Raw genomic sequence first — 57126 nt, forward strand, 5'->3', positions numbered from 1 at the left:
CAATCTGGCCGGACACGGCCGTTTTGCCTCGGGGGAGTATACCATCCAGGATGAGAGCTCCATGCTGGTGGCCCTGGCCGTGGCGCCGGAGCCGGGCATGAGGGTGCTCGACTGCTGCGCCGCCCCCGGGGGGAAGACCACCCACCTGTCGGAGCTGATGGGCAACAAGGGGGAGATCATCGCCTCCGACGTCCATGAGCACAAGGAGAAGCTGATCCGGGAGCAGGCCACCCGGCTTAAGCTCGGCAATATCCGGACCGTTGTCAGCGATGCCAGGGAGCTGGCGGCCAAGTATCCGGAGGCCAGCTTCGACCGGATCCTGCTGGACGCCCCCTGCTCCGGCCTCGGCGTCATCCGCCGCAAGCCGGACTTGAAGTGGACCAAGAGCGAGGGCGACATTACGGAGATCGCCGCCGTGCAGCGCGCCATTCTTCGGGCTGTGCACCCGCTGCTGAAGCCCGGCGGGCTCTTGATTTACAGCACCTGCACCACGGAGCCGGAGGAGAATGCGGCGCAGATCCGGCGCTTCCTGGAGGAAACGCCCGGATTCACCCCGGAGCCTTTCCCGGAAGGAATGTTGCCCGAGGGAGAGGTCCGGGAGGAGGCCAAGAGCGGCATGCTGCAGCTCCTGCCCCACCAGTTCGACTCGGACGGCTTCTTCATCGCGAGGCTGCGCAAGGCCTAGGTAGCCCGCTTGAATTGACCTTCCTCCTTCCGATTGGATAAAATGGAAAGATGGGCGGGCCGTATGCCCGGTCCCGAGAAATCTGAATAACAGGTTGTGAGAGAATGAAACCGTTTGTGTACGATTTGACGTTAGAGGAATGGCAGGAATGGATGAAGGCAAACGGGGAGCCGGCTTTCCGAGCCGGCCAGGTGTTCGACTGGCTCTATGTGAAGCGGGTCGCTTCCTTCGAGGACATGAGCAACCTGTCCAAGGGGCTCCGGGAGAAGCTGACCGACCAGTTCCATTTTGTCACCCTATCGGAAATCGACCGTTACGAATCGAAGGACGGCACGGTGAAGTTCCTGTTCGAGCTGCAGGACAAGAACGCCATCGAGACCGTCATCATGAAGCATAGCTACGGCAACAGCGTCTGCGTTACCACGCAGGTGGGCTGCCGGATCGGCTGCACCTTCTGCGCCTCGACGCTGGGCGGTTTGAAGCGGGATCTGCGCCCGGGCGAGATCGTGGCCCAGGTGGTCAAGGCCCAGCAGCTTCTGGATGCAACCCAGGAACGCGTAAGCAGCATCGTCGTCATGGGCATCGGCGAGCCCTTCGAGAACTATGACGCCACCATGACTTTCCTGAAGCTCATGACCCACGAGAAGGGGCTGAACATCGGGCAGCGCCACATTACGGTGTCCACCAGCGGCATCGTGCCCTCGATCTACAAGTTCGCGGATGAGGACACGCAGATCAATCTGGCCATCTCCATCCATGCGCCCAACGACGCGCTCCGCTCCAAGCTGATGCCGGTGAACCGGCGCTTCCCGTTCGCGGAGCTGATCGAGGCTTGCCGGTATTATACCGAGAAGACGGGACGCCGCTTGACCTTCGAGTACGCGCTGATGGGCGGGGTCAACGACAAGGCCGAGCATGCGGAGGAGCTGGCGCAGGTATTGAAGACTCTTCCGATGAGCCACGTCAATCTCATTCCCGTGAACTTCGTCCAGGAGCGCAACTATGTGCGGACGACGCGGGATGACATCTTCAATTTCCAAAGAATACTGGAGAAGAACAAGATCAATGCGACGATCCGGCGGGAGCAGGGCAGCGACATCGCAGCCGCCTGCGGCCAGCTCCGGGCGAAGCATATGGAGTCCAGTAAGAGGTGATGATCATGAGAACTGCAGGACGGACCGATATCGGACGGATCCGCTCGGTCAACGAAGACCGGGCGGTGATCCTGCCGGAATGGAACGGCATGGTCGCCGCCGTCGTGGCCGACGGCATGGGCGGGCATCAGGCCGGCGACATCGCCAGCCAGATGGCCATCGAACGGATCCAGGACGAGCTGTCCCGGCTGCCCCACGACGCTACGCAGGAGGAACGGATGGCTGCCGTGAAGCTGGCCGTCGATGCGGCGAATCAGGACGTATTCAAGCATGCCTCGGAGCGGGAGCAATTCCATGGCATGGGAACCACGGTGGTCGTGACCGTGGCCACGCCCGACCGGCTGGTGATCGGGCACATCGGGGACTCCCGGGCCTACCTGTGCGGCGGAGACCGCTTCATCCAGCTGACGGAGGATCATTCCCTCGTCAACGAGCTGGTCAAGAGCGGACAGATTACGCCGGACGAAGCCCATCACCACCCCCGGCGCAATGTGCTGACCCGGGCCTTGGGCACGGAAACGCGGGTGCAGGTGGATGTGCATGCCTTCGACTGGCAGGAAGGGGATATCGTCCTGATGTGCAGTGACGGCCTCTCCGGATTGGTGGAGGGGGACAAGATCCACGAGGTGCTGCTGGGTGAAGAGGAGCTTGAGCATAAGGTGGATCTGCTCGTCAGCCATGCCTTGGAGGCAGGCGGCGATGACAATATTACGGTCGTGTTGATCGAGAATAAACCGGCAGCGTCGGAGGAAAAGGGGTGAATGACTCTTGATCGGCCAAATTTTAGGAGGCAGATACGAAATCCTGGACCGCGTAGGCGGCGGCGGCATGGCGCTAGTGTACAAAGGGCATGATCTATTACTTCATCGGAATGTTGCCGTCAAGGTGCTGCGCCAGCAGTATGTCCATGACGAGGAGTTCATCCGCCGGTTCCGGCGGGAGGCTCAGTCCGCAGCCTCCCTATCCCACCCCAACGTGGTCAGCATGTACGACGTGGGACAGGAGGGAGACACCCACTACATCGTCATGGAGTACGTCGAAGGGATGACCTTGAACGATCTGATCAAGGAAAAGGCCCCCCTCCAGGTGGAGGACGCCCTCCATATTGCGACCCAGATCTGCGACGCCCTGGAGCACGCGCACAACAACCAGATCATCCACCGGGACATTAAGCCCCATAACATCTTGATCGGCAAGAACGGCCGGATTAAGGTTACCGACTTCGGCATCGCCCGGGCGGCTACGTCATCAACCATCACCCAGACGGGATCCGTGGTGGGCTCGGTTCATTATTTCTCCCCGGAGCATGCCAAGGGAGTGGCCGCGGGAGCCAAGTCCGACCTCTATTCCCTGGGGATCGTTCTGTATCAGATGTTGACGGGCACGCTTCCCTTCCTGGGAGAGAGCCCCATCAGCGTTGCCTTGAAGCATCTGCAGGAGAACGTGGAGGAGCCCCGCAAGGTGAATCCGCTGATCCCGCAGAGTGTGGAGAACATCATCCTGAAGGCTATGCGCAAAAACCCGGACGAACGCTACCAGTCCGCCGGTGACATGCTGAAGGATCTGGAGACGGCGCTGGACCCGAACCGGCGGAACGAGCCCAAGCTCACCTTCCTGGACGACGGTCTGGATGAAGAGCAGACCCGAATCATCCCCGCCATCCGTTCGGACAAGATGCCGGACGATCCGGACGCGGAGGAGCAGCCGGGAACCCGCAAGAAGAAGCGCAGCATCTGGATGGCGCCGCTGGTCTGGACTGGAATCTTCCTGGTGTTCGTGGCGGTCATGTGGTTCGGGATCATCCCGGCGTTCAAGGACAACGTGGTGCAGAAGGATGTCAGCATTCCGCTGGTCGAAGGCTTGAAGGTGGACGTGGCGAAGAAGCAGCTGGAGGACGCCAACCTGAAGTGGGAAGTGAAGATGGACTTCAGCGATAAGGAGAAGGACCTGGTCATCAGCCAGAATCCCAAGGATATCAAGGTGAAGGAAGGTCGGATCATCACGCTCCGGGTCAGCCAGGGCACGGAGAAGCAGCCGATAGCCAAGTACACGGACCGGCTCTTCAAGGATGTGAAGATGGAGCTTCTTGCGGCGGGAATCAAGGAATCCCAGATCGCGGTCGTCCAAAAATACTTCGATGCGCCGGAGGACACCATCGTGGACCAGAAGCCGGCTCCGAACGAGGAGTTCGACCCGGTGAAGGGCACCATCACCTTCACGGTGAGCAAGGGCCGCGAGCGGATCATCATGCCGGATCTGGCCGGCAATACGGCGGCCGAAGCGGAAGCCAAGCTCCTGACACTAGGCTTGAAGCTGGCGGCGGGCGACAAGGGCAAGGAAGTCATCCCCAGCTTTGATGTGCCGTCCGGACGCGTGGTGGACACCCATCCGGTGAAGAAGGGCGAATCCGTCGATCCGTCGGTGGAAATCAAGCTCTTCATCAGCGGAGGCCCTCCGAAGGATGCGGTGGAGTACACCTACAGCAAGAAGCTGACGGCGGCCCGGGAAGGGAAAGCATCGATCTTCCGGATCGTGATCAGTGACGCCAAGTATGACAATTACGAATACAACACCCTGGAGGTTGCCAACTCGGAGATCATCAACGTCAAGGTGACGCTGACCAAAGAGAAGAACGCCACCATCGCCATCTACCGGGACAACAACCTGTTGGAATCCCAAACGCTAACGTACCAGAATTATCTGGAGCAGAAGGCAACGCCGAAGGAGACGCCGTCTCCGACACCGTCGTCCTCAGGGCCGGCCAAGGTGTCCCCGGGGCCGTCCGGATCGGCGAAGCCCACTCCGTCGGGCTCCGCGAAGCCTAGCACATCTCCCGCAGGAGGATGAAGAACGCATGCCAGAAGGCTTGATCGTCAAGGCCTTAAGCGGTTATTACTACGTACTGCCGGACGAACCGGTCTTGGCGGACGAGGTCGGCGGTTTCGCCGGCCTTGTTCAATGCCGGGCCCGGGGAATCTTCAAGAAGCGCAACATCTCGCCCTTGGTGGGCGACCGGGTGGAATTCGAGCGGTCGGAGAACGGCGAAGGCACGGTGACGGAGATCTGTCCCCGGACCAGCGAACTGATCCGCCCTCCGGTCTCCAATGTAGAACAGGCGGTATTGGTGTTCTCCATGGACGAGCCGGCTCTGAACCTTCAGCTTCTGGACAAGTTCCTGGTCCACATCGAATATTCCGGTCTGGAGCCGGTCATCTGCTTCAGCAAGCAGGACCTGATCCGGAATCCGGAGGAGGGCGAGAAGGGGGCCGGAGCCGATTCGGAATCGGTATACCGGCTCTACGAGACCATCGGCTATAAGGTTCTTATCACCAGCGCCAAGGAAGGGGAAGGCGTCGAGCAGGTCCGGGAGGTCTTGAAGGACCGGATCAGCGTCTTCTCAGGACAGTCCGGCGTCGGCAAGTCCACCCTGCTGAACGCGCTGATGCCCCATCTGGTGTTGGAGACGGGCGAGATCAGCATGCGGCTGGGCCGCGGCCGGCACACGACCCGGCATGTGGAGCTGATCCCGCTTCCGGAGGGAGGCTGGGTGGCGGATACGCCGGGCTTCAGCCAGCTGGACTTCATGGAGATGGAGCCGGAGGAGCTCGGCTCCACATTCCGGGAATTCGTCCCGCTCTCGGAGGAGTGCCGGTTCCGCGGCTGCCTCCACCACAAGGAGCCGGGCTGCCGCGTGCGTGAGGCGGTGGCAGAGGGCTCGGTGGCCGCGACGCGGTATGAACATTATCTTCTGTTCTTGGAAGAGATGAAGGACAGGAAACGGAGGTATTAGAATTGCTGCCATTATTGATTGCACCCTCGATTCTGTCTGCGGACTTTTCCCGTCTGGGCGAGGAAATCCGGGACGCCGAGCAGGGGGGAGCCGATTGGATCCATGTGGACGTGATGGACGGCCATTTCGTGCCGAACATCACCATCGGGCCTCTCGTGGTCCAGGCCATCCGGCCGGTGACGAAGCTTCCGCTGGACGTCCATCTGATGATTGAAGAGCCGGACCGCTACATCCCGGCCTTCGCTCAAGCCGGCGCCGATTACATCACGGTTCATGCGGAGGCCTGCACGCATCTGCACCGGACCCTGGGCTTCATCCGCGAGCAGGGGGCTAAACCGGGTGTCGTGCTGAACCCCGCCACACCCTTGTCCGTACTGGACTACGTGCTGCCGGATCTGGAGCTGGTGCTTCTCATGACCGTAAATCCGGGCTTCGGAGGCCAGAAATATATCCCGTCCGTGACGGCGAAGATTGCTGCGCTTCGGCGAAAGCTGGACGAGGCGGGCCTTAGCCATGTGCCCATCGAAGTGGACGGCGGGGTGAACGAAGCGACGGCCCGGACCGTGGCCGAGGCGGGAGCCAATGTTCTGGTGGCCGGAAATGCGGTTTTCGGCGAACGGAACCGGGCGGAGGCCATCCGCAAAATCCGGAGCGCCGCCCGTCCGTAGAGCGCGGAGGAAGGCGTCTCGAGAGGAGTCATGGGTATGGGGAGATGGATGTTTTGGGGGCTGACCCTCGCCGCGGGGATTCTGATGTCGATCTTCGTGCTGACCACAGGCATGTTTCGCCACATTTTTTCGCTGGGTGCCGTGCTTGTCGGGATTCAGTTCTTCCGCCGGGAAGAGGAGAAGAAGCCGCGGATCTGGTTCGTCGTGCTGGTCCTGCTGCTGGCGCTGGTGCTGCCGGTGCTCTACGTCATGCTGGCTTACGCCAACGGCTGGTATATCGATCCGAGGTACACGGAATAGACGTACATATTCCAAGTGGCAGGGACATAAATTGGGTAACGGGAGACAGGTCTCCCGGTGCCCTTTTTCTTTTTGTAGGCACGTTTTGGCCGGAACCGAATATATATAGTACCATGACAGCATGCTCTGGGCTTGTAACACGATCGAATTCGGCGGGGAACGGCTGCGCCCGTCCATTCGGAGTGCAGACGGTAGCTTGCGCGAGAGGGAGGGATTAGGATGAAATTTTACACCATCAAGCTGCCGAAGTTTTTGGGTGGCTTTGTGAAGGCGATCCTGGGTACCTTCAGCAAACACTAAGGCGGCCGGCGTGAGCCGTCCCGCCTGGGAGCCGGAATGGCCGACCAGCCGTCCTAAGCGTTATTTAGGCAGCTGTCCGAAGCTTCCCGCGACGGGAAGCCCGGAGAGCATGCGGATCACCGGGCGGATGGACTCCCAATGGACAAAAAAAAGCACCTCGCGCGGGATGCGGTCAAGGTGCTTTTTGTCTATTCGTATATTCGGTGAACGAAACGATTAGACGCGGGTTACTTTGCCGGACTTCAGTGCGCGGGTGCTAACCCATACGCGCTTCGGCTTACCGTCAACGAGGATGCGTACCTTCTGGACGTTAACACCCCAGGTGCGCTTGGTCTTGTTGTTGGCGTGGGACACGTTGTTTCCGGTTTTCGGAGCTTTGCCGGTAATAAAGCATTTGCGGGACATCTATGACACCTCCTCTGATAAGCTGCGGAGTAATCCGTGACCATGAAAATCTTGGGCACTTTCGAAACATACTATAACATAATAACACACGGAAAAGTTGGCCGTCAATCAATAATGTACAAGCAGGGTCACTATTTGCCAAACAGTACGGACGGAAAATTCCGGCCGCTGCCTTTTATTCTGCTCCGAACGAGGCCTATGACATTCTTTACAGGATTTTGTCGAAGGGGACGATTGAGGAAGAATGGAACATGCGGTATAATAAGGATCGCATGACCATCGGGATGATAGGCGCATGCGGATCGGACCATAATACGTTTATCACTCGCGGAAAAAGGGGTTGATAGGCAATGCCCATTCAACAAACCACGGAATACGGACAAGTGCATGTATCGGATGAAGTCATCGCCATCTTAGCCGGATCGGCCGCTCTGGAATGCTACGGGCTGGTCGGCATGGCGTCCCGCAAGCAGCTGAAGGACGGGATCACGGAATTGCTGGGCAGGGAGAACCTGAGCCGCGGGGTGGAGATTCGGCACGAAGGTGACGTTCTGAATATTGATCTATACATTATTGTCAGCTACGGAACCAAGATTTCGGAAGTGGCGCACAACGTCCAGAACCGCGTGAAGTACGTCATGAACGACGTGGTGGGTCTTCAAGTGGAATCGGTTAATATCTTTGTTCAAGGGGTACGGGTCGCCCGTTAACCATGGGAAGGGGAATTATTCTTGAGTAAGCGCTTCAATACACTGAACGGAACTGACTTTTATCAAATGGTCTTGGCCGGTGCGGCGCAACTGACCGCCAATGTGAACCGGGTCAACGCCCTGAATGTCTTTCCGGTGCCGGACGGCGATACGGGTACCAACATGAATCTTACGATGACGTCTGGTGTTGAGGAGCTGAAGAAGCGGCCCAATGCCCACATCGGCAAAGCAGCAGAAGCGCTCTCCAAAGGCTTGCTCATGGGGGCCCGCGGGAATTCGGGGGTTATCTTGTCCCAGATCTTCCGCGGCTTCGCGAAGTCTGTCCATGATCTGGAGTCCGTGAATGCACAGCAGTTCGCCGCCGCCCTGCAGAATGGGGTGGATACCGCCTACAAGGCGGTGGTGAAGCCGGTGGAAGGCACCATCCTGACGGTCTCGAAGGAAGCGGCCAAGCATGCCGTTGCTTCCGTACGCCGCTTTCCGGATATTGCCGATCTGATGGGGGAAGTGGTGTCGGCCGGCAATCTGGCTCTGTCCCGCACGCCTGAGCTGCTCCCTGTTCTGAAGCAGGTCGGCGTCGTGGATGCCGGCGGCCAGGGGCTGATGTGCATCTATGAAGGCTTCCTCGCTGTGTTGACGGGCCGTACGGACGCTGCACCGGTGATGGTGCCTGAAGCGGTTGCGGCTCCTGCAGCGACGGCTCAGGCAGCGGCTCCGAAGAGCGCTCAGTCCCACCTGAAGACCGAGGACATCGAATACGGCTACTGCACGGAATTCATCGTGAATCTGGTGCCGGGCAAGGTGAAGGGGCTTGTCTTCGAAGAGCCCAAGTTCCGGGCAGAGCTGGAGAAGCACGGGGATTCCCTTCTTGTGGTGGCGGACGAGGATCTGGTCAAGGTTCATATCCATGCGGAGTATCCGGGCAATGTGATGAACATCGCCATGAACTACGGGGATCTGTCGAAGATCAAGATCGAGAATATGCGTGACCAGCACACCCATATCCTGACCTCCGATGAGTACGCGTATATCGCCCCGGCCAGTGACATCGAAGCCTTGAAGCCGATTCCCGTACACGCGGGACTTCATGACGACGTCAGCCTGACAGGCGAGGCTCGCCAGAACGGAACCGCAGTGCCGGGAGCAGCCTCCGCCTACGGCTTCGTCACCGTCGCGATGGGCGATGGGATCAAGGAGATCTTCACCAGCCTCGGCGTGGGGGCCGTCATCTCCGGCGGACAAACCATGAACCCGAGCACGGAGGACATCGTCAATGCCGTAATGGGCTTGGAAGCGGAAACGGTCTATATCCTGCCCAACAATTCCAATATCATCCTGGCTGCCAAGCAGGCGGTGGATCTGGTGGAGGGGCGCCGCGTGGTCGTGATTCCGACCAAGTCCGTTCCCCAAGGCATGGCCGCCATGCTGTCCTTCGACGAGAATGCAGACGCCGACGCCAACACCGAGGCTATGCAGGCTGCGGTCGGCAGCGTCCAATCCGGGCAGGTGACCTTCGCAGTCCGGGATACGACCATCGACGGCATCGAGATTAAGGAAGGCGACTTCATCGGCATCCATGATAATACCATCGTCACAGCCAACAGCGACCTGCTGGAGACCTGCCGGAATCTTCTGGACAGCATGCTGGAATCTGGGGGCGAGATCGTCACCATTCTGACCGGCGAAGAAGCCAGCGAGTCCGACACCAAGAGTATCGAGGAGTATCTGAAGGATGCCCATCCGGACGCCGAGGTAGAGGTCCATTACGGTGGCCAGCCGCTGTACGCTTACCTGTTCGCCGTCGAATAAGGCGGTATCATAGCATCATCCATCAGGGCTCGGAGCGCCGCTCCGAGCCTATTATGCCAAGGAGGTGAACCCATGAGCGCCATACGAATCGTAACCGACAGCACTTCCGATATCCCTCACGGGCTTCGCCAGGAGCTGGGAATCGAGATGGTTCCTCTCAAGGTGCATTTCGGAGATGAAACCTACCTGGACAGCATCACGATCGACTCCGATACCTTCTACCGCAAGCTGTCGGAAGCGCCGGCGCTGCCCACCACATCCCAGCCTTCCCCCATGGATTTCCTGGAGGTCTACCGGAGGCTGGCGGCGGAGCCGGGAACGCAGATCATCTCCATTCATTTGTCTTCCACCTTCAGCGGCACGTATCAATCCGCTAATCTGGCCAAGTCCATGATGGAGGAGGAAGGCGACATCACCCTGGTGGATTCCTTGTCGGCAACGTACGGCATCGGACTCTTGGTGGTGGCGGCCGCTCGGGCTGCCCGGGAAGGGCAGTCAAAGGAAGAGATTCTGTCCATGATCGAACGGCTCCGTTCGGAGACGTCCTTATATTTTCTGGTTGATACCTTGGAATATCTGCACAAAGGCGGGCGCATCGGCAAGGCCAGCGCGGTGTTCGGCGCCCTGCTCAACATCAAGCCGATCCTCTCCATCGACAGTGAGGGAGAGGTGGCCTCCGTCGACAAGGTCCGGGGTTCGAAACGGGCGGTGGCCCGTATTATCGAGCTCTTGAAGGAGCGGCACAGCGGACCTGTCCGGGTTACCATCGCCCATGCGGCCTGTCTACAGCAGGCTGAAGAGCTAGGCGCGATGCTTGGGGAGCACTTTGATGTGACGGAGCACCTCATCACGACCATCGGTCCCGTAATCGGAGCCCATGTAGGCAACGGCACGCTCGGGGTCTTCATGGTGCCGGCCTGATGGCTTCGGGGCTGCACATCGTTCCGCTTCGGGAGATCAAGGGGGTCGGGCCTGAGAAGGTCAAGGAGCTCAACGCGCTGGGGCTCGCGACCGTCGGGGATCTCCTCGACTACTATCCGTTCCGGTATGAGGACTACCGGCTGAGAGATCTGTCCGAGGTGAAGGACGGGGAGAAGATCACGATTCAAGGGACCCTCTACGGAGAACCGGTCCTTGCCATCTACGGCCGGAACAAGTCGCGGTTGACCGTCAAGCTGATGGCCGATCGCTTCTTGGTCACGGCTGTTTGGTTTAACCGGCATTACATGAAGGACAAGCTGACGCCCGGCAGGGAAATCGTCGTCTCGGGCAAGTGGGAGCAGAAGCGGCAGACCATCGTGGTGGGTGAATCGGAGTTTCCGGATGCGGCTCAGGGCCCCAAGGCCCGGACCGGTACGCTTCAGCCGGTTTATTCCGTAACGGGCGGGGTAACCCAGGCCTTCCTGCGCAAGACGATCAAGCAGGCGCTTCTGCAATTCGGGATGATGATTGAAGAGGTGCTGCCTCGGAATCTGATCGAGCGGTACGACCTGATGCCGCGGCGGCAGGCTGTGGCCATCCTCCACCAACCTACCGGTACGGAGGAAGGAAAAGCGGCGCGCAAGCGGATGGTCTACGAGGAGCTGTTCTTGTTCCAGCTCAAGGTGCAGGCTTACCGGGCGGTCAATAAGAGCCGGGCGGACGGCATTGCCCATGCGGTGGACCGGCCGAAGGTCCGGGATTTTGTCCGCGGGCTTCCCTTCCAGCTGACGGATTCCCAGAAGAAGGCCGTGGCGGAGCTTCTTGGAGATCTGGAAGCGCCCTTCGCCATGAATCGGCTGCTTCAGGGGGATGTTGGGGCGGGCAAGACGGTAGTGGCCGCAGTCGCTCTATATGCCGTCGTAACTGCCGGAGCCCAAGGAGCGCTGATGGTGCCCACGGAGATCCTGGCCGAGCAGCATAAGCGGTCGCTGGAGAGGCTGTTCGAGCCCTACGGGCTTCAGGTGGGGCTTCTGACGGGCAGCTTGACGGACCGGATGCGTCGGGACCTGCTGGGCTCGCTGCAGATGGGACTCCTCGATATTGTGGTGGGCACCCACGCCCTGATCCAGGAGGACGTCGCGTTCCGGAAGCTGGGACTGGTGGTGGTGGACGAGCAGCACCGGTTCGGTGTGGAACAGCGGAGCGTTCTCCGCCGGAAGGGTATGAATCCGGACGTGCTGACCATGACGGCCACTCCGATTCCCCGGACGCTGGCCATAACGGCCTTCGGCGATCTGGATGTGACCACGCTGAAGGAGCTGCCGAAGGGACGCAAGCCAATACAGACTTATGCCGTCACCCATGACAAGCTGGAGCGGGTTCTGGGCCTGATCCGCCGGGAGGTGGAGCTGGGCCGGCAGGCTTACGTCATCTGTCCGCTTATCGAAGAATCCGAGAAGCTGGACGTGCAGAACGCCATCGACGTGCATGCGCAGCTCACGTATGCCTTTCCCGACCTGAAGGTGGGGCTGCTCCACGGGCGAATGACTGCTCAGGAGAAGGAGGACGTCATGGGGGCGTTCAAGGAGAACCGGGTGCAGGTGCTGGTCTCCACCACGGTTATCGAGGTCGGCGTCGACGTGCCCAACTCGACGATCATGGTCATCTATGACGCCGTCCGGTTCGGCCTGTCCCAGCTGCACCAGCTCCGGGGGCGGGTCGGACGGGGGGAGCACCAATCCTACTGCGTCCTCATCGCCGACCCGAAGAACGAGGTAGCCAAGGAGCGCATGCGGGTCATGACCGAAACCAACGATGGCTTCGAGATTGCGAGGCGGGACCTGGAGCTGCGGGGGCCAGGCGACTTCTTCGGCACAAAGCAGAGCGGCCTGCCGGAGTTCAAGGTGGCGGACCTTCTGAACGATTACGAGGTGCTGGAGCTGGCCCGGGAGGATGCGGGAGCGCTGGTGGGTGAGGAGCGGTTCTGGACCGCTGCCGATTTTCTGCCGCTCCGCAGCTACTTGAACCGGGAGCAGGTGGCCGGCCGCGATCCTCTGGATTAACCCGCCGGATCCCGACATACGATAAAGAGTGGAGATTCTTTACCGGGAGGTGTCGGGATGGGCTTTCAGAGCTACCGTAGCTACGGGATCGACCCCGAGTGGGTTGAGCGGATGAAGAAGAAGGCGAAGGACTCCGCCCGCAAGGAGCGGCTGAAGGAGCTGGCCGACGGCTTGACCAAGGAGGACCTGCAGGACCGGGACACCGTCGAGGCGCTCTTGGCGCGGGCCTTCAAAGTGCTGGGAGAGAAGCCGACGTCCCGGCAGACGGAGCAGATTACGGCTTATATTCTCGAGCAACGGATCGATCCCCAGAATGTGTTCCACTTGATGAAGCTGTGGAGCATGTTCCGGTAAGAAAGCGGAATAGACCTGCGGCAGATGGTGCGCCGCAGGTCTGTTTTTTGTTGGGGCTAGTCGCCTACCCCTGGACAAGGTCAAGCCCGGAGGACGGGCCGGAAGCCGCGTGTGCGGAGCATACCGCATACCTCGCCGACGGAGCGTTCGTCGGAGATCTGGAATTGCGGTACGCCGGCTTCCTCCTCTTCCGCATAGCCGCCCACGCTGGTGGAGACGCCGGCGGACATCTTGGTGATGCCCATCCGTACGAGACGGTCGCGCATCCAAGCCGGCTCCCGGGTGGACAGTGTCAGCCCGCAGCGGGGAAGGAAGAGGCGGTAGGCGATGACCGCCTGCATCAGCTCCCGGTCGCCCACCATGGAGCGGGGCTGGAAGCTGCCGGCGAAGGGCCGCATGCGGGGCGGCGACAGGCTGATGGCCGTGCCGGGATACCGTTCCTGCAGGTAGCGGGCGTGCAGCCCTGTGAAGAAGACCTCCCGACGCCAATCGTTCAGCCCGAGCAGCGCGCCGATCCCGACGGACCGCATGCCGGCTTGGCAGCCTCTCTCCGGCGCATCCAGACGGAAGCGGTAGTTGCGCTTGGGGCCCTTCAAGTGAAGCTGCCGGTAGACGCTCTCGTCGTACACTTCTTGGTACAGGGTCAAACCGGTGACTCCGGCCTCTGCCAATTGGGCATATTCCTCGGTCTTCAAGGCATTGATCTCGATGCCGATCCAAGAGAAGCGGTCCCTTAAGGCCAGGGCGGCATCCCGGATATAGGAGACCGGGGATTCCTTCACAGAGTCGCCGGTCAAGAGCAGCAGGTGGTCCACGCCGGTGGCCGCGATGCAGGCACCCTGCTCCGCGATCTGTTCCACGTCCAGCTTGCGCCGGTGGAACTCGTTCATATGGCTGAAGCTGCAGTATACGCAGTGGTTGGTGCAGTGGTCGGAGAGATAGAGCGGGGCGAACAGGGTGATCTCCCTTCCATGGTGGCGGGCGGTAACCGCCTCCGCCCGTTCTGCGGTTTTCTCGAGCAGGGTCTCCGCAGCGGGAGACAGCAGCAGCAGGAAGTCCTCCTCGGTCAGCTCCTCCTTCTCCAGAACATTCTCCACGTCCGATGCGCCGGCTGAGCGCCAGACATCCTCGAAGGCCATATTCTTCCGTTCCTGATACACCTCATAGAAGCTCATGCGATCCATTCCTCCCGGTAAAATAAAAGCTCCCTGTTCCTGCCCGAAGGAGGAAGAAGGAGCGCGATCACCCAATGAGGAAAACCTGACGGCGCAGCATCCCATGCAGCGGCCGGTCCGGCCATGAGCTTAACGTTTACCTCTTCCTACGCTGGTATGAGCCAGGTCAGGTTCGACGGTCTGCAAGCGTCCCTTGCACTCTCAGCCGGCCATACCCGGCTCCCGTTCGGTAAATTCTTGAAATTCTTCTGCTAGAGTACCACCGCTAGTCCGGTTTGTAAAGCCCTGTCTGCTCAGATGACGGAGCATGCCGGAATAAGGGACGAGGCGATCTCACTCCATCCAGGCTTCCTCCAGCAAACGGACACCCCGGCGGATATCCTCCTCGCTTAAGCCGCCGAAGCCGAGGAGTACCGTAGAAGGAGGCGCAGCCCCCTGGGACAGGGCATAGACGGAGACCGGGTAAACCCGGACGCCCCGAGCTGAAGCGCGACCGATCAGCTCGGCCTCGCTGAAGCTCCCGAGGCACTTAGCCAGGATATGCAGGCCGGAGCCTGTGCCGATCGGCTCTACAAGCCTGTCCAGCCGGGCCCGGAGCTCCTCCAGCAGCAGATCGTGCTTCCGTTGGTACAGTCCCTTCATCCGTCGGACGTGCCGCTCCAGGTCCCCCTCCTCCATGAAGAGGCGCAGGGCCACCTGGAACAGCGGAGAAGCCAACTGGTCGTAGCTGTGGGCGCCTTGGCGGAATTTGGCCAGCAGCGGCTTCGGCAGCACCATATAGCTTAAGCGGAAGGAGGGGGTGAGCGCCTTGGAAAAGGTGCCGACGTATACGGTCCGGTCCGCCCGGTCCATCCCCTGCAGGGACGGAATCGGCCTTCCCCCGTACCGGAACTCTCCGTCATAGTCGTTCTCGATCAGATAGGCCCCGTTCTCGGCGGCCCACTGGAGCAGCTGGAGCCGCTTGGCGGCGGAGAGGATCATGCCGTAAGGGAATTGGTGGGAGGGCGTCACGTAGACGGCGCGGACGCCGCCGGAACCGAGAGGGTCCAGGCGGATGCCGTCCTCCTCCAGCGGGAGGGGCAGCAGCCTGGCGCCCGTGTAGCCGTAACGGCGGAATAAGGCCTGGACCCCGTCGTTCACCGCTTCCTCGGTGGCCAGGCAGAGCTTCTCTCCCTCGAGAAGCTGGAACAGCAGGTCCAGTGAGTGGTAGGTTCCTGCTCCGATCACGATGTCATCAGCGGTGCAGCGAACCCCCCGGGACTGGTGTAGGTAAATGGCCAGCTGCTCCCGCAGCCGCCGCTCGCCCTGAAGCTCGCCGTATAACAGCGTCCGTGCCTGCTCCGGCCGGAAGGAGCGGTTCAACAGGCGCCTCCAGCGCGTCAGCGGGAAGGCGGATACGTCCACGGCTCCATAGCCGAAGTCGATGCCGGGCCGGGCATCCGCCGGAGCATGGTACGCCCGCAGACGCGGGGCCTGGCCCGATTCGCCGGAGGAAGCTGGAGGCTGCTGGTCCCGGGCCGGCGGCTTACCTGCGTCCGCCGGAGCCTCCAGCTCCGCCACGAACAGGCCGCTGCGGGGACGGCTGACGATATATCCCTCGGCCAGCAGCTGCTCATAGGCGAGGGCGACGGGGGTCCGGCTCAGGGCCAGTCGGGCGCACAGCTTCCGGATGGACGGCAGCCGGGCGCCGGACGGAATCCGGCCGGCCAGTATGTCCCCGCGGATGCTGCGGTAGAGCTGGATATATAGAGCGTCGGGAGACGTAGGGTCTAAGATGGGAGTCAGGTCCATCGTTTTTTTTGCACCTCTCGGGAATGGATGGTCGTCAAGGAACTAAACTGTCATTTGAAAATTGCATGAACTGTGCATTTTGATAATGTCAGATTGCCGTTACAATCATCCTATCACGAGAGGAGGTGGTTGTCATGAGTTTGGCCTTGCCCCATATCGCCGGGATGCGCCGGTATCCGGCGGGGGTCGCTCCTGCAGACCCCGAACGTTCGGTTAAGCTGAATCAGAACGAAAGTCCTTATCCGCCGTCACCGAAGGTCCTTAAGGCACTGCAGGAGACCGGCGGCGATTCGCTCCGGCGCTATCCGGATGCGGCTTCGACGGAGCTACGCCGCGCTCTGGCCTCCCGCTACGGGGTATCGGAGGGGCAGGTGTTCTGCGGCAACGGCTCCAGCGAGATCATCTCGCTCATCATGAAGGTCTTCGTTGGGGCAGGGGGCCGGGTGGCCCTCCCGGATCCATCCTTCGACTATTACCACACGGCGGCGGTCTGCCAACAAGTGGAGGTGCTGCCCGTTCCCACCGGTGGGGATTTCGAGATCGATACGGAGGGGCTCTTGTCCAGCGGAGCGGATGCGGTGGTGCTGATCAATCCCCATGCTCCGACAGGCCGGCTGCTCGGCCGGGAGGAGATACGCCGGCTGGCCGACGGCTTCCACGGACTGGTTGTGGTGGACGAGGCCTACATGGAGTATGCCAAGGAGCGGGAGTCGGCGGCGGCCCTCTTGAAGATCTGTCCCAACCTGCTGGTGCTCCGCACGTTCTCCAAGGCTTACGGCTTGTGCGGCGCCCGGATCGGATATGCGCTGACGGCACCCGAATCGGTAGAAGCTCTGGAAAAGGGCAAGGACCTGTACAACCTGAACGCGGTCAGCGCGAAGCTGGCCTTGGCGGCCTTATCAGACCCGGAGTACACGGCGCAGACGGTTCAAGCGGTGATCCGGACCCGGGAAGCTTTCATCGGCCGGTTGGAGGAACGGGGCTTCACCGTCCATCCCTCATGGACGAACTTCGTGCTCTGTTCGCCTCCGTCCGGTCCCGGCCGGCCCGATGCCTCCCGTCTTCAGACGCTGCTACAGGAGCGCGGCATCTATGTCCGTTATTTGGAGCATCCGAGATTGGCCGACAAGCTCCGAATCTCCATCGGTACGGACAGCGAGATGGAGCGGCTGTTGGAGGAGCTGGATGCATTAAGATGAGGGGGATCCGGGATTGCCAGCGCCCAAAAACGGAATGCGAAGGTCTTGACGGCCCCTTCCCGGGCAACACTGAAGAGGCGAGGGCTGCAGCCGGCACATCCGGCCAGGCCTGCAGCTCAATGAAGGAAGGTGGAGGGACAGGGTGCTGTGGTCATGGATTGCCGGGCTCGGACTTCTCTTAGGGGCGGAACGGCCGGAGTGGCAGGCTCCAGAGGAGGCGGCACGGGCCGCACAGAAGCTGAGCTTATGGAAGGGACATCCGGTGGAGGTGGAATGGAATGCGGAGGCCGGGACGCCGTCGAAGCTGACCGGGGCGATGGCCAAGCCGTCGAAGCATACGCCCGAATGGATCGCCTACGATTTCTTGGAACGGGCCAAGGTCCTGTATGGGCTGAAGCGGGTCCGGGAGGAGACCCGGATCACGGAGACCAGCAGGTCGGATTCGGGTTGGTCCCATGTCCGGGTGGAGCGCTTGCTCTATGGACGTCCCGTATGCGGGGATCAGCTGACGCTGGAGCTGGATCCGTCTGGAGTCATCGTCAAGGCGGAGGGCGTGTTTCACTCAGGCTTGGAGGCCCGCAGACTGCACCGGCCCATGTATCCGGCCTTATCCCCGGAGCGGGCGGCTGAAACGGTTATGCAGCATGCCGGCCTATCGGGGATTCAAGACGAGCCGCAAGTGAACGCTTGTTATCTTCCCGGCCGGGAGGGCGTTCCGCTGGTCTATCGGGTGCGGCTGAAGCAGGCGCCGGGTACCGCCGACATGACGTGGACCGTCCATTCGATGACGGGGCGTGTGATCGAGGGCGGCTGACCGCTTGAACGGCCGGGACGGCCGCCGCAGACAAAAACAAACGGTTGGGCAGGAGGTGCTCCTGTTCCAACCGTTTGTTTTTTGGCCGTTCAGATGGGACTAGGGATTAGACCCACTCCGCTTTTCGGATCAGCCGGTGCCGAAGGAGCTCCAGGATCAGATCCTCGTAATAGTCCTGTCGGACGATGATGCGATACCGGTGGTGATGGTAAGCGTAGAAGGAGGCGTCGGTAATGACCCGGTTGCTCTCAAAATCATGCTGGATCCGCTTCATGGCGGACGTATCGGGATGCTCTCCCGCGAACTGGAGCTCCAGCTCGATCTCCTGCGGCGTCCCTCCCGGAAGCTCCCGGATGGACACCTTGGCCTCGTCGGCTTCGTAGTTTAAGCGCATGCGAACCCCTCCTTTTTCAGATCAAATACCGGATGTAGATATAGGCGCTGGAGAGCGCGACGGACAGAAGCATCAGCGGAAAGCCATACTTCAAGTACTGGACGAACTTGATGGGGTGCCCCTCCTTGCCGGACATGCCCGCTACGATCAGGTTGGCGCTGGCTCCGATCAGAGTGCCGTTGCCTCCCAGACAGGCGCCCAGCGCCAGGCTCCACCAGAGGGGCTCCAGGTCGGAAACGCCCATCTGGCCCATCTCCTGAATCATCGGAATCATGGTCGCCACGAACGGAATATTGTCCAGGAAGGCCGAGGCGATGGCGGACAGCCACAGAATCAGCATGGACGTGGTGGTCACGTTGCCGCCCGTCAGCTCGATAGCCTCGGCAGCCATCCGGGAGATGACGCCGGTCTCCACCAGTCCCGCTACCAGCACGAACAGGCCGACGAAGAAGAAGATGGTGGTCCATTCCACCTTGGCGAAGGCCTCCTCCATGGCATGCTCTCCGGTCAGGAGGAGCAGCAGGAAGGCGCCGGCCAGCGCCACGGTTGCCGATTCCAGATGCAGCAGCTGGTGCAGGAAGAAGCCCAGGATGGTCAGGCCCAGGGCGGTAAGGCTCTTGATGAGCAGAGGGCGGTTCGTCAGAACCTCCTTCTCCTCCATCTGCATGATGCTTCTCTGCAGCTCCGGGGTGGTGCGGATCTGCTTGCGGAAGAGCCAAATAAAGACGGGAATGTGGATGGCCATGATGACCGCGGCGATCGGTGCCAGGTTCGTGATGAAGGCCATGAAGGTCAGCTCCTTCACGGCGCTGCCGATCATGATGTTCGGCGGGTCGCCGATCAGGGTGGCGGTGCCGCCGATGTTGGAGGCCATGATCTGGGTGATCAGATAAGGCACGGGATTCACCCGAAGCTGCCGCGTTATGCTGAACGTGACCGGCACCATCAGGAGCACGGTTGTTACATTGTCCAGGAAGGCGGAGCCCACGGCCGTGATCAGACTCAGGAAGACCAGAATGCGGACGGGGTCGCCGTTGGCTTTTTTGGCGGCGAGGATGGCGATGTACTTGAAGAGTCCCGTCTCGGCCGTAATGTTCACGATGATCATCATGCCCACCAAGAGTCCCAGCGTGTTGAAGTCGATGTGGTGCAGAGCGGATTCCTGGTCGACGATGCCCAGCACCACCATGAGCACGCCGCCCAGCATGGCGATGATGGTCCGGTGAATCTTCTCCGCGATGATCATGCCGTAGGTGATGAGAAATAATCCGATGGCGATAAGAGCTTGCTGTTCCATAACTCCTCCTGTTTTCATGGGACGGCCCGGTATGGCTATAGGTTCCGCCAATCGGCGGGCGCTTATGTCAGGAGAAGGCAAAAAATGACAAAAAGAGCCCACCGATTGGCAGGCTCCTCCGGGTGTTCCAGTATGATATTTATCATTATTATAAGGGAGCATCCGGCCTTTGTAAAGGCAGGGAAGGCCCGACGGATCGCCCCTGAGCGGTGTAACGCCAAAGACGAACAGCCCGGCTACCCTCAAGAGGGAGCGGCCGGGCTGTTTGACATTGTTGAAGGGCCCGGCGGGGTTACCAGAAGAAGGAAAGGGCTAGGATTCCAACGGAAGCATGGAATGCGATATCGAGCCAGGATTTATGGCTGCTGCTTGCCAGCTGGAAGGCCTTGTATGCGGAGCGGACAATCACAACGATCAAAGCGCCCTCAAGCAAAAGATGCGGCATCCGGTTCGACCTCCCTTCCCGGGGATTATGGGGATTTCCTTATGGATAATATTCGGGGAAGGGCCGGTCTATAAGGGGGGATATACAAGGCGCAGGGAAAACGGGCTCCATCTAGGCCAGTCGATGCCGGTCACATCTATCCCTTCCGCTAACCTCCGGCAAGGCGATGAACCCTTCCCGCATCCATGCTATAATTCTAGTAAATAGGCAAACAGGAGGGCTCCCATGAAAAAATGGATCATCGGAACAGCCGTAGTCCTGCTCCTCGTCTTCGCTGTCTACCGGTGGGGGATGAGCTATGCGGCGGACCGGATCGTGGATCAGATCGCCGACGAGATGCTGCCCCCTGCGGAGATCGAGAAGCTGAAGAACGACCCCGACGTCAAGAAGGCTATTGAGGAGAACTTCACCCCCGAGGAAGTGAAGCAGATCTACGCCGGGCAGCCGGCCGGCGGAAAATCGCCGGCTTCCACCCCCGCAGCGGGTATCGCCTCGCCCGGGGCCAAGCCGTCCGGTACGGCAGCACCGGCAGCATCGGCGGCGAAGGTCATGGATAAGGATGAAGCGCTGTCGCTGCTGATGAAGAAATTTTCGCTGGCCGAGATCAAGGGTCTGGCCCAGAAGGCCGCCGACGGTCTGACGGACGCGGAGAAGACGGAGCTGCAGAACACCATCAATGCCCGCCTGACACCCGAGGAACTGGAGCGGTTGAAGGTGACGGCCCTGCTGGAGCTGATGAAGAGGGACATGCAGTAGGGGCGGGGAATGAAACGTTATACAGCGAGAAGGACACCTGGCGGAGGGTGTCCTTTTTTGCGCCGAGTTAAGGCGGTGAGTCGCCTTAACTCGGCGCTCGCAGCTGAGCGCGGGAGAATATGGCTATGAGCCGCCTTAAGCTTAGGAGAAGCCCTGCACAGGGCCACTGGCGTCAGAGTTAAGGTTGTGAGTCGCCTTAACTCGTCGTACATCGCCGGGAGCGGGAGAATAAGGCTATGAGCCGCCTTAAGCGTGGGGGGAGGAACCCGGTACCGGAGCACCGGCGTTGGAGTTAAGGCGGCGTATCGGGTCAATTGCGGTCTGCGTCTGTCAACCCGTTGGATGCTGTCATCGTCTAATCTGCAGAGGAAAAGGATGGTGGTGCACGATGGGAAAGGTATGGGCAGGTATGGGGCTGACGTTGGCCGCCGTTGCGGCGGCGGCTGGAATCGCTTGGGGGTGGAGCGGTCTCGGAGGAGGTGCGGAGGCATCGGCGGACCCGGTCCAGACCGGCCGCACGGAGGGGGTTCCGGCCGGGCACGAAGCCGGAACGTCGGGGGTCGCCCTCGACGGGGAGCGGGGAGCGGCGCAGGAGACGCAGCCGGACCGTATATCCGAAGGCGTCGCTATTCCGGCTCCGTCTCCGGCCGCTCTCCATTCAGAGCCGCAGCCAGCCGCATCTGCGCCTGCCATTCCACTTGTGGCGTACGACGGTCCGGTGGAGCACATCTTTTTTCACCCGTTGGTCGTGTATCCGGAACGGGCCTTCGACGGGGACCGGATGTCGGCAGGCTATGATGATTGGTTCGTCACGGTGCCGGAATTCAAGTCCATTCTGTCCGACCTGTACGCCAACGGGTATCTGCTGGTGGATATCCGCTCGCTGTATGAGGAGGTCCCCGGGGACGGGGACGGCGGTACGGAGAACGTACTCCGTCTTCGGAAGCTCCGGCTGCCGGACGGCAAAAAGCCGCTGGTGCTGTCAGTCGACGATCTGAATTATTACACCTACATGCGTCAGAACGGAAATGCTTACAAGCTGGTGCTGGACGAAGAGGGACGCACGGCGGCGTATTCCGTGGACGGGGCCGGCCGGGAGCGGGTGAGCCGGGAGGATGAGCTGGTGCCCCTGGTCGATGCGTTCGTGGAAGAGCACCCGGACTTCTCCTTCGAGGGGGCCAAGGGGGTGCTGGCGGTAACGGGGTACGAAGGCCTGCTCGGCTACCGGACGGACCTGACGGATGCCCCCGGCTACGAATCGGAAAAAGCCGCCGCCCTCCGCGTCGTCGCCCGTCTGAAGGACACGGGGTGGAGCTTCGCTTCCCACAGCTGGGGCCATCCGGACGCCGCCAAGGCCGATGCCGCCCGGCTCGCGCAGGATACCGCCCGGTGGAAGCGGGAGGTGGAGCCGCTTACCGGTCCGACGCCAGTCTACATCTACCCGTACGGCTCCCGGTTGTCCCATGGGGACCCGAAGTTCAGGATTCTCGCCGAGGCGGGCTTCCGCTTCTTCTGCGGCGTGGGGCCATCCCCTTATCTGAAGGCGGACGGGAGCGCCGTCGAGATGGACCGGCGGCACGTGGACGGGGTGGCGCTGCGGACCCAAGGGGCCCGGCTGGCGCCGCTGTTCGACGCCAAAAAGGCCTTCGATTCCCGAAGGCCCAAACGGTAGGGAGCTGGCCGGCAGGTCAGCTCTCCATATTTTCACACATGTAATCCAGCGCCTCCTCCTCGTCCTTGCCCTTGGTCTGAATGGTGACGACGGTGCCCTTCTTCAGCGGAAACAGCATCATGCCCAGGAGGCTCTTCACATCGATGGTGGCCTCCTTGACCTTCAGGATGATATCGGAGTGGAACCGTCCGGCATTCAGGGAGATCCGCTTCAGGTCATCGGAAGTGAAATCGGCAGCAATGGTGATGTCGTGCACGCGCATGCTTACAACCCCTCCAAGAAGATTTAGTTCGATTTTAGCACCGGCGGTGCGGACTGGAAAGGGCGGTGTCTGTCATTCAAGGTTGGTTTGTGAGTTCGCCAAGCTCTTTTTGATATTGAGCAATTTCGTTCTGATATTCAGTTATTTTTCGATTTCCTGCATGAAAGAACTCTTCAGTAAGATCAATTTCCATAGCTCTTTGTGTAGCAGTAATCATAGAGTAATTATACTTTATTTTTTCCAGTAATTTGGCGATCTTCTCTTCCTTTGATACAGTTTGCCCCGGGCTGGGGGCTGGGGATGATACAGGTGTAGATGCAGGTGCATGTGTTGGTGTTGGTGAAGGCTGTACCTTGGTCATCATAACCCCAAGTCGTTCATCGAAAGAGACTGTATATCCAGTAGCTTCACCGAAAGCCCTGACAGGCAAGAATGTTCGATCATCGACCATAATTGCTGGGACATCCAGACTATTACCATTGACTGAAACGTTATACAAAGCAGATACAGGTTTGCCCAATATACTGGAAATCTCGGCATGTGCCGAAAGGGCTGTGGCAAGAGTAAAACCAGCTAGTCCCCCAACTATGTACTTTTTCATCTTTTCGCTTCCTTATCCAGTTTTCTTCCATTATACAACTAAGGGGAAGCCCTGAGAATGCATACAATGGAAAAAAAGAACCCGCGTCCTCGAGGGCTGCGGGTTTAATAGTTCGGAGCCCCTCGCGGGGCCCCTTCATGGGAGAGGAGAAACCGGACGAAGAGTTATTGGGGAAAATAAGTCTTCTTCCTGGTTGTCTACGGCATCCTTCGACGCCGATATCTTCATGATCCCCCGTTTTGGATAAAATATACATCGTCCTTGAAATATTTTGAGAAATTCTCCGGGAATGTGATACTATAGGCAACGATGGAACGAATGGAGCGGGTGAAGAGACAACGATGAGAGTGATATCTGGCAAGGCCAAGGGCCGGCCGCTCAAAGCGGTGCCCGGCATGGGCACCAGGCCCACCACCGATAAGGTGAAGGAAGCCATCTTCAGCATGATCGGCCCCTATTTCGACGGAGGTTCCGTACTGGATCTGTTCGCCGGCACCGGCGGCCTCGGCATCGAGGCGCTGAGCCGCGGCGTGGAGCGTGCGGTCTTCATCGACATGGAGCCGAAGAGCATCGAGGTGGTCCGCGACAATCTGAAGGCTTGCGGATTCGCCGACCGGGCGGAGGTGTACCGCAATGAAGCAGGACGGGCGCTGAAAGCGCTGGCCAAGCGGGAAGCCCGCTTCGGCTGGGTGTTCCTGGACCCCCCTTACCGCCTGAAGAACGTGGACAAGCTGATGGAAGAGATGCACGAGCTCGGCCTGCTGGAGCCCGGCGCCGTCGTCCTGGTGGAGCATGATGCAGAGCACCGGTACCCGGAGCGATTCGGCCCGTTTGAATGCCGTCGCCTAGCGGTTTACGGGGAAACGGCTGTCGCCATCTACGATTACGCACTAGAACAAGACGAAGGAGCTGTCGCCCCATGAAACGATTAAGCCACGAACCCACCATTGCCGTGTGTCCGGGAAGCTTCGACCCGGTGACTTACGGTCACTTGGATATCATCCACCGCGCGTCGGAGGTCTTCGACAAGGTGATCGTCGCTGTGCTGAAGAACGCCAGCAAATCCCCCCTGTTCAGCATCCAGGAGCGCATGGACCTGCTCGTCGAGGTGACGAAGGACATTCCTAACGTGGAAGTAGACGGCTTCGAGGACCTTTTGGTCAATTATATTCAGAAAAAAAACGCCCATGTCATCGTCAAAGGACTGAGGGCGGTTTCGGACTTCGAGTATGAGCTTCAGATGGCCTCCGTCAACCGGAAGCTGTCGGATAAGATCGAGACGTTCTTCATGATGTCCAGCACCCAGTACTCCTACCTGAGCTCCAGCATCGTAAAGCAGATCTCCATGTTCGGCGGGCCGATCAGCGATCTGGTGCCGGAAGCGGTGGAGACGGCACTCAGGAAGAAATTTAACGGCTGACCGGCCGCCGTCAGGACCGGGGCTCCCGGCCCGCCGTTCTCTCCAGCAGGCGGATCAGGAGGGAGAGCAGGAGCATCAGGGCCAGCACCAGCACGAGCAGGGTAAGGGTGCCGCCCCACAAGGCGGCGGCCTCCCGGATATTCCATCCGCCGGGGAGCTCGGCGGGGAGCCGGGACCAGCCGCCTTCGGGAGAGAAGACGGTCTCGGTGCCGGTGAGAAGCCGGCCTAGCGGTTGCCATGCTGCCAGAGTCAGGACGAAGGCGGTGGCCGCGTGCAGAAGCCGGAAGCGGAGGAAGGGGCCGTAGCGGAGTCCCGTGCTGCGGGCGAAGGCCATGACCTGCGCATGCAGGGACAGGCCGCTCCAGGCCAGCACAGCCCCGATACAGGCGGCTTGGAAGGCCGGAATCCAGCCCGTAATGCCGCTGACGGCATAGGCGCCCAGATGGGGCTCCAGGAGGCCGGGCAGCAGGCGCGTCAGCCAAGGCGTGACGGCAGCTCCGCCGAACCGGATGTCGATCAGGCGGATAGCGACGGAGAAGATCATCATGAGGCCGCCAACCATCATCAAGGCTTGGATGGCGTTGGTGACGGCGTCTCCCAGGAGCTTGCCGAACGCCCGCCCGTCTTCCCGGTGGGCCATGGACATCGCCCGGTACATCCGGGAGCTCCAGCCTCCTGCGGGCGGAGGTAATAGGACTTGGGCGTTCCCCTCTAGGGACGATCCCTTGCGTTTTCGCGCATCCGGGGAGTACCCGCGCTGAATCAGGGCCGCTGCCGCTGCGGCGGCGACATGCAGGATGGCCAGTGCGGCGCCCGCCTCCGGACTGCGCAGGAACCCGGCTCCCACGACGCCCACAATGAACATCGGATTGCATATATGGCTCAGGGCGAGGAGCCGCTGTCCTTCGGCCAGACCGATGTCACTCCGCTTGCGGAGCTTGGCGGTGGCGTCCGCTCCCAGCGGATAGCCGCCGATCATGCCGGCCGCCATGGCCCAGCCGGCCGGTCCCGGCAGGCGGAATACGAGGCGCATGAGGGGCTCGAGAAGGACGCCCAGCGCATGGACCATGCCGAAGCCCAATAAGAGTTCGGTGATGACGAGCACCGGCAGCAGGGCGGGGAAGACCTGGTCCCACCACAGCTTAAGCCCCTGCAGCGAAGCCTGGAAGGCCTGGTCGGGATAGGTGATGATCGTGATGACGAAGCCGGCTGCCAACAGGCCGAACAACAGGGTGAAGGATCTGCTCCGAAGCCGCAGCCATCTGCGCAGCATAAAACCACCGTCCGATTCATAGGTTTGTACCATGTCTACGCGGTGTCGGCGTGAATTAGACCAAGCCTGCTTGGCTGCGAAGAGCGGATGAGAGGCGGGATCCGGGTCAGTGAAAAGGAATGGATACGAATTGTAGCGAATCTGCATTATTGCGGAGATCTTGGAAGGGGGAGTTGTATGAAGGTGATCGACCGGAGCCGGACCGTCTTCTCGGCACGGACCGTGGTGTCCGCCATGTTGGCGATGGTCTTCGTCTACGGCGCCGTCTTCGTAGAGCTCCCCTATTACGTCTTCCAGCCCGGCACCGCCGAGAGCATCCGGGACATGGTGACGGTGGGGGATGGGGGCTATCCGGAGTCGGGCAAGCTGCTTCTGACCACCGTGGGCGTCAGCCGGACGAATCTACTGAAGCTGGCGGAGGCGGAGCTTCGTAACTTCGACGTTCGGAAGATCGACGAGGTCCGCCAGAACGGCGAGACCATGGAGGAGTACGACGAGCGCCAGCACTACATCATGCTGACGTCGCAGGCGAACGCGGTGCAGGCGGCCTACCGTCAGGCGGGCATCCGTTACCGCATAGAAGGGGCGGGCGTAACCGTGTTGCGCACCGACCCGGGTTATCCGGCCCACGGCATCCTGGCCGCCGGAGATCTTCTGGTTCGGGCCGGCGGAGCGGAGGTACGAACCACCGGGGATCTGACCCGAGCCTTCGCAGTCAAGCGGCCCGGCGATTCCGTCCAAGTAGAATACAAGCGGGCCGGCGTGGAGATGGAGGCGGAGTTTACGCTGAAGGCGCTGCCTGGCGGTGGCGGACAGGCGGAGGGGAAGCTCGGCATCGGGGTGACGACCGCTGACCTTCAACGGGTGGAGCCGGAGCAGTCCGGCAAGCGGGTCGCCATTCAGGCGGGGGAGATCGGCGGACCGTCCGCCGGGCTGATGTTCGCCCTGGAGGCCTACGGCCGGCTGACGCCGGACGATCTGACCAAGGGGTACACCATCGCCGGGACGGGCACCATCGAGGCGGATGGCACTGTCGGCGTCATTGGGGGCATCCGTCATAAGGTGGCGGCAGCGGCTCGGGAAGGGGCCGACTTCTTCTTGGCGCCCAAGGATTGGGTGTCCCAGGAGACGGGACCCAACGCTCCCCAGCCGGTGCCGAACGCCTCGGAGGCGCTGGCGGAGGCCAAGAAGCTGGGCACCTCCATGAAGGTAGTGCCGGTGGGCAGCCTCAAGGAGGCGGTAGCATTCCTGGAGAAGCTGCCGCCTAAAGCGAAGACGCCCAAGCCTTAAGGTGCTGACCTGGGATCGTGCGGACTGGGGCGACGGAACAGGCAGTCCGCTTGGAACGCCCCCGTATGCGTCTGACACGGCTGGAGGCCTTCACACCTGCAGCGGCGCCTGATAGTAGTCCCGGAGCCACTCGTCCGGGGTCTGGCTGCGGTAAGCCAGGCTGTAGACGGAGGTAGCCCGGATATCCATATCCAGGAACGGCGGCACATCCTGTCCCACACGCGTGACGACGGGGAGGGCCGCCTTTTGCTTCATGCGCTTCAGGAGGGCCCGTCCCGTATCATTGAAGCCCAGCACCCGGAGGTAGCCGGGACCCTCCGATAATTTTTGGCGGGTCAGCTCATGTTTTGGATGCTGGAGTAGAATTCTAAGGAGTGTCCGCTGGAGCTTGGCCCGGGTGTAGCGCTTGGTCTTCAGGCGCTCCAGCAGGTCCTCTACGGGGCTGGCGGAGCCGGTGGGGAATTCGCGGAGCATCCGCTTGATCCGATGCTCCAGGCCCTCTGTGACTTCGCAGAGCGTGGACAGCTCCCCGGGGGAACGACCCAGGAGCTGGGCGAACAGCGGGCCGGCGAAGCGTTCCCAGCCGATAGGTCCGCGCCCGGCGGCGAATTCCCGCCGGAGGATGTCCACGGTGAAGCCCGGCACATAGGGTTCGATCCCCTGCAGCGGATCTGTAACGCCGTCGAAAGAAGTATTCTCCTCGCCGATGATGAGCTTCCGGATGGCCGTGGCGCTGGCAATGGACGCGTCCCGGAGGCCGGTGTCATGATAACCGGCTTTGGTACGCGTAATGGTCAGCGGGACGATGGAGCTGTTGATGCGGCGGAGGGCTAGGAGATAGTGGAGGCCCAGGATATTGTTGGGCTGATCCAGCCGAAGCCCGTCTTCTTCCTCCGCGACGTCCGGGTGCGCACCCGCTCCGCTGGCCTGTTCCTTCCCGTCGGCCTCCGCCGCCGCGGCATAGGCGGCCGGATAGCTGACGCCCCTCTTGAGCTCCCGCATGAGGCGGTCCCGGAAGCCCTCCGGCTCCCGGTAGAGCCGCTCCGCTTGGGAGGCGATAGGCCCGATCCGGCCGTCCTCGCTGCCGAAGCAGAGGGCGTCCACCACGCCGGTCGCATCCAGCAGGCGGACGGCTCCGTACGCGAACCACTCAGCGGGCTGGCTGGAATAAGCGACGGGGAGCTCAAGGACGAGATCGGCCCCCATGCGCAGGGCCATCTCCGCACGGGCCCACTTGCCCACGACCGCCGGCTCGCCCCGCTGCAGGAAGTGGCCGCTCATGACGGCGACGCAGGCGTCGGCCTTGGCTTCGAGCTTCGACTGTTCGAAATGGTAAGCGTGGCCGTTATGGAGCGGATTATACTCCACGATCAACCCTACCGTACGCATGGTTTCCTCCTCCTTCAGGACCGGTTCTTCAAAAAAAGTTTCTGCCTTTCAATATATCACGTCCTGAAAATGTTGACAAAATGCAAAGAAAATCGATATAATAGTTTTTGTTTGTTTGGGGTGATAATCATGATGCTGAGCATCAAGGAATTGAAGCAGAAGGGCCATCCGGTGGCCTTGTCGGGAACCTTTGATTTATCCCGTATCCTGGAGGATCGGGAGGACATCAAGGCGGTAGGCATGCTTCAAGCTGAACTTACCGCGGAGATGCGCGAAGGGGTCGCGGAGGTCGAGGGGACGCTGAAGCTTCCCGTCGAAATGCCGTGCTCCCGCTGCTTGCAGCCCATCAAGGAAACGATCACCGTTCCCTTCATGGAGAGATTCGCATCCCAGCCTGGAGCCGTCCCCAAGGAAGACCAGGACGACGAAGTACATGTGATTCCGGAAGATCACATAAAGCTGGATTCTTACGTCGAAGAAGCCGTATGGCTGGCATTACCGCTTGCGCCGGTATGCCGCGAAGATTGCGAAGGGCTCTGCCCGGTTTGCGGCACCAACCGGAACAACGGCGCCTGCGGCTGCAATTCGGAGAAAATCGACCCGCGGCTGGCTGGATTGGCCGATTTTTTCAAGCGTAACGATTCTTAAGCTCTCGGTGTGGCAACTCGTTGAAGGAGGTGGGAACATGGCAGTACCTTTTCGGAAAGTATCTAAGACTCGTCGCGACAAGCGCCGTACTCACTTCAAATTGGAAGTCCCGGGCATGGTAAAATGCGAGCAATGCGGTGAGTTCAAATTGTCTCATCGTGTATGTAAAGTATGCGGTACCTACAAGCGCGTAGAGATCATCAAGCAGTAATTGGCTTGGATCGGCTTGCGGAACGCTCCGTCTTCGGACGGGGCGTTTTTTGTCTTTCCGGCACGAAAGCTCCGGCGGGAAAGGGCTTACGGATTGGAGCTTTTCTTTTGCAGCCAAATTCGTTATACTACAAGTTAGCACCTGGTATTAAAAGCTCCTATAGATTCTGTCAAGAAATTCCGCCGTTATACATAGTTGAAGAATACCAAGTCTGCCAATATGGAACGATGAAGAAGGCGGTGTTTCACATACAACGGCTGCCGAAGCGAGAACGCCAGGAACGGCTGACAGCTCTGATAAGAGAGAATCCGTTCGTAACAGACGAGGAACTGACCAAGACCTTCTCCGTCAGCATCCAGACCATCCGTCTGGACCGGATGGAGCTAGGGATACCGGAGCTTCGAGAGCGAATCAAGGCGATGGCCACCCAGTCCTATGATCAAGTCCGGACCCTGGGTGTCGAGGAGATCATCGGCGAGGTCATCGACCTCCAGTTGGATAAGAGCGGCATCTCCATGTTCGAAATCCGCGAGGAGCATGTGTTCCTCCGCAACCGGATCGCCCGGGGACACCATATCTTCTCCCAGGCGAATTCCCTGGCCGTCGCCGTCATCAACGACGAGGTGGCGCTGACCGCTTCTGCGGATATCCGCTTCATCCGCCCCGTTCGGCTGAACGAGCGGGTGATCGCCAAAGCCTACGTCCGTTCCCTGTCCAAGGGGAGGGCCAAGGTGGACGTCCACAGCTTCGTGATGGACGAACCTGTTTTTGAAGGCCGCTTTCTCATCTATCATTCATACAAAGACAAGCGTTCGGGAGACTCGCTTCCGAATGCGTTCATCTTAGACCCGGAGAGGGAGGAGCTGGAGCATGCGGATCGCGATTGACGCCATGGGCGGAGACCATGCGCCGCGCGCGGCGGTGGAGGGTGCCCTGGAGGCGGCGAGGGAATGGAAGGACACGGAGATCATACTGGTTGGGGACGAGGCCAAGCTGAGCCCCCTGCTGGCAGGCAAGCCTGCCAATCTTACGGTCCGCCACGCTGCCGAAGTGGTGGAGGCGGATGACGAGCCGGTGAAGGCGGTCCGCCGCAAAAAGGATTCGTCCATGGTGGTGGCCGGACGCCTGGTCAAGGAGAAGGAAGCGGACGCCATGATCTCCGCCGGGAACACGGGGGCGCTGATGGCCACCGGCCTCCTCATCGTCGGCCGCATGGAAGGCATCGAGCGCCCTGCGCTGGCTCCCATGATCCCGACGCTGGACGGCAAGGGCGTGCTGGCGCTGGACCTGGGCGCCAACATGGACGCCACCCCGGATAACCTGCTGCAGTATGCCATTATGGGCAGTATCTACCGGCAGAAGGTGCACGGCATCGCCAAGCCGAGGGTCGGCCTCCTGAACGTCGGCACGGAAGCCATGAAGGGCAACGAGCTGACGAAGGCGGCCTATCCGCTGCTGGAGCAGGCGCCTATTCATTTCGTGGGCAATGTGGAAGCGCGGGACGTGCTCCAGGCGGAGTGCGACGTGCTGGTCTGCGACGGCTTCGTGGGCAATATTCTGCTGAAGTCGCTGGAGGGAACGGCGGGAGCCATCTTCGGTGTGCTGAAGGAGGAGTTCACCCGCTCGATCCTGACTAAGATGGCGGCCGCCATCGTGAAGCCGGGACTCTCCCGGTTCAAGAAGAAGCTGGATTACAAGGAGCACGGAGGCGCGCCGCTCTTGGGCGTGAACGGATTGGTGCTGAAGAGCCACGGCTCCTCTGACGCCACCGCCATCAAGAACGCGGTCCGGCAGGCGCGGCTGGCCATCGGCAACGACCTGGTGCGGACCATTACGACGGAAATACAGAACGGGAAGCGAGTGGAGAGCGAATGAAATTACGTCCCGTAGGCATTCTGGGAACCGGCAAATACGTGCCGGAGAAGGTGCTGACCAACGCCGATTTGGAAAAGATGGTCGAAACGAACGATGAGTGGATCGTCACCCGCACGGGGATGAAGGAGCGGCACATCGCCGCGGAGCATGAGGCTTCCTCCGACCTGGCCTACCAGGCTTCCCTGATCGCCTTGAAGAACGCAGGTATTGCGCCGGAGGACCTGGATCTGATCGTAGTGGCCACCATTACGCCGGATTCCGCATTCCCGTCCACAGCGTGCCTGCTGCAGGAGCGTCTGGGCGCCAAGAAGGCGGCTGCCTTCGATCTGTCCGCAGCCTGCTCGGGCTTCATCTACGGCCTGGCCAATGCATCGAACTTCATCGCCACCGGCATGTACAAGCACGCGCTGGTCATCGGAGCCGAGTGTCTCTCCAAGATCACGGACTACACGGACCGCAACACCTGCATCCTGTTCGGCGACGGCGCGGGCGCCGTGGTGCTGGGCGAGGTGCCGGAGGGACGAGGCTTCCAGTCCTTCGAGCTGGGGGCGGACGGCGCCGGCGCAGAGCTCCTGAAGCTGGCCGGCGGCGGTTCCCGCTGCCCCTCTTCGGTAGATTCCGTGCAGTCGGGCAAACATTTCATCTATATGGCCGGCAGCGAGGTGTTCAAGTTCGCCGTCCGGATTATGGGCAATGCGGCGGAGGAAGCACTCCGCAAGGCAGGGCTCGCCAAGGGAGACATCGACCTCTTGGTTCCCCATCAGGCTAATATCCGCATCATCCAGGCGTCCCTGAACCGTCTCGACCTGCCGGAGGAGAAGTGCATGATCAACCTCCACAAGTACGGCAACGTGTCGGCGGCCTCGATTCCGATCGCGCTGGCGGAGGCCGACGAGGAAGGGCGGCTGAAGCAAGGCGATTGCGTCGTCTTGGTGGGCTTCGGCGGCGGTCTGACCTGGGGAGCCAGCGTCATCCGCTGGTAATGCGGCTGCGCAGGATTCAAGCACTTATACATCGAGCTAAGGAGACAAGCATAGGATGGGAAAAATCGCATTTGTATTCCCCGGCCAAGGCGCACAAGCCGTCGGCATGGGCAAGGATGTCTATGATTCTCATGAGGGCGCCCGTCGGGTATACGACGAAGCGGACGCTGCTCTCGGCTTCAAGCTGACGGACATCGTCTTCGGCGGGCCGGAGGAAACCTTGAAGATGACGGCTTACACCCAGCCGGCGCTCTTGACTACGAGCTTGGCCTTGTACGAGGCGTTCCGCATGAAGGGCGTACAGCCGGATTACGTGGCCGGGCACAGCTTGGGCGAATACAGCGCGCTGGCCGTAGCGGGCGTGCTGAGCTATGAGGATGCGGTGCGAACCGTACGGGCCCGCGGCGAGCTGATGGAGCAGGCTGTTCCGGGCGGACAGGGCGCCATGGCGGCCGTACTGGGAGCCGAACGCGGTGCGTTAGCGGAGCTGTGCGCGAAGATCTCGGGCACGGTAGGTGCCGTAGAGCTGGCCAATGTGAACTGTCCGGGCCAGATCGTCGTGTCCGGCACCAAGGAAGGCGTGCAGGCCGTGGTGGAGATGGGCAAGGAGATCGGCGCCAAGCGGGTCATTCCGCTGGAGGTCAGCGGCCCGTTCCACTCCTCCCTCATGAAGCCGGCGGCCGAGAAGCTGGGCGGGGTGCTGGAAGGGCTTGCGATGAAGACCGCCTCCGTGCCGGTGGTGGCCAACGTCCATGCGCGGCCCGTCACCGAGCCGGAGGAGATCCGCCGCCTACTGGTGGAGCAGGTGTATTCGCCCGTGCTCTGGGAGGATACCGTAGCCTGGCTGATCGCCCAAGGCGTGGACACCTTCGTGGAGATCGGCTCCGGCAGCGTGCTGGCGGGTCTCATCAAGAAGGTCGACAAGACCGTGAAGGTGATCTCCGTCAACAGCAAGGACGCAGTCGAAGGGTTCAGCTTATAATATCTGGGACCCCTGCCAAACGAGCTGGAATAAGCTTCAGCGCTTAAGGTCGCTTTGGCGGGAGTACTTATGTGGGAGGTTACTTATGCTGGAGGGGAAAATTGCACTGGTCACCGGGGCATCCCGTGGCATCGGACGGGCCATCGCTTTGGAGCTGGCCCGTGCGGGCGCCGACGTGGCCGTCAACTACGCCGGCAGCGAGCAGGCGGCCGAAGAGGTCGTCTTGGCCATTCAGGCCTTGGGACGGCGCGCCATGAAGATCAAGGCCAACGTCGGTTCCTCCGAGGAGGCCGACGCTATGGTTTCCCAGGTGCTCGAAACCTATGAGCGTATCGACATCCTGGTGAACAATGCGGGCATCACCCGCGACAACCTGATCATGCGCATGAAGGAAGACGAGTTCGATCAGGTGATCAACACGAACCTGAAGGGCGTCTTCAACTGTGTCAAAGCAGTGACCCGCCCCATGATGAAGCAGCGCTCCGGCCGCATCATCAACATCTCCTCCGTGGTGGGCTCCGTCGGCAACCCGGGCCAGGCCAACTACGTGGCCGCCAAGGCCGGCGTCATCGGCCTGACGAAGGCTGCCGCCAAGGAGCTGGCCTCCCGCGGGATCACCGTAAACGCGGTGGCTCCGGGCTTCATCGCCACGGATATGACCGACAAGCTGTCGGAGGACCAGAAGGCCGCCCTGCTGCCTCAGATTCCGCTGGCCAAGATGGGCCAGCCGGAGGATATTGCCCGGGCCGTGCGCTTCCTGGCATCCGACGACGCCTCTTACATCACGGGTCAGACCCTGCATGTGGACGGCGGTATGTACATGGGATAAATGCCCGTATTGGGGCCTGTCCAGTTATTTTTAGCGGGATATGGTATTTTGAACATAATTCTCGTATAATACCATGGAGGAGGTGAACCGGATGTCCGATATCTTGGATCGTGTAAAGCGAATCGTCGTCGACCGCTTAGGCGTAGATGAGGCGGAAGTAACCCTCGAAGCGTCTTTCAAAGATGACTTGGGCGCTGATTCTCTCGATGTTGTAGAATTGGTGATGGAGCTCGAAGACGAGTTCGATCTTGAGATTTCCGATGAGGATGCAGAAAAGATTACGTCTGTGGGAGAAGTTGTTGAATACATAAAATCTCATGCGTAAATGATTCTCCAAGTCCCGTTCGTTCTATGACAACGGGACTTGTCCTCGTTCATCGGGAACTTTGGCTTTACAGGATCTTCATATCCGCCGGCAGCATGTGCTCCGGGTATGGCTCATAGGATGCCGGTGAAGGCCTTTTTTCTTATACAATAACGCTTTAGAAGATAGAGGTGGTCCTTTTGACGCAACGAGTTGTAGTGACAGGTATGGGAGTTATGACGGCGCTTGGCCGGGATCTCGAGACCTTCTGGGGCAACCTGATGGAGGGCAAGTCCGGAGTATCGCTAATCGAAAGCTTCGATACCAGCGAATACACCACCAAGATCGCCGCCGCCATCAAGGATTTTAACCCCGAAGACTATATGGATAAGAAGGAAGCCCGCCGGATGGACCGCTTCGTCCAGTTCGCCGTAGTGACCAGCCAGGCCGCCCTGAAGGACGCCGGCATTACCATTGGCGAGAATATGGATCCGGAACGGATCGGCGTCTACGTCGGCTCCGGCATCGGCGGTCTGATCACGTGGGAGGAGCAGCACCGCATCCTTCTGGAGAAGGGACCGAAGCGGGTCAGCCCGTTCTTCATCCCGATGATGATCGCGAATATGGCCTCCGGCCAGATCTCCATGACCACCGGCGCCAAGGGGCCTAACAGCACGGCGGTCACCGCCTGCGCCACGGGCACCCACTCCATCGGCGACAGCTTCCGCATCATCAAGAACGGCGAAGCGGACGTGATGATCTGCGGCGGCGCCGAAGCGACGATCGCTCCGATCGGCATGGCTGGGTTCTGCGCTTTGCGTGCCATGTCCACCCGCAACGACGAGCCGCATCGCGCCAGCCGTCCCTTCGATGTGGACCGCGACGGCTTCGTAATGGGCGAAGGCTCCGGTGTTCTGATTCTGGAATCCCTGGAGCATGCTCTGAAGCGTGGGGCCCGCATCTATGCGGAGGTGGTCGGCTACGGCATGAGCGCCGACGCCCATCATATGACTGACCCGGCTCCGGGTGGGGAAGGCGCTGCACGCTGTATGGTCAAGGCCATTAAGGACGCAGGGCTGGAACCGACGGATATCGATTATATCAATGCCCACGGAACCTCTACCGGTGCAGGTGACAAGTCGGAGACCGCTGCGGTCAAGACGGTGTTCGGCGACTACGCCTATAAGCTGCCGGTTAGCTCCACCAAGTCCATGACGGGGCACCTGCTGGGTGCCGCAGGCGGCGTGGAAGCGGTCATCAGCGCCTTGACCATCGTCAACGGCATAATCCCGCCGACCATCAACCTGGAGAATCAGGATCCCGAGTGCGATCTGGACTACGTCCCGAATGTCCCTCGCAAAGCCGATGTAGAGGTAGCCATGTCCAACTCCTTCGGATTCGGCGGCCATAACGCGACGATCATCCTGAAGCGTTACGAGGCCTAAGGCTGCTGCCGCCGGTTGGGCGGCGCGTCTAGCCTTCTCATCAGAGGGAAACGATAAGCGCAAGCGGTTCTGCTTTTCGGGATCGCTTGCGTTTTCAATGATACGCACTTTTGGGATCGGAGCAGGGCAGCTTGAGAGCCCGGCCTGGATCCGACGCGAGGTGGAGAACGGAAGCTATGCATGCCGATTTGAAACAACTGGAGAGAAAGCTGGGAATTGCCTTCCGCAATCCGGAGCTGTTGAAGCAGGCATTCACTCATTCCTCCTATGTGAATGAGCACCGGATGACGGTAAGCCGGGATAACGAGCGTCTGGAGTTTCTGGGCGATGCCGTGCTGGAGTTGACGGTATCGGAGTTCTTGTTCGCCAAGTATCCGGACCGCACCGAGGGCGAGCTGACGAAGCAGCGGGCCTCGATCGTATGCGAGCCATCCCTGGTTACCTTTGCCGAGGCGCTTCACTTCGGGGACTATGTCCTGCTGGGCAAGGGGGAGGAGATGACTGGAGGCCGGACCCGTCCCGCGCTGCTGGCGGATGTGTTCGAATCCTTCGTCGGCGCGCTGTACCTGGACCAGGGCTTGGAGGCGGTGCAGGCGTTCCTGAGGCTTCACATGTTCCCGTCCATTTCCTGGGAGGGCCGTCCGCAGATCGTCGATTACAAGACCCAGCTGCAGGAGTTGGTCCAGCAGTTAGGGGCAGGAGCCCTGGAATACCGGATCGTGGATGAGCGAGGACCGGCACATGAGAAGGAATTCCTGGCCGAGGTCTGGATGGATGACCGGCAGCTGGGTAAGGGTTCTGGCCGCTCCAAGAAGGAAGCGGAGCAGCAGGCGGCTTCCCAGGCGCTGGCACGGCTGGCCTCCCCGCAGGGATAAGGCGGGGGGAGGAACGGCTCATATCGGAGCTATTGACAAACGTCATGTATCCCGCGGACCATTCCGGGCTACGCGCGCTTGCCAATGCCGCTCCGATGGGCCGTTTTCTTTTTCCAAGACCCCAAAGGAGGAGACGCTTCGACTTCCGGTATCGACCGGCGGTAAGTCGGCCTTCTTTCCCTATTTCCATAATTCCAGGTTGTTGTTACAATAGGCTACAGACGGCCCCCCATTTGGCATGGCACCTTATAGGGAGCTTCCCGGAACACCGTCCCTGACCCGGACATTGTGATTGCAGGAGAGGTGAAAGATAACCATGTTTTTGAAGCGCATTGAACTGTCGGGCTTTAAGTCCTTCGCCGATAAAACGGAGCTCGAATTCGTACAAGGCATCACCGCGGTTGTCGGTCCCAACGGGAGCGGCAAGAGCAACATTTCCGACGGCATCCGATGGGTGCTGGGAGAGCAGAGCGCCAAGTCTCTGCGGGGCGGAAAGATGGAGGATGTCATCTTTGCGGGGAGCGACGCCCGGAAGGCGGTCAATTACGGCGAAGTGTCGCTGACACTCGATAATTCGGATAAAGCGCTTCCGCTTGACTACAGCGAAGTGACGGTTACCCGCCGGGTCCATCGGAGCGGGGACAGCGAATATTTGATCAACAAGCAGTCCTGTCGATTGAAGGATATTACCGAGCTGTTCATGGATACGGGCATCGGCAAGGAAGCCTATTCCATCATCGGACAGGGCCGCATCGAGGAGATTCTCAGCACGAAGTCGGAGGATCGGAGAGGCATCTTCGAGGAGGCCTCCGGCATCGTTAAATACAAGTCCCGCAAGAAGGAAGCGGAGCGCAAGCTGGCGGACACGGACCAGAACCTGGTCCGGATCCACGATCTGGTCTCGGAGCTGGAGGATCAGATCGTGCCTCTGGAGGAGCAGTCCCGCAAGGCGTACCGGTTCAAGGAGCTTCGGGAAGCGCTTAAGACGGTGGAGATCTCCGTCTACGTGCACCAGATCGACGCGATCTATTCCCAATGGACCGAGACGAACAACCGGATCGAGGAGCTTCGCAAGCAGCAGCTGGAGCTGTCCACGGTGGTGGGCGCCCATGATGCGCAGCTGGAGACCCACCGATGGGAGACCCGCCGTCTGGACGAGGAACTGGAGAAGCTCCAGGAGACGCTCCTGACGATCAGCGAGGAGTTCGAGAAGTGCGAAGGCCAGGGCGAGGTGCTCCGCGAACGCCGCAAAAACTTAAGCTCCAACCGGCTCCAGATGGAGCAGGTGGTGGGTTCCCAGGAGAAGCGTCTGGCGGACAAGCAGACGGAGCTGGCGGAATGCAATGACCGGATCGCCGTAGTGCGGGAACGCTTGGCGGAGTGCAAGGCGGCATTGAAGGCGGAGGAGGAGAAGCTGCTGGGCGTGGAGGGCGGCACCCGGAGCGACGAGGAGGAGCGCCTGAAGGGCGAGCTCCTGGATACGCTGAACCGGCTGGCCCAGGTCCGCAACGAGGCCCGCTACGCGGAGCAGCAGATCGAGACACTCTCCCGCCGGGGCGTGCGGCTGGAGGACGAGCGGGTGAAGTGGACGGCCCAGCTGCAGGAGCTGGCCTCCCGCAAGGAGGAGCTGGATCGCAAGCTCCTGGAAGCGCGGATGGAGTCGGAGACTCTCCGTCAGCAGTTCCTGGAGCTCACGCAATCCATGCGGAGCAAGCAGGGGCTCCTGGAGGAGGTCCAGGGTGCCGTCCGCAAGTGGGAGCAGAAGCTTGACGCTCTGACCTCCCGCCGGGACACCATGCGCGAGATGCAGAATGATTATGACGGCTTCATGCACGGCGTCAAGGAAGTGCTGAAGGCAAAGAACCGTCCGCAGGACGGGCTTCGCGGCATTCACGGCGCCGTTGCGGAGCTGGTGAAGGTTCCCGCCGAGGTGGAGCTGGCCATGGAGACCGCCTTGGGCGGCGCCATGCAGCATATTGTCGTCGAGAACGAAGCCAACGGCCGGGAGGCCATCGCATTCCTGAAGCGCAAGCAGTTCGGGCGCGCCACCTTTTTGCCGCTGGATGTCATTCGGGCTCGTTCGATTCCGGAGCATGAAGCCCGTTCCGTCGCAGGCATGGATGGCTTCGTGGGCTTGGCAGTGGACCTGGTGCAGTTCGCGCCGGTCTACAAGGATATCGTAGGCAGTCTGCTTGGCAACGTCATCGTGGCGGACCGTCTGGAGGATGCCAACCGGATCGCCGCCCGCTGCCAATACCGGTACCGTGTGGTCACCCTGGAGGGCGACGTGGTAAATCCGGGCGGCTCCATGACGGGAGGCAGCCAGCAGAAGAAGAGCTCTAACCTGCTGGGCCGCCAGCGCCAGATCGAGGAGCTGGACCAGGAGATCAAGACCTCCATCGCCCAGCTGAACGATCTGAAGCGCAAAGCCCAGACCATGAAGGTGGAGCTGGTCCACGACAACGATAAGCTGGAGGAGCTCCGGCAGATCGGCGAAGCCAAGCGGGGCGAAGAACAGCGGTATGCCGCCGAGGTGGCGCCGTTGGAGAAGGAATGGAACAACGCGACGGAGCAGCTCTCGGTCTATTCCCAGGATGGGGAAGCCTTGACGGTGGAAGCGGCGGATTACGAGATTCGCAAGATGAAGGCTCTGCAGGAAGCGGCGGAGCTGGAGCGACTGGAGAAGGAGCTGCAGGACGCTATCCGGGAGGCCGAGCTGTTCCGCAAGGCCAGCGAGTCGGCCAAGGATGAGCTGGTGTCTCAGCTGACCGAGTTGAAGGTGCAGGCGGCCTCCGTCACTCAGGAGCAGGAGTCTCTTGTGGGACAAGCCCAGCGGCTGAAGAACGAGTTCGGGGCTCTTGAGCAGGAGCTGGCCGTGAACCGGGAGATGATGCGGCAGCTGGACGGGGACATCGGCGTGAATGAGCAGGAGATCGTGAAGCAGACGGAGCTCCTGAACGACCTCTCCCTTCGGAAGCGTCAGGTTACGGCGGAGAACGAGTTCAAGCGGGCCGAGCGGGCCGAGTGGCTCAAGAAGCTGGAAGAGGAAGAGAATCATACCCGGGACCAGCGCGTCGCCTTGAAGAAGGTGGAGGAGGAGCTTCACCAGGGTGAGGTCCGGGCCAACCGGCTGGACGTAGAGCTGGAGAATATCCTGAAGAAACTGGGCGAGGAGTATGAGCTCAGCTACGAGCTGGCCAAAACCCGGTATCCGGCGCCCGAGGACGTGCCAGCTGCGCAGCTGCGGGTCCGTGAGCTGAAGCGGGAGATCCACGCCTTGGGCGAGGTGAACATGGGGGCCATCGACGAGTATGCCCGCGTCAAGGAGCGTTACGAGTTCCTGGACGCCCAGAAGAAGGACCTGCTGGAGGCGAAGACCTCCTTGTATACGGTAATCCGAGAGATGGACGAAGAGATGTCCAAGCGCTTCCGGACCACCTTCGACCAGATCCGCTCCCACTTCGTCGTGGTCTTCGCCAAGCTGTTCGGCGGCGGACGGGCGGACCTGGTCATGGTAGACCCGTCCATGCCGCTCGATACGGGAATTGAGATCATCGCACAGCCTCCGGGCAAGAAGACGCAGAACCTGCAGCTCTTGTCCGGCGGAGAACGGGCTCTGACCGCCATCGCGCTGTTGTTCGCGATCCTTCATGTGAAGCCCGTTCCGTTCTGCGTCTTGGACGAGGTCGAAGCGGCTCTGGATGAAGCCAATGTGGCGCGCTACGCCGGCTACCTGCGGGAATTCTCGGACGCCACCCAATTTATCGTCGTGACCCACCGGAAGGGAACTATGGAGGAAGCGGACGTACTCTACGGCGTGACCATGGAGGAAGGCGGAGTGTCCAAGTTGGTATCTGTCCGTCTGGAGGAGATGGACGAAGCGGTCTCGGCTTAGTTCTCCGGTTGACCGGGAGGGGATATTTGGCTCCGTCGGTGTTCATGGGGTATAATACGATTATTCATTTTCAAGAGCTGAATCGGAGGATGCCATGAGCTTTTTTCGCAAATTAAAAGAGAGCATTTCCACCAAGACTGAGGCGGTTACGACCAAATTCAAGGAAGGCCTGAGCAAAACCCGCGACGCCTTCGTGGAGAAGGTCGAGGAGCTGATCCTGCGGCGCAAGAAGATCGACGAGGATTTCTATGAGGAGCTGGAGGAAATTCTGATCGGCGCGGACGTCGGGATCAATACCGTCATGAAGCTGATGGACGATCTCCGGGCCGAGGTGAAGAAGCGGAAGATCGAGGATGCCGCGGCGCTTCGCCCCGTTCTGTCGGAGAAGCTGATCGGCCTGCTGGACGCGGACGACGAAGAGGTGGGCTTGCGGATGGCTCCCTCCGGTCTGACGGTGATTCTGTTCGTCGGCGTCAACGGCGTCGGCAAGACCACCACCATCGGTAAGCTGGGCTACAAGTTCAAGCAGGAAGGCAAAAAGGTGCTGATGGCAGCCGGCGATACGTTCCGAGCCGGTGCGATCGAGCAGCTGGAGGTATGGGGCCAGCGCGTCGGAGTGGACGTCATCAAGCAGCAGGCTGGCTCTGACCCGGCGGCGGTGATGTTCGACGCCATCCAGGCGGCGAAGACTCGGAATGTGGACATCCTCCTGTGCGATACCGCAGGCCGTCTACAGAATAAGTCCAATCTGATGGAGGAGCTGAACAAGATCTACCGCGTCATCCAGCGGGAGATCCCGGATGCGCCCCATGAGGTGCTGCTGGTGCTGGACGCCAACACAGGGCAGAATGCCCTGCAGCAGGCCAAGCTGTTCGGCGACAAGACCGGCGTCACGGGACTGGTGCTGACTAAGCTTGACAGCACGGCGAAGGGCGGAATCGTCATTGCCATCCGGCAAGAGATGAACATTCCGGTCAAACTGGTAGGCTTGGGCGAGAAGATGACCGATCTGCAGGAATTCGATTCCGAGCAGTTCGTTCATGCCTTGTTCGCAGGATTGGTTACGGAGGAAGAGGAAGAGGTAGAATCGGATCCGGAAGTGGAATAAGAAAGAGAAGCTTCGTTCAAATAGGACGAAGCTTTTTTTATTTGGGGTGGATTTTGCCCTCATTAAGACCAAGGTAAGAAGATAATATAAAATTATGCACTATACAAAATATTGTCGAAAATAAGCAGTCTGACCCTTTATAAAAACAGAAAAATGGCATTCGCATAGTGCAAATCAGAAAAGGGCAAATCTGCCCCTTTCTGATCCGTTATTCTCAGGAAGGAAAAGTCTTCATATAGACGGATCCCTGTAAATAAAGGGTAAAAAGTGTTCAGAGGCTCCCGCATCCTGGAGTTCGTTCCTTATGAAAGTTATGATCGACCTTTTATGCGCAGAATGAGGGTATACCCATAGTGCAAATGCTACTCTTGGTGCCTGATTGTCGAATGGACTCAAAATTTCCCCTTGCACATCGTTCAGCTTCAAGCTATATTGGTCTGGTAAATATTGCTTGGCCACACCAATGTGAGGGATGGGATCAGATTGAAAATGAAGATGAGAGTAACGGTAGCCGGTATTGGATTGTTCCTTGGCGCAACACTGACGGGAGCGCTGGGCGCACATGCGTCGGAGCTTGTCCGGCTGATGGTGAATGGTAAGCCTTCACCGGTCGAGATCCGGCTGATCGATGATGTCAGCTATGCGCCAGTTCGAGCCGTAGCCGAGATGCTGCAGGCAGAGGTGCAATGGGATGGGGATACCCAAACCGTACATGTGCTTACCCCTGGATACGGTAAGGAAACGGACGGTGTCTACACCCTGGATTCCGTAGTCGTCTCCGGCGTTCAAGCGGTGAAGGACGACTACGGCTGGAATCTAACGGCGGATGTGCGCAACCCCGGCAAGGAGGCCCTTAGAACGGCCGGCCTTACAGCAGTATTCTATAACAAATCCGGTGAACGAATCGGCACCGCTACAGGGACCGTGTACAGCTTGAATCCGGGCCAGACCAAAACCGTGATCTTCGCAACGACTAGTGATCTGGCGGGTTATGACCGGATCCGGTTCCAGACCGATTTCACTTCTTAACGTTCACTTGACCGAGAGTATACCTACCGTCATTCCGTTTGCCGTCCATCGCCAGGTCAATTGCGGGAAGAGCCGTAGCCGGGTCCAATATGGAGACGCACAGGGTATACTCTCCTTCCTGAAATTCGGGGGGGATCTTCAGATTGGCGACCATCTTCTTGTTCCCCGGGAGCCAAGTCCGGATGTCTTCATCCGTGGTGGCGGAGAGGGCCACCTTTCCTTCCGTGTCAACCAGCGACAGCTCCACGGGCCAATGGAAATAGAAGGGGGCTACGCCCTCGTTCACCCAGAGCATCTGAACCGGAAGCGCAGAACCGGGAGCAATGGCCGGGCTGTGGCTTTCGGTATCCACCCGGAAACGGTATCCGATGGTCTTCAGGAACGTGTCGATATTGGCATTCACACCGGTGGAATATCGCTTGTCCATAGGAACGCTAGGTCCGAGCCAGCTGACATGGCTGTTTCGGGCCTGATTTAACGTGGAAGCAAATGTGCTTTCACGGAAATATTTGTCCCCTTGGGAGGAATCCGCAAATTCACCTGCGCTAGGCGCGTAGACCCAAAAGTCCGGGACCGGAGGAATCTTCTCTCCCGTCAGCCAGAAGGTGTAGCCGTTCTTCACCCACTTCTCGAACCCCTCCGTCGTGTGCTCCGGGTTGCCGAACATGTCGTTGAACAGCCCCAGTTTGTTCTCCTTGACGATGGCGTAAGGCCGGCGCATGAGAAGCATCTTATCGGGAAAAGCAGTCATATAATGCTCCACGTATTGATCCGATACGATCGATTTGGGAAAGGGGATCACTTCTCCCGGACCATCCCAAGTATGCCATTCCCCCCAGTGCCCCAGACTTCCCAGCTGCACAAATGCAATCCGGTTATCCCCGTTATAATGCTCGCCAAGCTTGGCTACCAGCTCCTTATGGCGCTGAATCAGAATGGGATTCATGTAATTCGGACTGAAGCCCTTGCCGATCTCCACATCGTACCAGGTCCCATCTTTCCCGATTTCCGTATACAGCCACTCCGGTATATCCATGTGAGAAGTTTTGCGCGGAACATCCAGAACCAGACGTAGAATCAGCTTCTTGCCCTGTTGAGCCCAGCGGTCCAAGCCGATGGCTTGTTCGAATTTGTCAAAATCATACACTCCCTTGGCGGGCTCCAGCTCCTTCCAAGTGATGTTGCTGTATACCAGCCGGTGCTCCAAGGCATAAGGTCCCCCTTTGGCATCAGGAGCAAAACCCATATAAGGGTTAGCCAATACCCGGTCAACGGGCTGCGGCCGGTATGTGGTCAGGGAACGCTTCCCCTGCGCAGAGATGACGGCCGCTCCCAATAGAGAAGCGCCGATTACGGTGGCGGTTAAGCCGGCTAGCACGATGAATCCCACCTTGTTATTCTTTCGAATCATACAAAATCTCCTTCGGACATAGGTTTACGAATGTACCATACAGGAATTTGTTCGCCCTGAATATCGGTCCAAAGGACTGGGTCTTAGGTTGGAATGCATGCGACGTACAGCACTTGCGTTAAGTCAAAACACTTAGATCATATGCATTATTGCGAGAGCCTAAAGGGGTACCTATAATCAGGACTATACTTTTTTGCTGAAATTTGGGTAATCATGGAGGAGAGACAACGTGAGGGTTCTAATTACAGGTGGCTACGGTTTTATCGGATCGTTTGTAGCAGAACGGTTCCACAAGGAAGGACATCAGATATACATCATCGATAACCTGTCGACGGGCAATCCGGATAACCTGCAGATTCCCCATAAGTTCTACCGGTTGAATGTAGAGGATAACAAGTGCGAGGAGCTGTTCAAGAGCCACAAGTTTGATCTGGTCATTCACCTGGCTGCACAGATCAACGTGGTTCATTCCTTGGAAAATCCGTACCTGGACACGAAGTCCAATGTCCTGGGATTGGCAAGCATGCTCCAGCTCTCGGAGAAATATAAGGTGAAAAAATTCATCTTCGCTTCTTCTGCAGCGGTGTACGGAATGAATGACAACGCTCCTCTGCTGGAAGCAGAAGCATGCGATCCCATGTCACCCTACGGAATTAACAAGTGGGTGGGGGAGCTGTACTGTAGGAAGTGGAAGGAAATCTACGATCTCCAGACCTTGTGTCTTCGATTCTCCAATGTCTATGGTCCGAGACAAGGTACCGTCGGTGAGGGCGGCGTCGTCTCCATCTTTATGGAGAGAGCGATGAATAACCAGGAACTGCATGTCTTCGGTGACGGTGAGCAGTCCCGCGATTTTATCTACGTAGAGGACCTGGCCGATGCCATCTACCGGGCGTCGGAATCGGATATCACGGGCGTCTACAATCTGTCTACGAATACGGAAACCACCGTTAACCGGCTGATCGAAATTCTGGACAAGCTGCAACCTCTGGTCGGGGTTCACTACCGTCCTTCCCGCCCCGGAGATATCGTCCGGTCGAGCCTGGACAATACACGGATCAAGCGGGCTCTGGATTGGGTACCGATGTACACTATAGAAGAAGGAATCAATAAAACGTTCAGGTGGTTTAGTGCCACCCGGCAGGAAAAAAAAAAGCCCAATAACCGAAAGCAGTTCACTCGTCTGAAAAAAATAGCAAAAAAAGTGCTCCCTTATGTTGAAAATGTGACTGCTTTTGCCATTACGGCCGCATTGTCCTGGGGCACCAAAGACCATCTATACACCAGCATGCTGGACTACAAAATGATCTACATCATTCTCATGGGAGTTATGTACGGGACCAGACAATCGATCCTCTCGATCCTGGGGGCTTCCGGCTTATATGTCGGGTTAAGCCTGGCGGACGGCCGTGAGTGGATCTCCATGTTCTATGATACGGATGTGCTGTCGCAGATCGCCATCTACATCTTTGTCGGTGTTATCGTCGGCTATGCCATTGACCGGAAGAACCGGGAGGTCATCCACAAGGAAACGGAGATGCAGCTGGTACAGGAGAAGTACGACTTTCTGAACGAGGTCTACACGGAGACCAGGCTCGTGAAGGATCAGCTTCAGACTCAGATCATCAATACAGAGGACAGCTTCGGCAAGATGCACGCCATTGCCAAAGAACTGGACTCCTTGGAGCCTGAAGACGTCCTTCACGGTGCGCTGACCGTGCTTGAAAGGGTCATGAAGACGGACGAAATCTCCATCTATGTCTTGGACAAGAAAACAAGCTACTTGAGACTTATGACCAAATCCACCAAGCTGGAGTTTGAACTGCCGAATTCCTTAAGTCTGAAAGAACAGCCTATTCTTGATGATATTATTATGAATAAGACGATGCATGTCAACCGGAATCTGGATCCGCTTCTTCCCCTCTATATTGCACCCATCCAATGCGATAATGAAGTGGTCGCCCTTGTATCCATTCACAAGATGCCTTATGAACAGTTCACACTATTCTATCAGAATATGTTCCAGGTTGCGGCCGAATTGATCTCCGACTCCTTGACTCGATCCTACCGTTATGTCAAAGCCGCTTATCCGCAGAGATATTTCGAGGGTACCTCGGTCTTGAAGCCCGAACACTTTGAGAAGATTCTGGAAGTGAAGCGGCTTGCGAAGAGCAAGGGGAGAAATGAGTTTACGCTGCTGCGGGTCCGGTACAGCCGGGGACAGACCAGGCTGCAATGGAACCGCATGCTGTCGGCTATTCGGACGACCGATTATGCCGGGTTGAATCTGAATGGAGAAGTCTGCATCATTCTGTCCAATACGGAGGAGCAGGATTCCTATAAGGTTATTGACCGGTTGAAGGCCGCCGGGATTGAAGCCACCATCGTCCGGGAGGAGGGAGAGGCGCTGTATGCTTAGCGCTGGCCTCATTTATGCGGTATTCTGCTGCTGCTGCTTCTACTCCTGGCTGAAGACCAACCGGCAGCAAGCGGTGATTCGCTTTTTGTGGGTCCTGTTCATGCCGGTTGCCGGCTTCATCTTCCTGGGAATCTCCCATTTCTCCAAAAAGGATGAAGCAGGGACGATTGAGGTGCCGACGATGGTGGACGGGGTTGAATGGGTGCAGCAATCCTGCATATATCGGCGAATCGATCTGGAGAAGGAGATGAACATCGTCCCTCTGGAGGAAGTTCTGCTTCTTAATGATAAGGAAACGAAGCGGAGAAAGCTCATCGATGCCTTGAAGGACGAAGCCATTAAGGATCTGCAGATCCTGGAATTAGCGGTCAAAAATGATGATACGGAAACATCGCACTATGCCGCCACCGCTGTGTTGGAGTTGAAACGGAAGCTGCAGCTGGCTATGCAGGCCAGCTCCGAAGCTTACGGACAAGGCGATAAAGGACTGGAAGTGCTGTCAACGTATGCCCATGCGTTGAAGAGATATACGGAGAGCGGCTTCTTGGACCAGCGCTCCTTGCAAAAGTACCGGTATTTGTACTCTCACCTGTTGGAACGGATTATCTCGACTTACCCGGACCAGCATGATTTCTTCGTAGAGAAGATTCAGTGCGAGATGGAGCTTGGAGAGTATGATGAGGCAAGAACGCTCTGCAAAACTTTCCTGCAGCATCATCCCAACAGTGAGATGCCTTATATCCTGGAGATGAAAATATACTATTCTGTCCGGAATTATCCTATGCTGCAGGAGACCGTTGCCCGGCTTAAAGGAGCTTTTCACAAGCTGTCACCGCAAGCTCTGCAGTCGATCCGGAACTGGTCTAAAGGTGAAAAAGCGATATGAACATCCATGGCAATCCACGCAGAAATATGATTATAATCGTAGCTTTTGTAGTCCTACTCGGAATCGTGCAGCAGGTTATGCGTTCGCAGCTGATCTTCCGAATCTCGAACCAGACGGTGAATGATCTGGAGGCGGTGACCCGCATGTCGGAGCCCACAGCAGGGATGCCGGAAGGCTATGAACCGGACAAGTTCCTCCTGGTCTATAATCCAGAGGATGAGGTCAGTAACCAGCTGAAGGAGAATGTGGTCCAAGTTCTTCATTATATGAAGAAAACGTATGACGCCGTGGACATCCGGTCTGTTCCCGATCCCGTACCGCCAAGCTACCGCTCTGCGATCGTCACGACGTCGGATTGGGGCAGAATTACGGGGTTGAAGTCGCTGGAGAACTACGTGTTCGAGGGAGGACATGTATTTTTCGCCATGCGGCCTGAGGTGGAGGACACCTTATATGAGATCTACCGTAAGCTGGGTATTACCTCCTTCGGACTGCCCTATACGTCCAAGGAGGTGTTCTTTCACACGAATGTACTGTTCCGTGCAGCAGGGGACCGGTTTATCGACGATTTTCTGAGCAACTCCGCATTATCTCTTATTTTGGACGGAAATTGCCGGGTGCATGCTACAACGACCAATGATACCCCGCTCTTGTGGGATGCGGATTACGGCGATGGGAGGTTCATGGTGTTCAACGGCACCATCCTTCAGTCGAAGATGAACCGGGGAATTCTGGCCGGCGCATTGTCTCTGCTGAATCAAGAGCAGGCATTCATCTACCCCGTCATGAATATGAAGCTGGCATATATCGATGACTTCCCGGCTCCATTCCCTGAAGGTACGGATCCGGTCCTGAAGGAGCAATATGGGCGGGATATCCGCCGCTTCTTCCGAGAGATCTGGTGGCCGGACATTATGAAAGCGGCAGCCCGATTCGATGTGAAATATACCGGAGTTCTGATCGAAACCTACAATAATAAGGTGGCTCCACCTTTCGACGCCCAGGGCAGTGATAGTTCGGGTCTGATCCTGTACGGGCGGGAGCTGCTGAAGAATGGAGGAGAGATCGGCATCCATGGGTACAATCACCAATCGCTTGAGACCGAACCGGCCAAGTCGCATACGCTGGGGTACCAGCCTTGGGCCAACGGACGAGATATGCAGGAGGCTTTGAGCGAGGTGTACCGGTATTCCAAAGGCGTATTCCCGAAATATACCTTCCGGACCTACGTTCCGCCTTCAAACATACTGAGCCAGGAGGGACGAGCTGCCATCAAGACAGCATTTCCCGATCTCAAGATCATCTCTTCCGTCTACCATGAGGATTACCGGAATCTGGCGTATGTGCAAGAATTTAAGGTGGCGTCTGACGGAATGTTCGAGCTGCCTCGAGTGACATCGGGCTATGAGTTTGATGCGAATAAGCAGTGGCTTCTGATGAATGCCATCACATCTATCGGAGTGTATTCTCACTTCATTCACCCTGACGATCTATTCGACGTGAATCGGAACGGAAATAAGTCGTGGAAGGAGCTGTCCAAGGAATACGAGGATCTGCTGGCTTTTACGAACCAACGGTATGGCTGGCTGAAGCCGCTGACCGCATCATCCGGGGCATATGAGCTGGGCAAATACGTGACCTCCTCCGTGGCCTTCAAGCAGGATAAGGAACACATCGAAGGGTTCATCGAAGGTTTTCACGGCGGGATGGATTTCATCCTTCGCACGGATCGGAAAATCGGCAAGCTGACGAATTGCAGCGTGACGCACATTGACGAGGATGTCTATCTTGTCCACGCGAACAAAGCGAACTTTGTGGTAGGAGTAGAAGCATGAGAATATGTTTAATCGCAGAAGGATCCTATCCGTATGTTACCGGAGGGGTCTCTGGATGGATTCAATCCCTTGTCACCAGCATGCCCGAGCATGAATTCATCTTATATGCCATCGGTGCGGAGGCGAAGCTGAAGGGCGTCTTCAAATATAAGATTCCAGAGAATTTGGTGGAGATCCATGAGGTCTTCCTGGATTCCTACCTTCGGGAGGAGGGGGCATGGGGCAAGCGGTTCCGGATTAAGAAGTCGGAGAGACAGGCCTTATACGACCTGCTGTCCGGGAATCAGACGAGCTGGAGGAATATCTTCTCCCTGCTTTCGGGACGGAGGTTCGAGCAGGTTTCCGATTTTCTCATGAGTAAGGATTTCTTCGACTTGATGTATGAAGTATGCGACAAGAAATATACGCAGGTGCCGTATACGGAAATGTTCTGGACTGTACGTTCCATGATCCTGCCCTTGTTCTACATCATCCGCAATCCCATGCCGCCTGCAGACCTGTATCATGCCGTATCTACCGGCTATTCCGGCGTTATCGGAAGCTTGGGGAAATTTATGTACGAGAAACCCTTCCTCCTCACGGAGCACGGCATCTACTCCAGGGAACGGGAGGAAGAGATCATTAAGGCCGATTGGATCAAGGGCTACTTCAAGGATATGTGGATCCACTACTTCTTCAGCTTGTCCCAATGCGCCTATGAGAGTGCGGATCAAGTGGTCTCCCTGTTCCATCGGAATAAGGAAATCCAGGAGGAACTCGGATGCGAGGGACACAAGATCACCATTATTCCGAACGGGGTGGAAGCCTCGGATTATGCCAGCCTGCCATCCGGAGAGGACAAGCTGGAAGGATGGGTCTATGTCGGAGCTGTCGTGCGGGTCGTCCCCATCAAGGATATCAAGACCATGCTCCAGAGCTTCTCGGTGGCCAAGCATTCGATGCCCAATATCAAGCTGTTTATCTTCGGACCGGTCGAGGAGGATCTGGAATATTATGAAGAGTGCAGGCAGCTGGTAGCCGCATTGGAGCTGAAGGACGTGCAGTTTACCGGGACCGTGAACATCAAGGAATGGATCGGACGAATGGACCTGCTCCTCCTGACCAGTATAAGTGAAGGTCAGCCGTTGGCGCTCTTGGAAGGGATGGCTTGCGGCAAGCCCTTCGTCACAACGGATGTGGGAAGCTGCAGAGAGCTGATCTACGGCAAGGATGATCCTTACGGTGAAGCGGGGATCGTGGCACCGGTCATGAATGCCGAGCGGATCGGGGATGCCATCGTGAAGCTGTGCCGCAATCCTGAGCTTCGGGTAAAAATGGGGCGCAACGGATTGGAGCGGGTGAAGGCACTCTACGGCAAGAAGGCGTTCATCGAAAGCTACAGGCAGTTATACCACCGGATGGGAGGGGATGCGGATGGCCGGGATCGGATTTGAACTGAAGCGAATCGTTCAGGGACAAAAGGGATATTATTATAATTTCAAGGCCTATGCCTATTCCTCTCTGGTAACGGTTGGCCCAATGCTCCTGTGTATGCTGATGATGGTGGTGATGCAGAGGCTGATCATCCTGGCGGGAGGCACCCATCTGGAGAAGGAGATCTTCCTGGCATCCTCGGAGTATGCCTTCGTCTTCTCCCTTCTGGTGACCAGCCCGATCACGATGTTGATCTCTCGTTTCGTCTCTGACAAATTATATATGAAGGAACATGATGACATCCTACCGTCCTTCTATGGCGTGACCTCCGTCTGTCTTCTAGTCGGCGGTGCAGCAGGCGCGATATTTCTCTACCCTTCCCCCCTGCGGGATACCTATAAGCTGAGCTTGTACCTGTTCTTCATGGAGCTGATCGTTGTCTGGATTCAAGCGATCTATATCTCCGCTCTGAAGGACTATATGAGAATCGTCAAGAGCTTCATCATCGGAAGCTCGGTGTCCATGCTGGGGGCCGTCATCTCGATTTTCTTCTTTTCCTGGGATATGGCCGCATCCATCATTACATCCATGGGTGCAGGATTTTTCGTGATGGCCGTCATGTTCAGTTACCACCTGGAACGCTGCTTTAAGAGTCCGAATAAAACCTACTTTGCTTTCCTGGCTTATTTCAAGCAATATCCATCCCTGGCTCTTATCGGCGTTCTCCAAACCGTAGGGTTCAACCTGCACAACCTGCTTGCTTGGAGGAGCAGCATGGGGATCCCGGTGGCCGATACCTTCGTGTATGCGCCATCCTATGACGTACCGGTGTTCTACGCGTTTCTTACGGTGATCCCTTCCATGGTAATCTTCGTCGTTTCCATGGAAACCTCCTTTTATGAAAAGTACATGCATTACTTCTCCTCCGTCTTGTTCGGAGGCACCTTGCAGGAAATCATGAAGGCCCGTAAGGATATGCTCTACGTCTTGTTTCAAGAGTTAAGCTTCATGATGGAGATCCAATTGTTCTTCAGCATCTGTTCGATCGCCGGCGGGAACCGGCTTCTTCCCATGATCGGTTTTTCCAGCGAAGAGGTGGATACGTTCACGATCTTGGTGCTGGGCAATTTCCTCTACATCTTCATGTTCGTACTGGTCCTGATCCTTCTTTATTTCGATGACCGGAAAGGGGCCGTCTGTACGACAGCCATCCTCTTCGTAGGCAATGGGCTTCTCAATGGCCTGGAGGTGTTCGGGGAAAGCCACGGCTTTGCTTTCTTCGTCACGGCACTGGCAGCTCTCGCCGTCGTCATGGTCCGGTTGCTCTATGTAACGAAAAATATCAATTATTACACGTATTGCTCGCAGCCACTGGTCAGCGGTCTGAAGATGACAACCGGTTTCCGGCGTCTTGTAGGCAAGTGGACGCGGGACACTCCCGTGGCTCCGGGCGGAGGAATTCACTTATGACATGGAAATGGAAAATGGCTGCGGCCCCTCTTGTGTTCAGTGTGGCATTAACGGGGTGCAGCGGCATCGCAGAGAAAAATGGGGGCGAGGCTGCTTCGCCCTCCAATGCCCCGGTAGTGATCCAGGAGGCCAAGGCCGGAAATGCTTTGGTAGAGGATCGGTACTTATATGGGAAAGACAAGGGGGATGAGGTCACCCATCTCTTCATCACGGTAATGAATAGAGGAACCGATCCGGCGAAGGGAAGCCTCGTCTCCTTCGATGATATCAATCACATCACCGAAAGGATGCCGGAAGGCCAGAGTGATGCGGAGCTGGAGGTTCTGCTGCAGGAGGGGAATGAAAAGGGGCCGGTTTCCGGGCAGTTCGGCTTCAGCACGAAGGAAGCTAACGGCACGCTGCAGATCCGAGGAAGCTCTACACGCAGCGCCGCTCAGAAGTCTTACAAAATCAAGCTGTTTGACAAGGCCGGAATGTGGAGGGAGCAGAAGGTACTGAATCTGAACAAGCATGCGGCGGACCTGTCCCGAGTTCGGAATAAGCTCAGCTTCGACTACTTCACCCGCATTCCGGATTTCACCAGCTTGCGGACCCATTTCGTTCACTTGTACGTGAAGGATCTGACCAAGAGCAAGCCCACAGACGCCTTCGAGGATTACGGGCTGTATACGGAGATCGAGAATCCGGGCAAAAACTATCTGAAGCAGCACGGCTTCGATGCCAACGGCAGCTTGTATAAGGCGATTAACTTTGCCTTCTACCGCTCTCCGGATGAGCTGAAGGCGGCGACGGAGCCCGGATATAACAAGGCGGCCTTCGAGAAGATTCTGAGTATTGAGGGAAATTCGAATCACGAGAAGCTGCTCCGGATGCTGGATGATGTGAATGACTACACCTTGAATATCAACCAGGTCGTAGACAAGCATTTTAATCGGGATAATATGTTAACCTGGCTGGCAGTCAACATCCTGATGGGGAATATCGATACGATCAGCCAGAACTATATCCTGTATTCACCGCTGAACGCCAATACCTGGTACTTCTTCCCCTGGGATTATGACGGAGCTTGGGATTGGTACAACCAGCCCCGGGAGCCCACGAAGCTGTCCATGTGGCAGAAGGGGATCGGAACCTATTGGAGCAACGTGCTCTTTAAGCGGTTCTTCATGGATCCGGATAACGTTCAGGCCTTGACCGATAAGATCGAGAAGCTGCGGGAAATCATTAACCCGGATCAGACCCGGAGCATGCTGCAATCCTATTACGACACGGTAAGCCGATACACCTCCCGCGACCCCGACGTGATCCATATCCCCGGTTATCTGTCTGAGTTCGAGGATGAACTCAAGAGACTTCCCGAGGTTTCGGAGAACAACAAGAAGACCTACTACGATTCGTTGGAGAATCCTATGCCTATCTTCCTGGGGGACCCGACGGTCAAGGACGGAAGCGTGACCTACACATGGGACCCGTCCTATGATTTTCAAGGGGATGATCTGAGCTACCATATTCAAGTGGCAGCCGATCCCGAGTTCTCGCGGATCCTCTATGAGAAGAAGGGGATAAGCGGGACTACGATCTCCTCCGAGGCACTCCCATCCGGCCGGTATTACTTGCGCGTAACGGTGACGGACAGCAAGGGGCATACGCAAATCCCGTTCGATAGTGTGGAGGAGCGCACCGGAACCATTCATCATGGGATGAAGATGTTCTCGGTACCATGACAAAAAGAAGGCACGTTCGATAACGTGCGGGAGGGAATATGCAGTACCTAGGCAAAAGACTAAGGCACGAGCTGAAATACTACATTCGTCCCCATGACTATGCGGGTCTTGCTAGGCGGCTCTCTGCGGTGCTTCCACGGGACAAGCATTCGGTGAACGAGGAAGGCTATCACATCCGGAGCCTGTATTTCGATGATGACTACGATACGGCGCTGACTCAGAAGCATGCCGGAGTAGAGAAGCGGTGCAAGTACCGGATCCGGATCTATAATCTGTCGGATGCCCGGATCAACCTGGAACGCAAGAGCAAATTCGGAGAGTGGGTGTGCAAGGATTCCGCAATCCTGACCAGAGAGGAATATGACAAAATCTTGGAAGGGGATGTGGAATTCCTTCCCGCTTTCGGGAAGCCGCTTACCCAGGACTTCTACCATGAGTGCAAGCTTCATGGGCTGAAGCCCAAGGTGATTGTGGATTATGTAAGGGAAGCGTACACCCACGAATATGGGGATGTCAGAATCACATTCGATAAAAACTTGGCCTTCAACGTGAAGGACAAGGATATCTTCGATCCCGGCCTGATCACCGTGGAGGCTGTCCAGGAGCCGATGATCATCATGGAAGTGAAATATAACGACTTCATTCCCCAGTATGTGCAGGATCTGCTGCAGCTATCCAGTCATAACCGTTCGGCTATATCCAAGTACGTGATGTGCCGGGAGCAAAACAAGCAGCACTATAACTAGTAAAGAAGGGTACGAGCCTTGACCATGGATGATGTATTTACATTTAAAGATATCTTCAAAAAAAGTGTGCTGAAATTGGAGAGCTTCGCCAACATCTCCTACATCGACGTTGCGATCGGATTGCTGATTTCACTGCTCATCGGACTGTTTATCTTCTATATTTATAAGAAAACGTTTCGTGGGGTTGTTTACAGCTACAATTTCAACACGACCTTCGTACTTATGACCATGATTACGGCTCTGGTCATCATGACGATCAGCACCAACGTCGTGCTTTCGCTGGGGATGGTTGGAGCCCTCAGCATCGTCCGGTTTCGGACGGCCATCAAGGATCCGCTGGACGTGGTATTCATGTTCTGGTCGATTGCTGCCGGAATTGCAACGGGAGCAGGGGTCTATCCGATCTCTATCGTGGGATCTCTGCTAATCGGCGCCACCCTGCTGATTCTGTCACGCCGCAAGGTAAAGGATTCGGCTTATCTCTTGATCGTCCATTACCATGATTCTGCAACGGACGGTGTAAAGTATCAATTAAATAAGCTGGTCCATAAGCTGAAATCGAAGACCGTCCGTAAGGATCAGATTGAATTGACCGTAGAGGTAAAGCTGAAGAACGACAACACGGCTTTCGTCAGTGAGATCTCCGCACTGGAGGGAGTGCGGGACGCCGTCTTGGTCAGCTATAATGGGGATTACGCTCCGTAAGGGGGTAACGCTCCGTCCATTCACAAGAGAGGCCTCCCCTCTCTTGTTTTTTATTTGGCAGGGAGGGGAAAAGATCATGGGTGGATGACAAGGTAAAATGCTTGACACGGATTCCCGAATACAGTATGATAATCGTTGTTCGGTTGTAAAGGTCAAAACCTTAACAGCTAGCCTGGGATCGTAATCCCGAACGGGGGGACGGCCATCGTGGCAGAGGATCAGATGCTCGAGCGGACCAACAGGATGAATCTGTTGTACGATTTCTACGGTACGCTGCTGACGAGCAAGCAACAATCGATTCTAGCGCTGTATTATCAGGATAACTACTCTCTCGGAGAGATTGCCACCGAGCTCTCGGTTACGAGACAAGCCGTTTATGAGCACCTGAAGCGGGCCGAGCAGACGCTGGAAGACTATGAGAGCAAGCTTCGGATGGCGGATCAATATGCCAGAAGAGCAGATATATCGGAGCAATTGCAGCAGCTCATCATGAGGCAGAAGGTGGAATTCCGGGAGGAACTGCTGGAGCTCTTGGAGCAGCTGCAGACCATAGATGATTCGAACAAGCCCGAATGAAGATCCAGCCAGGAGGTGAGTCACCATGGCATTCGAAGGATTAGCCAGCAGACTGCAGAACGTATTCGGCAAATTGCGTTCCCGCGGGAAGCTGACAGAGGAAGACGTAGGAGAAGCGCTCCGCGAGGTGCGCCTGGCATTGCTCGAAGCGGACGTGAATTTCAAGGTCGTCAAGGATCTGATCGCCCGTATCAAGGAGCAGGCCATCGGCCAGGAAGTAATGAAGAGCTTCACTCCCGGCATGGTGGTCGTGGATATCGTCAACAAGGAGCTTACCGCTCTTATGGGTGGGACCCAGAGCAAGCTGGCGCGCTCCAATCGTCCGCCAACCGTCATCCTGATGGCGGGTCTCCAAGGCGCCGGCAAGACCACTTCGGCAGGCAAGCTGGCGAAGTTCTTAATGAAGCAGAATCACCGTCCGCTGCTGGTGGCGGGGGATATCTACAGGCCTGCGGCCATCAAGCAGCTGCAGGTGCTGGGCGAGCAGCTGAAGGTTCCGGTATTCACCTTGGGCAACGAAGTGAGCCCGGTGGAGATTGCGAAGCAAGGTGTGGCCCACGCCAAGGAGCACGGGCACGACTACGTGCTGATCGATACGGCCGGCCGGCTGCATATCGATGACGCCTTGATGGAGGAGCTTGTCGGGATTAAGGAAGCGACCAAGCCGGATGAGATCCTGCTGGTGGTCGACGCCATGACCGGTCAAGATGCCGTGAATGTGGCCGACAGCTTCAACAAGCAGCTGGACCTGACCGGGGTCATCCTGTCCAAGCTGGACGGCGATACCCGCGGCGGCGCAGCCCTGTCGGTAAAGGCCGTC

Annotated in this window: 54 protein-coding genes and 1 riboswitch (2 of these 55 running past the window's edge); of the genes, 43 read left to right on the top strand and 11 right to left on the bottom strand. The window is 58.3% G+C overall.

Going from position 1 to position 57126, the window contains the following annotated elements; all coding sequences use genetic code 11:
* The 8 genes from rsmB to spoVM form a co-directional block, all read left to right on the top strand.
* A protein-coding gene (rsmB, locus tag ACSEXW_RS13865) for a 16S rRNA (cytosine(967)-C(5))-methyltransferase RsmB (protein ID WP_438446755.1) crosses the window boundary here: on the top strand, positions 1-685 show its end. The gene continues 695 nt to the left of window position 1, outside the view; only the last 685 of its 1380 coding nucleotides appear in the window; its start codon lies off the left edge, out of view; the stop codon is at positions 683-685.
* Positions 686-789: 104 nt separating this feature from the next.
* Positions 790-1839, top strand: a complete 1050-nt coding sequence (gene rlmN, locus ACSEXW_RS13870; RefSeq protein ID WP_438446756.1) for a dual-specificity RNA methyltransferase RlmN — start codon at positions 790-792, stop codon at positions 1837-1839.
* A gap of 5 nt (positions 1840-1844) precedes the next feature.
* The gene (locus ACSEXW_RS13875) at positions 1845-2600 is read left to right on the top strand and encodes a Stp1/IreP family PP2C-type Ser/Thr phosphatase (protein WP_438446757.1); all 756 of its coding nucleotides are present in this window, start codon (positions 1845-1847) and stop codon (positions 2598-2600) included.
* A gap of 7 nt (positions 2601-2607) precedes the next feature.
* On the top strand, positions 2608-4686 hold the full coding sequence (gene pknB, locus ACSEXW_RS13880) for a Stk1 family PASTA domain-containing Ser/Thr kinase (protein WP_438446758.1): 2079 nt from the start codon (positions 2608-2610) through the stop codon (positions 4684-4686).
* A 7-nt stretch (positions 4687-4693) separates the two neighbouring features.
* The gene (rsgA, locus tag ACSEXW_RS13885) at positions 4694-5629 is read left to right on the top strand and encodes a ribosome small subunit-dependent GTPase A (protein WP_438446759.1); all 936 of its coding nucleotides are present in this window, start codon (positions 4694-4696) and stop codon (positions 5627-5629) included.
* Between the two features lie 2 nt (positions 5630-5631).
* Complete coding sequence (gene rpe, locus ACSEXW_RS13890; protein ID WP_438446760.1) at positions 5632-6297, top strand: ribulose-phosphate 3-epimerase; 666 nt, start codon at positions 5632-5634, stop codon at positions 6295-6297.
* Positions 6298-6333: 36 nt separating this feature from the next.
* Positions 6334-6597 (top strand): hypothetical protein, encoded by a 264-nt coding sequence (locus ACSEXW_RS13895; protein WP_438446761.1) that lies wholly within the window; start codon positions 6334-6336, stop codon positions 6595-6597.
* Positions 6598-6816: 219 nt separating this feature from the next.
* Positions 6817-6897 (top strand): stage V sporulation protein SpoVM, encoded by an 81-nt coding sequence (spoVM, locus tag ACSEXW_RS13900; protein WP_438446938.1) that lies wholly within the window; start codon positions 6817-6819, stop codon positions 6895-6897.
* Between the two features lie 216 nt (positions 6898-7113).
* Here the strand turns inward: spoVM and rpmB are convergent, their stop codons facing one another.
* Positions 7114-7302, bottom strand: a complete 189-nt coding sequence (gene rpmB, locus ACSEXW_RS13905) for a 50S ribosomal protein L28 (RefSeq protein ID WP_438446762.1) — start codon at positions 7300-7302, stop codon at positions 7114-7116.
* Positions 7303-7652: 350 nt separating this feature from the next.
* Here rpmB and ACSEXW_RS13910 point away from each other — a divergent pair, with 350 nt between their 5' ends.
* From ACSEXW_RS13910 to ACSEXW_RS13930, 5 genes are all read left to right on the top strand, one after another.
* On the top strand, positions 7653-8012 hold the full coding sequence (locus ACSEXW_RS13910; protein ID WP_438446763.1) for an Asp23/Gls24 family envelope stress response protein: 360 nt from the start codon (positions 7653-7655) through the stop codon (positions 8010-8012).
* 21 nt (positions 8013-8033) lie between these two features.
* On the top strand, positions 8034-9821 hold the full coding sequence (locus ACSEXW_RS13915) for a DAK2 domain-containing protein (RefSeq protein WP_438446764.1): 1788 nt from the start codon (positions 8034-8036) through the stop codon (positions 9819-9821).
* A 72-nt stretch (positions 9822-9893) separates the two neighbouring features.
* Entirely contained in the window at positions 9894-10742 is an 849-nt protein-coding gene (locus ACSEXW_RS13920) for a DegV family protein (RefSeq protein ID WP_438446765.1), read from the top strand.
* Positions 10742-12805 carry an ATP-dependent DNA helicase RecG gene (gene recG / locus ACSEXW_RS13925; RefSeq protein ID WP_438446766.1) on the top strand — a complete coding sequence of 688 codons (2064 nt, stop codon included), beginning with the start codon at positions 10742-10744 and terminating at the stop codon, positions 12803-12805. Before ACSEXW_RS13920 ends, recG begins: the two co-directional genes overlap by 1 nt.
* A 57-nt stretch (positions 12806-12862) precedes the next feature.
* The gene (locus tag ACSEXW_RS13930) at positions 12863-13159 is read left to right on the top strand and encodes a stage VI sporulation protein F (RefSeq protein WP_438446767.1); all 297 of its coding nucleotides are present in this window, start codon (positions 12863-12865) and stop codon (positions 13157-13159) included.
* A gap of 80 nt (positions 13160-13239) precedes the next feature.
* On the opposite strand, the gene thiH is transcribed toward ACSEXW_RS13930, so the two are convergent.
* Positions 13240-14334, bottom strand: coding sequence for a 2-iminoacetate synthase ThiH (thiH, locus tag ACSEXW_RS13935; protein ID WP_438446768.1), 1095 nt, complete (start codon positions 14332-14334; stop codon positions 13240-13242).
* 126 nt (positions 14335-14460) lie between these two features.
* A riboswitch (TPP riboswitch) is annotated at positions 14461-14570 on the bottom strand.
* 97 nt (positions 14571-14667) lie between these two features.
* On the bottom strand, positions 14668-16125 hold the full coding sequence (gene pdxR / locus ACSEXW_RS13940; protein WP_438446769.1) for a MocR-like pyridoxine biosynthesis transcription factor PdxR: 1458 nt from the start codon (positions 16123-16125) through the stop codon (positions 14668-14670).
* A gap of 134 nt (positions 16126-16259) precedes the next feature.
* On the opposite strand from pdxR, the gene hisC reads away from it, so the two are divergent.
* Positions 16260-17324 (top strand): histidinol-phosphate transaminase, encoded by a 1065-nt coding sequence (gene hisC, locus ACSEXW_RS13945; protein WP_438446770.1) that lies wholly within the window; start codon positions 16260-16262, stop codon positions 17322-17324.
* Between the two features lie 142 nt (positions 17325-17466).
* Complete coding sequence (locus ACSEXW_RS13950) at positions 17467-18138, top strand: hypothetical protein (protein WP_438446771.1); 672 nt, start codon at positions 17467-17469, stop codon at positions 18136-18138.
* A 106-nt stretch (positions 18139-18244) separates the two neighbouring features.
* Here ACSEXW_RS13950 and ACSEXW_RS13955 read toward each other — a convergent pair whose 3' ends face one another.
* From ACSEXW_RS13955 to ACSEXW_RS13965, 3 genes are all read right to left on the bottom strand, one after another.
* Positions 18245-18532 (bottom strand): hypothetical protein, encoded by a 288-nt coding sequence (locus ACSEXW_RS13955; RefSeq protein WP_438446772.1) that lies wholly within the window; start codon positions 18530-18532, stop codon positions 18245-18247.
* Between the two features lie 16 nt (positions 18533-18548).
* Complete coding sequence (locus ACSEXW_RS13960; RefSeq protein ID WP_438446773.1) at positions 18549-19829, bottom strand: ArsB/NhaD family transporter; 1281 nt, start codon at positions 19827-19829, stop codon at positions 18549-18551.
* A 292-nt stretch (positions 19830-20121) separates the two neighbouring features.
* Positions 20122-20274 carry a hypothetical protein gene (locus tag ACSEXW_RS13965; RefSeq protein ID WP_438446774.1) on the bottom strand — a complete coding sequence of 51 codons (153 nt, stop codon included), beginning with the start codon at positions 20272-20274 and terminating at the stop codon, positions 20122-20124.
* Between the two features lie 225 nt (positions 20275-20499).
* Here ACSEXW_RS13965 and ACSEXW_RS13970 point away from each other — a divergent pair, with 225 nt between their 5' ends.
* Positions 20500-21030, top strand: a complete 531-nt coding sequence (locus ACSEXW_RS13970; RefSeq protein ID WP_438446775.1) for a hypothetical protein — start codon at positions 20500-20502, stop codon at positions 21028-21030.
* A 388-nt stretch (positions 21031-21418) separates the two neighbouring features.
* Complete coding sequence (locus ACSEXW_RS13975; RefSeq protein ID WP_438446776.1) at positions 21419-22702, top strand: polysaccharide deacetylase family protein; 1284 nt, start codon at positions 21419-21421, stop codon at positions 22700-22702.
* A gap of 16 nt (positions 22703-22718) precedes the next feature.
* Here ACSEXW_RS13975 and ACSEXW_RS13980 read toward each other — a convergent pair whose 3' ends face one another.
* Positions 22719-22964: an HPr family phosphocarrier protein gene (locus ACSEXW_RS13980; protein ID WP_438446777.1), complete on the bottom strand. Its 246-nt coding sequence runs from the start codon at positions 22962-22964 to the stop codon at positions 22719-22721.
* A 76-nt stretch (positions 22965-23040) separates the two neighbouring features.
* Complete coding sequence (locus ACSEXW_RS13985; protein WP_438446778.1) at positions 23041-23565, bottom strand: stalk domain-containing protein; 525 nt, start codon at positions 23563-23565, stop codon at positions 23041-23043.
* 341 nt (positions 23566-23906) lie between these two features.
* Here ACSEXW_RS13985 and rsmD point away from each other — a divergent pair, with 341 nt between their 5' ends.
* Together rsmD and coaD are read left to right on the top strand one after the other, a co-directional pair.
* The gene (rsmD, locus tag ACSEXW_RS13990) at positions 23907-24488 is read left to right on the top strand and encodes a 16S rRNA (guanine(966)-N(2))-methyltransferase RsmD (RefSeq protein ID WP_438446779.1); all 582 of its coding nucleotides are present in this window, start codon (positions 23907-23909) and stop codon (positions 24486-24488) included.
* Positions 24485-24985 (top strand): pantetheine-phosphate adenylyltransferase, encoded by a 501-nt coding sequence (gene coaD / locus ACSEXW_RS13995; protein ID WP_438446780.1) that lies wholly within the window; start codon positions 24485-24487, stop codon positions 24983-24985. The genes rsmD and coaD overlap by 4 nt, the downstream gene beginning before the upstream one ends.
* Positions 24986-24995: 10 nt before the next feature.
* On the opposite strand, the gene ACSEXW_RS14000 is transcribed toward coaD, so the two are convergent.
* Positions 24996-26258 (bottom strand): nucleoside recognition domain-containing protein, encoded by a 1263-nt coding sequence (locus ACSEXW_RS14000; RefSeq protein ID WP_438446781.1) that lies wholly within the window; start codon positions 26256-26258, stop codon positions 24996-24998.
* Positions 26259-26435: 177 nt separating this feature from the next.
* On the opposite strand from ACSEXW_RS14000, the gene ACSEXW_RS14005 reads away from it, so the two are divergent.
* Positions 26436-27548 (top strand): SepM family pheromone-processing serine protease, encoded by a 1113-nt coding sequence (locus ACSEXW_RS14005; protein WP_438446782.1) that lies wholly within the window; start codon positions 26436-26438, stop codon positions 27546-27548.
* A 90-nt stretch (positions 27549-27638) separates the two neighbouring features.
* Here ACSEXW_RS14005 and ACSEXW_RS14010 read toward each other — a convergent pair whose 3' ends face one another.
* Positions 27639-28937, bottom strand: a complete 1299-nt coding sequence (locus ACSEXW_RS14010; RefSeq protein WP_438446783.1) for a nucleotidyltransferase — start codon at positions 28935-28937, stop codon at positions 27639-27641.
* Positions 28938-29066: 129 nt separating this feature from the next.
* Between ACSEXW_RS14010 and ACSEXW_RS14015 the strand changes: the two genes are divergently transcribed.
* The 13 genes from ACSEXW_RS14015 (at position 29067) to ACSEXW_RS14075 (ending at position 43121) form a co-directional block, all read left to right on the top strand.
* Positions 29067-29585 carry a YceD family protein gene (locus ACSEXW_RS14015; protein WP_438446784.1) on the top strand — a complete coding sequence of 173 codons (519 nt, stop codon included), beginning with the start codon at positions 29067-29069 and terminating at the stop codon, positions 29583-29585.
* 37 nt (positions 29586-29622) lie between these two features.
* Entirely contained in the window at positions 29623-29796 is a 174-nt protein-coding gene (gene rpmF / locus ACSEXW_RS14020; protein ID WP_438446785.1) for a 50S ribosomal protein L32, read from the top strand.
* A 227-nt stretch (positions 29797-30023) separates the two neighbouring features.
* Complete coding sequence (gene fapR / locus ACSEXW_RS14025) at positions 30024-30683, top strand: transcription factor FapR (protein ID WP_438446786.1); 660 nt, start codon at positions 30024-30026, stop codon at positions 30681-30683.
* Complete coding sequence (gene plsX / locus ACSEXW_RS14030; protein ID WP_438446787.1) at positions 30667-31671, top strand: phosphate acyltransferase PlsX; 1005 nt, start codon at positions 30667-30669, stop codon at positions 31669-31671. Before fapR ends, plsX begins: the two co-directional genes overlap by 17 nt.
* Positions 31668-32654: a beta-ketoacyl-ACP synthase III gene (locus tag ACSEXW_RS14035; RefSeq protein WP_438446788.1), complete on the top strand. Its 987-nt coding sequence runs from the start codon at positions 31668-31670 to the stop codon at positions 32652-32654. Before plsX ends, ACSEXW_RS14035 begins: the two co-directional genes overlap by 4 nt.
* 55 nt (positions 32655-32709) lie before the next feature.
* Positions 32710-33636, top strand: a complete 927-nt coding sequence (gene fabD, locus ACSEXW_RS14040; protein WP_438446789.1) for an ACP S-malonyltransferase — start codon at positions 32710-32712, stop codon at positions 33634-33636.
* An 85-nt stretch (positions 33637-33721) separates the two neighbouring features.
* On the top strand, positions 33722-34465 hold the full coding sequence (gene fabG / locus ACSEXW_RS14045) for a 3-oxoacyl-[acyl-carrier-protein] reductase (RefSeq protein ID WP_438446790.1): 744 nt from the start codon (positions 33722-33724) through the stop codon (positions 34463-34465).
* Between the two features lie 91 nt (positions 34466-34556).
* Positions 34557-34790 (top strand): acyl carrier protein, encoded by a 234-nt coding sequence (gene acpP / locus ACSEXW_RS14050; RefSeq protein WP_438446791.1) that lies wholly within the window; start codon positions 34557-34559, stop codon positions 34788-34790.
* 179 nt (positions 34791-34969) lie between these two features.
* Positions 34970-36214 carry a beta-ketoacyl-ACP synthase II gene (gene fabF, locus ACSEXW_RS14055; protein WP_438446792.1) on the top strand — a complete coding sequence of 415 codons (1245 nt, stop codon included), beginning with the start codon at positions 34970-34972 and terminating at the stop codon, positions 36212-36214.
* Between the two features lie 176 nt (positions 36215-36390).
* Positions 36391-37089: a ribonuclease III gene (gene rnc / locus ACSEXW_RS14060; protein ID WP_438446793.1), complete on the top strand. Its 699-nt coding sequence runs from the start codon at positions 36391-36393 to the stop codon at positions 37087-37089.
* A 316-nt stretch (positions 37090-37405) separates the two neighbouring features.
* Positions 37406-40984 carry a chromosome segregation protein SMC gene (gene smc / locus ACSEXW_RS14065; RefSeq protein ID WP_438446794.1) on the top strand — a complete coding sequence of 1193 codons (3579 nt, stop codon included), beginning with the start codon at positions 37406-37408 and terminating at the stop codon, positions 40982-40984.
* 94 nt (positions 40985-41078) lie between these two features.
* Entirely contained in the window at positions 41079-42092 is a 1014-nt protein-coding gene (gene ftsY / locus ACSEXW_RS14070) for a signal recognition particle-docking protein FtsY (RefSeq protein ID WP_438446795.1), read from the top strand.
* Between the two features lie 489 nt (positions 42093-42581).
* Positions 42582-43121 (top strand): FxLYD domain-containing protein, encoded by a 540-nt coding sequence (locus ACSEXW_RS14075; protein WP_438446939.1) that lies wholly within the window; start codon positions 42582-42584, stop codon positions 43119-43121.
* Here ACSEXW_RS14075 and ACSEXW_RS14080 read toward each other — a convergent pair.
* A complete protein-coding gene (locus ACSEXW_RS14080; RefSeq protein ID WP_438446796.1) occupies positions 43111-44532 on the bottom strand; it encodes a DUF4832 domain-containing protein in 1422 nt (473 codons plus the stop codon). The genes ACSEXW_RS14075 and ACSEXW_RS14080 overlap by 11 nt on opposite strands.
* A gap of 229 nt (positions 44533-44761) precedes the next feature.
* Between ACSEXW_RS14080 and ACSEXW_RS14085 the strand changes: the two genes are divergently transcribed.
* The 10 genes from ACSEXW_RS14085 to ffh all read left to right on the top strand — a co-directional run.
* The gene (locus ACSEXW_RS14085) at positions 44762-46951 is read left to right on the top strand and encodes an NAD-dependent epimerase/dehydratase family protein (protein ID WP_438446797.1); all 2190 of its coding nucleotides are present in this window, start codon (positions 44762-44764) and stop codon (positions 46949-46951) included.
* A complete protein-coding gene (locus ACSEXW_RS14090; protein ID WP_438446798.1) occupies positions 46944-47837 on the top strand; it encodes an outer membrane protein assembly factor BamD in 894 nt (297 codons plus the stop codon). The genes ACSEXW_RS14085 and ACSEXW_RS14090 overlap by 8 nt, the downstream gene beginning before the upstream one ends.
* Complete coding sequence (locus tag ACSEXW_RS14095) at positions 47834-49672, top strand: DUF2194 domain-containing protein (RefSeq protein ID WP_438446799.1); 1839 nt, start codon at positions 47834-47836, stop codon at positions 49670-49672. Before ACSEXW_RS14090 ends, ACSEXW_RS14095 begins: the two co-directional genes overlap by 4 nt.
* A complete protein-coding gene (pelF, locus tag ACSEXW_RS14100) occupies positions 49669-51105 on the top strand; it encodes a GT4 family glycosyltransferase PelF (RefSeq protein ID WP_438446800.1) in 1437 nt (478 codons plus the stop codon). Before ACSEXW_RS14095 ends, pelF begins: the two co-directional genes overlap by 4 nt.
* Positions 51086-52555 (top strand): exopolysaccharide Pel transporter PelG, encoded by a 1470-nt coding sequence (gene pelG, locus ACSEXW_RS14105; protein ID WP_438446801.1) that lies wholly within the window; start codon positions 51086-51088, stop codon positions 52553-52555. The genes pelF and pelG overlap by 20 nt, the downstream gene beginning before the upstream one ends.
* The gene (locus ACSEXW_RS14110) at positions 52552-54279 is read left to right on the top strand and encodes a CotH kinase family protein (RefSeq protein WP_438446802.1); all 1728 of its coding nucleotides are present in this window, start codon (positions 52552-52554) and stop codon (positions 54277-54279) included. Before pelG ends, ACSEXW_RS14110 begins: the two co-directional genes overlap by 4 nt.
* 38 nt (positions 54280-54317) lie before the next feature.
* Positions 54318-55025 (top strand): polyphosphate polymerase domain-containing protein, encoded by a 708-nt coding sequence (locus ACSEXW_RS14115; protein WP_438446803.1) that lies wholly within the window; start codon positions 54318-54320, stop codon positions 55023-55025.
* A 24-nt stretch (positions 55026-55049) separates the two neighbouring features.
* A complete protein-coding gene (locus ACSEXW_RS14120) occupies positions 55050-55730 on the top strand; it encodes a DUF4956 domain-containing protein (protein WP_438446940.1) in 681 nt (226 codons plus the stop codon).
* A gap of 207 nt (positions 55731-55937) precedes the next feature.
* Complete coding sequence (gene ylxM / locus ACSEXW_RS14125) at positions 55938-56306, top strand: YlxM family DNA-binding protein (protein WP_438446804.1); 369 nt, start codon at positions 55938-55940, stop codon at positions 56304-56306.
* Between the two features lie 25 nt (positions 56307-56331).
* On the top strand, positions 56332-57126 hold the 5' portion of the coding sequence (gene ffh / locus ACSEXW_RS14130) for a signal recognition particle protein (RefSeq protein ID WP_438446805.1). The gene runs 576 nt beyond the window's last position; 795 of the gene's 1371 nt are visible here — the first part of the coding sequence; it begins with the start codon at positions 56332-56334; its stop codon lies off the right edge, out of view.

This window comes from Oryzibacillus soli (assembly GCF_051594765.1).
GTDB lineage: Bacteria > Bacillota > Bacilli > Paenibacillales > NBRC-103111 > Paenibacillus_AR.

What these genes read in the sequence shown, in the direction of transcription:
- rlmN (WP_438446756.1), top strand. Translation starts at nt 790, where the DNA reads ATGAAACCGTTTGTGTACGATTTGACGTTAGAGGAATGGCAGGAATGG.
- ACSEXW_RS13875 (WP_438446757.1), top strand. Translation starts at nt 1,845, where the DNA reads ATGAGAACTGCAGGACGGACCGATATCGGACGGATCCGCTCGGTCAAC.
- rsgA (WP_438446759.1), top strand. Translation starts at nt 4,694, where the DNA reads ATGCCAGAAGGCTTGATCGTCAAGGCCTTAAGCGGTTATTACTACGTA.
- ACSEXW_RS13895 (WP_438446761.1), top strand. Translation starts at nt 6,334, where the DNA reads ATGGGGAGATGGATGTTTTGGGGGCTGACCCTCGCCGCGGGGATTCTG.
- spoVM (WP_438446938.1), top strand. Translation starts at nt 6,817, where the DNA reads ATGAAATTTTACACCATCAAGCTGCCGAAGTTTTTGGGTGGCTTTGTG.
- rpmB (WP_438446762.1), bottom strand. Translation starts at nt 7,302, where the DNA reads ATGTCCCGCAAATGCTTTATTACCGGCAAAGCTCCGAAAACCGGAAAC.
- ACSEXW_RS13910 (WP_438446763.1), top strand. Translation starts at nt 7,653, where the DNA reads ATGCCCATTCAACAAACCACGGAATACGGACAAGTGCATGTATCGGAT.
- ACSEXW_RS13920 (WP_438446765.1), top strand. Translation starts at nt 9,894, where the DNA reads ATGAGCGCCATACGAATCGTAACCGACAGCACTTCCGATATCCCTCAC.
- recG (WP_438446766.1), top strand. Translation starts at nt 10,742, where the DNA reads ATGGCTTCGGGGCTGCACATCGTTCCGCTTCGGGAGATCAAGGGGGTC.
- ACSEXW_RS13930 (WP_438446767.1), top strand. Translation starts at nt 12,863, where the DNA reads ATGGGCTTTCAGAGCTACCGTAGCTACGGGATCGACCCCGAGTGGGTT.
- thiH (WP_438446768.1), bottom strand. Translation starts at nt 14,334, where the DNA reads ATGAGCTTCTATGAGGTGTATCAGGAACGGAAGAATATGGCCTTCGAG.
- pdxR (WP_438446769.1), bottom strand. Translation starts at nt 16,125, where the DNA reads ATGGACCTGACTCCCATCTTAGACCCTACGTCTCCCGACGCTCTATAT.
- hisC (WP_438446770.1), top strand. Translation starts at nt 16,260, where the DNA reads ATGAGTTTGGCCTTGCCCCATATCGCCGGGATGCGCCGGTATCCGGCG.
- ACSEXW_RS13955 (WP_438446772.1), bottom strand. Translation starts at nt 18,532, where the DNA reads ATGCGCTTAAACTACGAAGCCGACGAGGCCAAGGTGTCCATCCGGGAG.
- ACSEXW_RS13960 (WP_438446773.1), bottom strand. Translation starts at nt 19,829, where the DNA reads ATGGAACAGCAAGCTCTTATCGCCATCGGATTATTTCTCATCACCTAC.
- ACSEXW_RS13965 (WP_438446774.1), bottom strand. Translation starts at nt 20,274, where the DNA reads ATGCCGCATCTTTTGCTTGAGGGCGCTTTGATCGTTGTGATTGTCCGC.
- ACSEXW_RS13970 (WP_438446775.1), top strand. Translation starts at nt 20,500, where the DNA reads ATGAAAAAATGGATCATCGGAACAGCCGTAGTCCTGCTCCTCGTCTTC.
- ACSEXW_RS13975 (WP_438446776.1), top strand. Translation starts at nt 21,419, where the DNA reads ATGGGAAAGGTATGGGCAGGTATGGGGCTGACGTTGGCCGCCGTTGCG.
- ACSEXW_RS13980 (WP_438446777.1), bottom strand. Translation starts at nt 22,964, where the DNA reads ATGCGCGTGCACGACATCACCATTGCTGCCGATTTCACTTCCGATGAC.
- ACSEXW_RS13985 (WP_438446778.1), bottom strand. Translation starts at nt 23,565, where the DNA reads ATGAAAAAGTACATAGTTGGGGGACTAGCTGGTTTTACTCTTGCCACA.
- rsmD (WP_438446779.1), top strand. Translation starts at nt 23,907, where the DNA reads ATGAGAGTGATATCTGGCAAGGCCAAGGGCCGGCCGCTCAAAGCGGTG.
- coaD (WP_438446780.1), top strand. Translation starts at nt 24,485, where the DNA reads ATGAAACGATTAAGCCACGAACCCACCATTGCCGTGTGTCCGGGAAGC.
- ACSEXW_RS14000 (WP_438446781.1), bottom strand. Translation starts at nt 26,258, where the DNA reads ATGCTGCGCAGATGGCTGCGGCTTCGGAGCAGATCCTTCACCCTGTTG.
- ACSEXW_RS14005 (WP_438446782.1), top strand. Translation starts at nt 26,436, where the DNA reads ATGAAGGTGATCGACCGGAGCCGGACCGTCTTCTCGGCACGGACCGTG.
- ACSEXW_RS14010 (WP_438446783.1), bottom strand. Translation starts at nt 28,937, where the DNA reads ATGCGTACGGTAGGGTTGATCGTGGAGTATAATCCGCTCCATAACGGC.
- ACSEXW_RS14015 (WP_438446784.1), top strand. Translation starts at nt 29,067, where the DNA reads ATGATGCTGAGCATCAAGGAATTGAAGCAGAAGGGCCATCCGGTGGCC.
- rpmF (WP_438446785.1), top strand. Translation starts at nt 29,623, where the DNA reads ATGGCAGTACCTTTTCGGAAAGTATCTAAGACTCGTCGCGACAAGCGC.
- fapR (WP_438446786.1), top strand. Translation starts at nt 30,024, where the DNA reads ATGAAGAAGGCGGTGTTTCACATACAACGGCTGCCGAAGCGAGAACGC.
- plsX (WP_438446787.1), top strand. Translation starts at nt 30,667, where the DNA reads ATGCGGATCGCGATTGACGCCATGGGCGGAGACCATGCGCCGCGCGCG.
- ACSEXW_RS14035 (WP_438446788.1), top strand. Translation starts at nt 31,668, where the DNA reads ATGAAATTACGTCCCGTAGGCATTCTGGGAACCGGCAAATACGTGCCG.
- fabD (WP_438446789.1), top strand. Translation starts at nt 32,710, where the DNA reads ATGGGAAAAATCGCATTTGTATTCCCCGGCCAAGGCGCACAAGCCGTC.
- fabG (WP_438446790.1), top strand. Translation starts at nt 33,722, where the DNA reads ATGCTGGAGGGGAAAATTGCACTGGTCACCGGGGCATCCCGTGGCATC.
- acpP (WP_438446791.1), top strand. Translation starts at nt 34,557, where the DNA reads ATGTCCGATATCTTGGATCGTGTAAAGCGAATCGTCGTCGACCGCTTA.
- rnc (WP_438446793.1), top strand. Translation starts at nt 36,391, where the DNA reads ATGCATGCCGATTTGAAACAACTGGAGAGAAAGCTGGGAATTGCCTTC.
- smc (WP_438446794.1), top strand. Translation starts at nt 37,406, where the DNA reads ATGTTTTTGAAGCGCATTGAACTGTCGGGCTTTAAGTCCTTCGCCGAT.
- ftsY (WP_438446795.1), top strand. Translation starts at nt 41,079, where the DNA reads ATGAGCTTTTTTCGCAAATTAAAAGAGAGCATTTCCACCAAGACTGAG.
- ACSEXW_RS14075 (WP_438446939.1), top strand. Translation starts at nt 42,582, where the DNA reads ATGAAGATGAGAGTAACGGTAGCCGGTATTGGATTGTTCCTTGGCGCA.
- ACSEXW_RS14080 (WP_438446796.1), bottom strand. Translation starts at nt 44,532, where the DNA reads ATGATTCGAAAGAATAACAAGGTGGGATTCATCGTGCTAGCCGGCTTA.
- ACSEXW_RS14090 (WP_438446798.1), top strand. Translation starts at nt 46,944, where the DNA reads ATGCTTAGCGCTGGCCTCATTTATGCGGTATTCTGCTGCTGCTGCTTC.
- ACSEXW_RS14095 (WP_438446799.1), top strand. Translation starts at nt 47,834, where the DNA reads ATGAACATCCATGGCAATCCACGCAGAAATATGATTATAATCGTAGCT.
- pelF (WP_438446800.1), top strand. Translation starts at nt 49,669, where the DNA reads ATGAGAATATGTTTAATCGCAGAAGGATCCTATCCGTATGTTACCGGA.
- pelG (WP_438446801.1), top strand. Translation starts at nt 51,086, where the DNA reads ATGGCCGGGATCGGATTTGAACTGAAGCGAATCGTTCAGGGACAAAAG.
- ACSEXW_RS14110 (WP_438446802.1), top strand. Translation starts at nt 52,552, where the DNA reads ATGACATGGAAATGGAAAATGGCTGCGGCCCCTCTTGTGTTCAGTGTG.
- ACSEXW_RS14115 (WP_438446803.1), top strand. Translation starts at nt 54,318, where the DNA reads ATGCAGTACCTAGGCAAAAGACTAAGGCACGAGCTGAAATACTACATT.
- ACSEXW_RS14120 (WP_438446940.1), top strand. Translation starts at nt 55,050, where the DNA reads ATGGATGATGTATTTACATTTAAAGATATCTTCAAAAAAAGTGTGCTG.